Below are 57,671 nucleotides of genomic sequence, written 5' to 3'. Positions count from 1 at the left end.
AACATTATTATTTGCTACCAGCCTGTCCCTCCAAGTTGGTTCTACCGGGGCAAGTTTTGCCGAGGCAAATGCAAATTCGGTCCCATCAATTATTAATCTGAACAAAGACATCGTGATTGAAGGAGATATTGTTTATCTGGATGATATATTTTCTGGTGTCAGCACTGAAAACAGAACAGCAATTGCCAGATCTCCTGCCCTGGGAAAAGATGTTGAACTTTCTGCCAGATGGCTTTGGGCACTGGCGCAACAAAATGAACTCGACTGGCAACCAAGGTCACACTTGGATACGGCGATGGTAAGCCGCGCCAGCCAAACAATTGATGCGGCTGATATTCGTAACAGCGTTGAAACGGCTTTGCTGGAAAGAGGCCTGGTAGATAACAAAAAAATCGAATTTGACCGGAAAGATCGCGACCTTAAAATTCCGGCAGAAATCGAACCAACTCTACGTGTGGAAAATATTAGCTACAGACCGGGCCGTAATCGTTTCACAGCACAAATTGTAATCCCTGCCGAAGGTCGTCCACACATCAACAAAACAGTATCTGGCCATTTAATTAAGATGGCCAACGTACCCGTTCTCAAGCGCCGCATTTCCAAAGGTGACATCATTCAGGCACAGGACATCCAATGGATTTCCATCAAAGAGTCCAAACTCAGTAAAAATGCCATAACCGATGTTGATAACCTAATCGGGATGACACCCAAACAAACGCTGAAAGATCAAGCAGTTATTAGAACCAATGACGTTGATACACCAAAAGCCGTTAACAAAAACGGTTTGGTTACAATGCTCTTACAGAGTGGATCCCTTAACCTTCGCACACAGGGTAGAGCTCTGGAAAGCGGCGCCGTAGGTGAAGTCATTCGTTTGGTCAACACGCAATCTAATACAATCGTCAATGGCACAGTTACAGGCGCAGGACTGGTCACAGTCTCCCTTGTTAACAAAACCATTATCGGCACTAACTAAGGAGCTCAGCTATGAACACTTTACTGAAATCCAACATAAGCAAATACTTGGTAGCTGGCATACTGGGCCTTTCTTTAACCGCCTGTAATGCAATATCCCGTATTTCTGAAATCGGGGAAGTTCCCAAGTTAAGTAAAATAGAAAACCCGGCTCCCCCTCAGCCGATTTCCCTACCTATGCCAGCACCCCAAGTTGCGACAAGGCAACCAAACTCCCTTTGGCGGCCTGGATCAAGAGCTTTCCTGAAGGACCAGCGAGCTGATGAAATTGGTGACTTGCTTACTGTTGTCATTCAAATCGATGACAAAGCAGAATTCTCAAATGAGACAGAACGAACAAGAGCAAATTCAGAGGGTGCTGGCTTGACCAACTTTCTTGGATACGAGACAGATCTTGGCGGTATATTTAACGATAACCTGAACCCGGCCACACTTGTTGATGGTCAAAGTACAAGCGCTTCCAAAGGCGTTGGCAAGGTTGATCGGGAAGAAGAAATCAATCTTCGTGTTGCTGCTCTGGTCACACAGGTTATGCCAAACGGAAACCTTATCATTTCCGGACGACAGGAAGTTCGTGTCAACTTTGAAGTTAGAGAACTCCTTGTTTCTGGCATGATCCGGCCAGAAGATATCACCTCAACAAACACAATCAGTTACGATCAAATCGCCGAAGCACGTATTGCCTACGGTGGACGAGGTCAACTTAGTGATGTTCAACAACCTCGCTACGGCCAGCAGCTGTATGATATAATCTTCCCCTTCTAAGACTCTGAAAAACACAAAAACCCCCGTGAGACATCTCACGGGGGTTTTTGTGTTAAAGCAGAGAAGAATCAATCATCTCTGTGAACTTTTTCCATCCGCTCATGCTGCTCTTGAGCTTCAAGCGTCATTGTTGCAATTGGGCGGGCTTCAAGCCGCTTAATGCTAATTGGGTCGCCAGTAATCTCACAAAAACCATATTCATTTTCATCAATACGACGCAGGGCCTCGTCAATCTTGCCTATAAGCTTGCGCTCACGATCTCTGGTACGAAGCTCCAAAGCGCGCTCGGTCTCAGATGAGGCACGATCAGCAAGATCTGGCTCTTGTAATGTTTCATTTTGGAGCGTCTGCAGCGTAGCAGAAGATTCAACAAGTAGTTCTTCTCTCCAAGCCAAAAGTTTATGCTTAAAAAACTCCAGCATGACTGGATTCATAAACTCCTCGTCTTCTTGTGGACGATAATCAATTGGAAGAGGAATGGTCATAGCAACCCCCATAAATTGGCAATTCGGGCGTGCAGTATAGGCAATTTCCCTGTCACGACAAGCTAGTCATGAAGAATTAATGCTATTTTCTATTTATACGATTAAAAACAGAGGATTATCGCCCTAATTTAGCGAGTTCAACAGCCGCCCGAACTTCAACTTCGTTCAAAATCTCGAGGAGTCGAGGATCATTGATCTGTTCTTTTCGTTGCGCGACAAGCGATTCGATTCTCTCTAATCGCCAAACAGGAACAGAACCAAACAACAGGCCAAGACGCAACTCTTCCAGCTCGTCCAGAATATCTTCAGCTTGCTTTTTAGCCTTTTGCTTACCTGTCAGTGCATCAGGAACTTCCTGGATTGAAAGCAATCCACTAACACCGCCAGTAGCAGAAACACCACCCGTCTCTGAAACAGAATCTCCAGCACCGGCTTCCAAAGCATCACTAAAACTACCACTAACGCCCGAGGTCTTGCGTTTCGACTTTGCCCCGGCAGCAGGTGTGACGGATGATCCCGTTCTAATCTTCATTCCAAGCCTATTACCTAATCTAACCACAGGTGAACGTTAAGGTCTCGATAAATTTTGTCTTCTTGTGGGCAAGTTTTACCAAATCAATAGCACCATTGTTACCCAGCTCTCGCTCAGAAGCAAAATTATTCCTTATAAATTGGCAGTTTCACGTCAATCGTCAAGGTTTGATCATATTGGCACGAAATTCGCATAAGGTACAGTGAACATCGTGTTGGTTCCTAAACCACAACAGAAACCAACCAAACAATGGGTAGAAGAATGAACTTAGTACAACATATAAACACCTTATACAGGGCAACGGCACTACTTGGTACGCTGCTGGTATTATTTGCTGTTCCGGTATCAGACGTTTCTGCCCAGTCAAGAATTAAAGACATCGCCAATTTCGAAGGTATTAGAGATAACCTGTTAGTTGGGTATGGTCTTGTTGTTGGCCTTAACGGCACAGGAGACGACATTAACAGTGCTGTCTTCACACGGGAAAGCCTAATCGGTGTACTGCAGCGCCTGGGTGTGAGTGCCAGAGACAACAATCTTGATACTGAAAATGTTGCCGCGGTAATGATTACGGCCAATCTACCACCGTTTGCACGTCAGGGCACACGAATAGATTTGAACGTTTCTGCAATCGGGACAGCTGAAAGCCTTCAAGGGGGAACATTGCTTGTTACCCCGCTTATGGGCGCTGACGGCGAAGTTTACGCTGTAGGTCAAGGCCCCATAGCCATAAACGGATTCAGTGCGGCCGGTAACGCAGAAACAATTACCCGCGGCGTCCCAACTGTAGGACGGATTTCAAATGGAGCAATCGTTGAGCGGGAAATCGATTTCGATCTCAAGGAACTTCAGAGTGTGAAAATTGCCCTTAAAAACCCTGACTTGACAACAGCAAGACGCATCGCACAGGCAATTAACACTCAGCTTGGTGGGAGCGCGGCTGTTAGTACTGATCCCTCTACAGTTCAACTGGATGTGCCAGAGCGTTACAGAGGGAATACTGTCGCGATGTTGACAGATATCGAACAGCTACCAGTGCGCGTTGATACCCCCGCAAAGGTCATCATTGATGAAAAATCAGGCGTCATCGTTATTGGTAACGACGTTCGGATCAGCACTGTCGCAATTGCCCAGGGAAACCTCACGGTCCGGATCACAGAAACACCGCAAGTGAGTCAGCCCAACGCTTTCTCGAACACAGGCACAACCGAAGTTGTTGATCGTACTGAAATCGAAATCGACGACGACAGCGATAAACGCCTGGCGCTTCTTCCTTCAGGTGTGACCCTCCAGGAAGTCGTCAATGGGTTGAACGCACTGGGTGTTGGCCCCAGAGACATGATTGCAATTCTGCAAAGCATCAAGGCAGCCGGTGCCCTTCAAGCTGATATCGAGTTGTTATAATGCTGATTGATACACAAACATACGCAGATAACGTAATCAACGAAACGATTGTTGGCAGAGCACAGTCTCTTGCCAGTATGAAACCCAAAAGCGAAGCCGAAGCAATGGCAACAGCCAAAGACTTTGAAGCCGTTTTTCTAACACAAATGTTAACACCAATTTTTGAGAGCCTACCAACCGACGGTCCAATGGGTGGCGGCTCCGGAGAGAAAATTTTTCGCTCTCTCATGGTTCAAGAGTACGGAAAGTCGCTTGCCGAATCAGGTGGCGTTGGAATTTCCGATGCTGTCTATCGCGAAATAATGAAGCTGCAGGAGGTTTAAATGACCACAGCAACACAAAACACACCGGAAACAACTGTTCACAGTGTCATAGCCACAGTTAAGGGGTTGGTTTCAGTCATGAGCCGGGAAATTGAACTTCTTCGTGTCATGAAGATCAAAGAAATGAGTCAATTACAGGAACAAAAGCTTGTTCTCGTAAATGCCTACGAGCAAGGCTCATCTGAGCTAAAGAAAGATCCTTCATTTATGCAGCATCTGGACCCCCTCTTAAAAGGGGAACTCCGCGACGTTATTCAGCTACTCAACACCACTGTGACAGAAAATGAAACTGCCTTGCTTGCCGCAAAAACAAGCAACGAACGATTAATGCAGGCCGTTGTCGAAGCAGTTCAGGAACAAAAGGTTAAAAGTAGCACAAGCTATTCACAAGCGGGGGTACTCGCAGCTCAAAAAGCTCAATCAACACAGACAACAGCACCTATGCACTTAAATCAGTGCCTTTAATTCCTGAACTATGGATCAAATAAGAAATACGATTTGAGGACATTATGTCGCTAACGATAGCACTGAACAACGCGCTGACAGGATTGAAAGTGAACCAGAATGCTCTGGCCGTCACATCATCTAACCTGGCTAACATCAATAACGCGAACTATTCCCGTAAAGTTCTTTTACAGGAAACACAGGTTATTGCAGGTGTTGGTGCCGGTGTAACAGCTGACACGATAAGACGTAATGTAAATACCTTGATTCAAAGGGACTTCAGAGAAGAAACAACGACGCTTGCCTCTATACAAGCAGAAAGTAACTATCTCAATCGTATACAACAGATGTTTGGATCTGTCGCAAACAAAAATTCTGTTGGTGATCTGATTGACAAATTCAATGCTTCTCTGGAAACTCTGGGAAGCAGCCCTGAAATCTCTTCCAACTATTTCACATCCGTAAACAATGGAACCATCTTGGCCCAACGTATACGGGATATGGCAGACACCGTACAGTCTGAACGTATTCGTGCTGACCAAGAGATAAAACAAGCCGTTGATGATATAGAACAACAGCTTGCTATTATTGCTGAAATTAACGGGACTATCCCCGGTCAGACAGCACTGGGTCTTCCAACAGGGGATCTCGAAGACAAACGGGACCAAGCGATAGACAAGCTGGCCGAGTATATGGATATCCAATACTTCCAGACTGACAAGAATCAGGTAAACGTCTTAACAAAGACAGGCCACACCTTGATCAGCGGTAGCTTTAAGGCAGACCTTTCCTTTCGCCAGACAACGCTAATTACCGCGAATGAAACCTATCCAGCTGTATTGGACGGTATACACCTAAATGCAGGCGGAAGTGCCTCTGCCGCCAACGACATCACCTCAAGTATCACAAGTGGCAAATTGGGGGCTCTGTTCAAAGCGCGCGATACAATTCTGCCTTCGATGACAAATCAGCTTGACCAAATGGCTGAAAAACTGCGAGACCAGGTCAACCGTGCACACAATCGAGGCGCCAATACACCTATGGGGTTGGGGACAGGCGCACTGGATCCAGCCACTATGCTTGGCTCAAGATCTTTTCCAAATACTGCCCAAGCCATGACCCTTGGTAGCGATGTTAATATGGTTCTTCTGGATGCAAATGGCGCAATGGTCGGTGGAATGGGCACAATAACAGCTGGCGCAACCACACCGGCCACAGTACAGGCCGCAATTAATGGCTTTCTTGGCGCAAATGGTAATGCAAGTTTCGATGCCGATGGCAGATTACAAATAAAACTAAACAACAATGTCAGATTAGCATTTAAGGATACAGGAGCCGCAACGAACAGTGGGGACGCTGTTATTCAATATGATGCTAACGGAGATACTGTTACAGAGAATTATAATGGATTTTCAAATTTCTTTGGCTTGAATGATTTTTTCATCACCCCGCAATTGTCAACAACAGTTCCGGCAGTTGAGGGACAAGGCAGTCAAACAGGTATTTCATCTGGCATAGTTGTAAGACAGGACATCATTGATAGCCCCTCTAATATCTCGAGAGGCAGTCTAAGCGGCACTCCGCCAAATTACGCCCTCGGGCCAGGAAACAATGATGTTGCTCTTCAACTTGCTGCAGTTTTCGAGCAAAATCAATCGTTTAATGGGGTCGCAAATGGTCCGGACACAACATCAACGACAATAAGCGGCTATGCAGGTGTCATGTTATCTTACAGCGCAACAACGGCACAGGCTTCTGAAAATGCACTCTCGTTCCAATCATCTCTAACCGGAGACTTACGGGTTAAGATGCAGAATGAATCCGGAGTCAACATGGATGAAGAACTCGCCAACATGGTTGTTTTTCAAAATGCCTACAACGCCGCAGCACGTGTAATACAGGTTACAGGTGAAATGCTTGATACCGTTATTGAGCTCGCCTAAGGAGAAAATAGATGATTCGCGTTTCCAGCTATGCCCAAAATCAACTATTACATACCAACATGGCCACAACTCAGGCTAAAGTTTCGGATAGAACGGTGCAAATAGCCAGCGGTAAAGTAACGCAAGAGTACACCAACATTTCAGCTCAAGCTTTAGAATTGGTGAGTTTGCAACGAGATAATGTGCGAACTACTCAGTTTGAACGCAATATCCAGACAACAAAAACCAGACTTGAAATCATGGACAGCAACATGTCGACCATGTCTGCACGGCTCACAAACCTACTAAGTGACGTACTTAATGGACTGAATAGTTCTAACATTCAGGAGATTCCACTAGAGCAGTTTGCAGTAAGCTTTCGTCAGGAAATCACCGCCTTAATGAATGCCCAACATGAAGGGCGCTACCTTTTTTCCGGTAGCCTTACAGATACTCCCCCTGTTGATGTTACAGATCCTGCATACACTCCCCAAGCAGGCCTGCCAGGTGTTTTTACAGCCGATTTTGACTACTACGATGGTGACAATGTCAAACTAAGTAACAGAATTGATCAGGATTCCACTCTTACCTATGGGATCACAGCCGATGATCCGACATTTGAAAGAATTCTCAGAAGCTTAGCCTATGTTGAATATGCAGGTACAAACAATGATACAACCGTATTACAAGAAGCGTACAACTTGCTTCAAACTTCATTGGACGGGGTTGCTGCATTCCGAAGTCAGATCGGTGCACAACTGACCGTTTTAGAGGGTGCAAATAAAAATCATGCCGATTTTAAAACCTATGTACAAAACACAATTTCCGGCATTGAAGACGTTGATGTTGCAGAAGCAACCAGTAAATTGGCCTTCGATCAGGTACAGCTTCAGGCTTCGTATATCAGCTTAACGCGCATAAATGAAACAACACTTTTAAACTATCTTAGATAAGCCTTTGTGATTTCACGCTTACTATTCGTTAATCATGGTTGCCTATTGTGACTGGAGAGACCATTATGTTGGACTTGGAAACAAATTACACAGCTCAAAATTTCGCCGGGATCACAATGCCGAAGGCAGAAGAAGTGTCAAATAACGTAATTACGCTGAAAACCCGTTTCGGGGTGATGGAAATCGATCGCGATAAAACCATCAAAATACCACAAGGTATTGTCGGCTTTTCTGAATATAAAGAATATGGCTTGTCTGTTCCATCACATGCTGTATTGGAAGGTTACATGCTATTGCAATCCATTGACGAGGCTGATCTCACCTTTATTCTTAAGCCCTACGACCTAAGCAGTGGAGAGGTCGAAGACAAAGATCTTGCGGGAGCAATGAATCAATATGCTATCGCACCGGAAAATCTTGCCGTAATGCTAGTGACAACTCTACGTCAAACACCGAATGCTATTCAAAAAACAGTTAACCTAAGAGCCCCCGTTTTTATAGACACAGAGAAAAAACAGGCTTGGCAGCATATTTTAAATTCAGAAAAATATAACGTTCGCCACGCAGTAAATTAATTTCTGCTAGGGCTAGTAAAACTAGAAACCGGGGGACAAAAGGTGAAAGGGATTATTTTAGCTGGTGGCACCGGTAGTCGCCTTTACCCGATCACACGCGTTGTCAGTAAACAGTTGTTACCCGTTTACGATAAGCCGATGATATACTTCCCCCTGACAACCCTGATGCTATCCGGCATCAGAGATATACAAATCATCACAACAAAAGAACACCAACAAGCATTCCAAACCTTATTGGGGAATGGTCACCAGTGGGGAATTAACATTTCCTGGTGCGTTCAGAATGAACCTAACGGCATAGCCGAAGCATTTGTCTTATCAGAAAACTTTATCGGTGATGATCATTGCGCCTTAGCGCTTGGCGACAATATTTTATTTGGAAACGGCCTTACACGGTTATTACAAACCTACAAACAACCCAGATCTGGGGCAACGGTTTTTGCCTATCGGGTGAAAGATCCCGAAAATTACGGTGTTATATCCTTTGATGAGAAAGGGCTGGGTACCGAAGTAGAAGAAAAACCAGATAAACCAAAAACGAATTATGCTCTTATTGGTCTTTATTACTACGACAATCAAGTGGTCAAAATTGCTCGGGATGTCAAACCAGGCCTCAACAATGAGAAACATATCACCGATATAAACAAAAAGTATCTTGAACTCGGCCAACTCCATGTCGAACAACTAGGTCGCGGCTATGCTTGGCTAGATGCAGGTACAGTAGACTCCCTTCATAACGCCTCTGCTTTTGTTAGGTCCGTTGAAAGCCGACAGGGGATAAAAATAGCCTGCCCCGAAGAAATCGCTTGGCGCATGGGCTACATCACATCCCAAAATTTGGCTGAACTCGCAGACAACCTGATGGCAAGTGGATACGGAAATTATCTTTGGGAAATTCTTAATGAAACCAAAGAAAACAAATAGAAGCTCATTCTGCCTCTATCCAATAGTTAAGCTTTAACAATAGAGTAGACAAAAATCTTATCTTAGTTTTAAGAGTTATTAGGGCATGCTGTTGTAGCTAGTAACAACCATCAGGAACTTAAAATGGAAAAGCTGATCATTTTCGGAAATGGGCAAGTAGCCGAGCTTGTCTATTACATGTTTGAACACGACAGTGATTACCAACCCGTCGCCTTTACAGTCGATGCAGATTACATCACCGAAGCGAAACTCTTTGGCTTACCCGTTATTCCCTTTGAAGAGATAGAGAACAAGTACTCAACAACAGACCATAGCATGTTTGTTGCTGTTAGCTTTACAGGTGTGAATAAATTACGAGCAGAAAAAGTAAAGTCCTGTAAAGACAAAGGATATCAACTTGCAAGCTATCTATCTAGCCGAGCCACGACCTTTCCAGACATTCAATACGGTGAAAACTGCCTTATCCTAGAAGACAATACTATTCAGCCCTTCGTCACAATCGGGGACAATGTGTATCTCTGGAGTGGTAATCATATTGGCCACCATTCCACTATCGAAGATAACTGCTTTATAGCCTCGCACGTTGTGATCTCTGGCTCCGTCAACGTAGGCGCCTATACCTTCATCGGCGTGAATGCCACGCTTCGGGACAATATCAACATAGGCCAAGCCAACGTCATTGGTGCTGGTTGCGTAATTTTGAAAGATACAGAAGACGAGAATGTTTTTGTCGCCAATGCAGCTGACCTTGCCAGAATTCCAAGCTCTAAATTAAGACGCATATAAACCGATGACCTCAGTGGCAATTATGCAGCCCTACTTCTTTCCCTATGCTGGCTACTATCGCCTGGCAGCCGCCGCTGATATTTTTGTCCTTCTGGATTGCGTTCAATTTCCAAGAAGAGGATGGGTTCACAGGAACAAATTTACTAAGCAGGATGGAACACAAGGCTGGTTCACCCTGCCCCTCACCAAATCTGATTATCATAGCCTAATACTGTCTCAACAGTTTGCTAATGATGCCGACGAAATCATAAAGCAGCAGATCAACTCTTATCCCCATATCTTTCAAAATCTAGCGAATTTTGAAGAGTTGTCATCTTTCATATGCAACCCCCAGGGATCAGTCGTTGATTACCTAGAGGATACCATCAACTACACTTTGAAGGCCCTTGATTATCGACCTCAGTTAATTCGATCTTCTTCTTTGAAGATTCCAACTGAACTTAGAGGACAACGAAGGATCGAAGAAATCTGTCGCCAACTTGAAGCTAACTGCTATATAAATCTTGAAGGCGGCGTGAATTATTATAAGCCTGATGGCTTTGAGCAGCGCGGCATTGAACTAAAAGTACTTGCCCCCTATCAAGGGGAGAAGAAAAGCCTTCTCGAACGCCTCTTAACCGAAACAGCTATCAACATAAGAAAAGAGATCCAAGGCCAATTACAATTTTATAAAACAGACAACAATTCATTTTTCCTTAGCTAATTATATTTGCCATGAGACATTTTAACTTCGAACTAAAGAAATTACTCCCTGCTCCGCAAATCGATCGGAGCTACGCACAGTCTCCTTGCGCATTAGAGCTAGACAATGAAATACATCTGTTTTTCTCTAACCGAACTGAGGAGAATAAATCTTACATCTGCTATCAAAAGCTAGATAAGAGTTTCAATATCATTCACAAAGATGACGATTTCTACCACCCTAATCGCGTGGGTTTTTTTGACACCGACGGTGCCATTCCTTCTCAAATTCTAGAGATAGATAACAGCTGGCATCTCCTTTATAGCGGTTGGAACATGCTGAACGGCACACCTGCCTATTTAAATGCTTCCGGTTACCTGACCCTAGAGCTGGTTGATGGGCTCTTTCAGGTCGAGGAAATCCCCATAGGCCCTTTTTTAACACGTGATAGGGTAAATCCATCAAGCGCAGTCACCCCATTTGTCGTGCAAGAAAGTGAAGGATTGAGAACCTATTACATTTCGACAGAACGTTGGGAAAAAATTGCCGACAGATATGAACCAGAGTATTACGTAAAATCTGCCTTTGGACCAAGCCTCGACAATCTAGAATGTAGTTACGAGAGAACAATTCCCCCGATCTACCCTTCAGAAGTTTTTTCCAGGCCCGTAGCTTTTTCTTTTAACGGTGAGAGCTTCTTAAGTTTCTGTTCCAGAGGTATGACTGATTTTCGAGATGGCTCAAACAGTTATACTGTTGGTTTTGCAAGAAAAGTTGATGAGGGGTGGGAGCGCACATTAGATAAAATAGAGATCGACCACCCAGCATTTACCTATCAGACAAGTTACCCTTATCCCCTATACATTGGCGATGATCTCTATCTTCTTATAAACGGAAATGGTTTTGGGAAGAGTGGTATAGGGATAATACATGTATCCCCACAAAGTACTGACTAGTTACAAGTTATATAGATGGACGAACAGAGCTCAGGAAGTTCATCACTTAACGCATAAGCAGCATCAAGATAAGCTCTATCTATTATCCCTTCTTGCAATGCCTTATCGTATTGAGAATTAGAAAAGATCTTTGGCATAATTCCACCAGCCTTAATGACTTTTAGTCCCGCCCTACTAGCCAGATCTTTTAATAATTCCAGATTATATGTCCTGTGATGGCCAATTGCTTCTTCAAACTCAGTAACGGCCAGGGGCTCAGACATGAACCCCATATTTACTGCGATCTGCCGAGAAAGAGAGGTTCCATTGGGGACAACGATATGAAGTCTCGTATCTGAAGATTTATGAGTCTGAATGTGACGAAGCAGCCCCAGATCATCCTCGACATGCTCTAAACTATGAAGAGAGAGCAGGTCCGAAAACTGATTGTAGTTTTGGTATTTGGAAAAATCAGACTGAACTACGGACACGTTTTGTAGCCCCATGCCCTTAATGATATCGCAGTATTTCTCTTCAATATCAATGGCCGTAACACTGGAAAATTCTTTTGACAGCTTCCGCGTCATCTCTCCCTTATAACAGCCTAACTCGGCACATTCTTTACCCAAGAATAACGGCCTAAGTGCCTTCAAAACATAGTCATGCATAAGGTAATCAAAATCTGTGGCGTATTTTGAATTACCCCAGGCTTTGTTTTCCTGTGTTAACTCACGATCAATCATCCTGCCCCGCTAAATAACATCGCCGTTCTTTAAGGTTATACCATTCATCGTGAGAGGCCGGAATATCGCTGTAATAACTACACAGCTGCTTGATATTATCAGAAACTTTTTCAAGACCATAAGCCTGTAGTGCTTTAGAATAGTCAAAACCGGGCTTGATGAACGATCTCGCAAATATGGGTGTAAATATTACCCGATCATCTCCTATGATCTTTCTTTTCCCAGCCCGATGCCAAATACGTGAATCAAAAAATATGATCGAGCCAGCTGGGCAGGTTAATGATACGGCCTTTTCACTAAAGCTCTCTTCACTGGGTTTATCCTTAACTTTATCAGACCCCAGTAAAAACTCGGTTGGACCGTTAGTCTCCGTAAAATCATCAATAATTAGGATCGTATTTAACATCAGGCGATCTTGAGTATAAAAGCGAACATCCCGATGAATGTTTGAAGCATAGTTTGCATCGCCTCTATTGTTTTGCCCGCCAATAGAGTTCAGTACAAATTTACTTCCTCCAAAGAAGGTCTCTACAATTGCCATATATTCTGGGTTATCCAGGACTTCTTGAAAAATTTCATGCATGAACAGCACATGGTGAACCGTATCTGTTTGCTGAACATCCAGCTCATACTTCTTTTGCAACTTAGCGCAATACTCACGCGAAGCCCAAAAGCCTTCTCTTAACTCCGATACCTGTTCATTTGACAACAGTTTCTCAGCAACAAAAACACCGTCTTTATCGAAAGCGGTTTTAGCATTTTCAGTTATTTTTTCCACAGCAGTAACTTCGTTTTGAAATAAGGATTAAGCTCGCATTCGTAATCGCCGATACCATTTGCCTTTAAAGATTTCATAACACCAGGATAGGTATCACCATAGTCATCAATGACCAGCACCCCACCTTTAACCAAGTGCTCATTGGCAAAGGTGATAGCGATTTCCGTTGTTTCAAAAGTCGCTATATCCACAAAAATACATGCTGCGAAGCCATTATAACTTTCGGAGAATTCAGGAAGAGTTTCCCGTATGTCTCCCTTAATGAGTTCTAATTTTGTATTTGAATTATTTATAGAACAATGTGCCGCAAAAAGAGCTTCGATCTCCTCTTGCCAACTTTCAGGCTGGGTATACTTATCAATTTCACTTTGGGCGATTGGAAGGTCGCTGGTTTCCACATACCCCTCAAATGTATCAAACCCATAGATAGTTCTACAGGAGTTAAAGGGCTCGTGAATGGCCCGTAGATTTTCAAACATCACAAGTGATTGGCCTAACCAAACACCCAGTTCTATGATATCCCCTGGCACATCTTTTATCCGCCCATAGACATCATGAAGAAATAGCAACTTTGCAATCAAACCCGATCGAGCCACCATAAAAGGGTTATCAAGCAACTGCCCACCTAAGCGTTCAATCGCTCGTTCAAACTGAGGCACGGCGGCATACTTCTCTACGGCTCGTGCCCCTTCCTCACTAGGAGAAAATGTTTTTTTCTGCATCCGTTAACTCTCGTTTTTCAATTCCATCAATATGCGAGCTTGTAAACTTCCGCTTCTTCCATTCATCACAACTGAGATCCTCAAAGCGAAAACTAAGGGCCATGCGCAGCCTTTGCGTACCTTCAGAAGAATGGGCCGTCAGGCTGTCAAAAAAGACAGCATCTCCGACAGGTACCCCTCTTTGCACAGTCTCGTACTTATGAATTTCATCCGGATCAATTTCATAGACAGCCTCTATTTCAGACGTCTTGATAAGACCGGCTTTATGACTGCCAAGCTTAAATTTTAAAGCACCAGAATTTTCCGCTCCGCCCAAGGGAACCCATACAACCAAGGTCCTTTTCGAAGAGCGTAAAGCAGGCCAATCTTGATGCCAGGGGGCAGCCAGTGATTTATCACTTAATTGAAACCTATCCCCCGTCAAATGCAACACTGGGTTTCCTCGCTGGGAGATATGAGAAGAATTCAACAGTTTACGAGCCATTTCAACGACCCCAGAACATGTAGCAATCTGCCTTACCCACACTGAGGACTTTATCGCTCTAAGCAAGGCCAAGTATTCATCAGCGGGTACTGATTGAAGTAACTCAAGCAAACTGTACTCAGCAGCAGAAAAGAGATCATCTTGCCCTCCCCTCACAGTTTCCTCTTCCTGCGAAAGGGTAATAATTTCTTCAAGTAAACCGTTAATCAAATCATTCGGGATTATTTTCTTGGCGAAAAAGACCCCTTCATCATTAAAAGAACCAAGCATAGATAACCCTTGTTTATGAAAGCCAGCTTACCTTTACCGAGCAAAATCAATGCCATACATGATGTTAATCAATAATGGCACGATTTGTAATCACCTAATAATGCTCTCCAAACAGCTATTTTTTGAACTGATCCAATTTTCTAATTGGCTTTATTCAATAACAATATGGTCTTTTTCTTCCCCAGAAATATAAACATCCCACATTTTCTGGTAAGCCGTCTCCAAAGCAGCACACAATCTTGGGCCACTGCCTGCAATTTCACGTAAAAAGGTATCTCGTAATTTCAGGCGAATGTCTTCCAGTTGAGACATATTTTCCGCTGCACTAATAGCAATTTTGACATATTCATCTGTTGAATGGGCAACAAGCTCCGGGTGACCAAAGTATTCCAAGTAAGTAGCGCCAACAATCGCATGAACAGCTCCGGTTCCTCGTAATGTAATATAGCTGCGTCCCATAAACAGTGCATCAAATGACGTAGTTGCGCCAGTATAAGGGAAAGAATCCAACCCTATATCAATCTCATTGATCTCTTCTAAAAAGTCTTCGTAACTGCTACGCCCTCGAAAATCTATACGATCAGCAGAAATTCCCTGAGCTTTCATACGTCCAATAATTTTGTCTTTAAATTCATCTCCTGCAGTTCCAGAGCTTTTAATAATAAGCCTAGAGTTTGGTACTCCAGAAATCACATCTACCCAGGTATCAATACAAGCATCTGATATTTTACTTGGACGGTTAAAACTTCCAAATGTTACGTAACCGTTCTTTTTATAAGGCAAAGGTTTAGATTGTACATTTCGGCCAGCATCTCGAATATTATAACTGGTGCAGCCGGGCGTATGGACCAGTTTTTCAGAAAAGTATTTTGCTGATTCTATTGGAGTATGTATTGGCTGAGTTATAAAATAATCAATCGTTTCCAAACCTGTTGTTGCTGGATAACCAATATATGTTGCTTGAACTGGTGCAGGCTTATAACTCAACGCCCTTAAACGATTACCCGCCGTATGCCCTGACAAATCAACAAGGATATGAATTTGGTCATCAACGATCTGTTGGCACAGTTCTTCGTCCAACAAACCAGAAACATCTCTTCTTTGATCACAAACCTTGTCTATTTTGGCATTAATAACCTTAGAAAGGTCGTCTTCTCTCGGTTTTTGTGAATAAAGGAATATTTCGTACTTGTCTCTGTCATGTTGTTCAGCAACTGGCAACCAGTAGTAAACTGCAACGTGATCACCAAAATCCCCGGAAATATAACCAATACGAAGCTTCTTCACCTCGTCAGGATTAAACTTATATTCTTCAACTCTCTCATCAACCGGTACGGCATGCTTATCCTGCCACACACGTGCTTCTCTCAAATGATCTTCAGGGCTGCTATCTTTTTCATGCAAAATTGTGAATAGCAGGTTACTATGAAAATCCTCTCTACTGGGAGTAAGTTCGAGTGCAATGCCATAACATTCTTTGGCTTTTTTTATATCCCCTTGATAATTATAACCAAAGCCCAAGTTGTTAAAGGCTAAGTAATATTCAGGGTTAAGCCGTAAACATTCCAGATAATACTCTCTAGCTTGATCTATTTCACCAATTCCCTGAAATGAATTTCCACAGTTATAAAACACCTCTGGATCATTTGGGTCTTTCTCAATTGCCTTCTTTAAAACATCTATCGCCAAACCATGAATATTCAAACGCCCGAGACAAGTACCATACATCTTTAGTACAGGGAGATAGTTCGGGTTTACTTCATGCCCTTTGGCTGCAAATTTCAATGCTGAATGCAGCTTGGAATTGTTATAAGATACCAAAGACAACAAATAATAGTCTTTCTCAGCTTGATAAGATTTATCTATATCTTTTCCAAGAAATGCGACTGCTTCAGCTTCACGATTAAGACCAATTAAGCAACTGGCAAAACCAGTCCTTACATCGCTATCAAATCGGTATTCAGGAAGTAAACTCTCATAAAAATCAAGCCCATCAGAATGATGTCCCAATTTCGAACAACACTTCCCAGCACTAATGACAAGCTCTTTATTTTTTGGTTTTAACTTCAACGCAGTTGCATAGGCACCCAGAGCACTCTCGTACTCTCCAAGATTAAAAATTGAATTACCTAACTGCTCTTGCCCCTCAAAAAAATCTCGCTTAAGTTGCACGCAGGCGGAGAAACACTCAACAGCCAAAACATCTAATTTATGCTGTTGAAAAAAAACACCAAAATTATAGTAGTCTGTGTATCTTATAGAACGAAGTTTGAATAAATCATCCAGCTGTGAACGAAATGATATTTCATCGCCTTGAAGAAGAGCATCGACAGATTTCACAAACAAAAAAACAGGATGTTTATGCTTTTTCTTTAAATTTTTTGAAGCAATTTCAGACGCATTTTCAAATTGCTTGTTCATCAGATACTGCAAAGTATCTTCTGCAGCTTTCTCAACTTTATAATTGAACTTCTTGCCCTGCTTCACCTGACCCCCAGCCTTGAATTTTGAGTAATACGCCATTAATAAAACAGCTTAAGATTTTACATCGTACTTGTATAGTGGGCATAGAAATATATCTCCTTAAGACAAATGTCTCATCAGAAGATTGCTAAAAAACAAGTTTCTAATTTCTTATAATTATACGTTTAGTGATGCGCCTGATAGAGGAACATTTTTATCGTTTGAAGTTGAAACATCATTCGTGTTTCCGCCAACATCTCTCGCTGGCTGGCTGCCTTCCCCAATTTGTTCTGCAACAGCAGCCCATGTTTCCTTCATGTTCTTCAAACTGATCAAAACATCTTCAAAAATAGGTTCCGGGTTTCGTGAATTAGCCTGCATCATTCTCATAAACAAGCTATCATAAAACTCATGAAGCATAGGGGAAACATCCCCTCCGTTTTCAAAATCTAACTGCCCCTGTAAGCCAAGTATAATTTTGGACGCTTTATCAATCGCTATAAATCTTGCCTCATAGTCTTGAACATCATGTGCCCGTTTGGCTTCATTAATCAAACGAATAGCACCTTCGTATAACATAACAATTGCTTTTAAAGGGCTTACATTTTTAGAAGCTTGAGAGTATGCATTTGCACCATAGGGATTAGGATACATAGATCACCCCTCTTTACTTTTTGCTAGCATTTGCTTGCGCTTCAAGCTGTTTCCTCATCGCATCAGCCTGTGCCAACACTTGTTCCAAGCGAGAATATTTTTCTATTAAGAAAGTACGTGTTAATTCCAACCGCGCATCAAGGGCAACAATTTTTTCATTCAATTCTTTGTTTGAATCAGCAAGTTCTAGCATCCGCGTAGAAAGCTGCCCTGATCCCGGCTTTACAAAATCATCAATAGAATGAAAGAAATTTTCAGCGATACCGTAAGATGTTTTGACCTCAATTGTTTGAGAACCACTTCCCGGTGTACCCACAAAAACCATTGTCATTCCCTCGAAAGCAGTGCCAACTTTACCTTTGAGGGTATTGCCTGTGATATCAAAGACATTGCCATGTCCCGTTACAGATGCGCCCGTGATATTCCCACTACCATCAATCCCATCAATAACCAAAGAAAAATCATCAACATTGATTGCTTTCGTACGGGAAATAATTGCAAGTCGAGCATCATCCGGTTCAAAGGTAAATTCAAATACACTCCGCACACCATCAAGATTGGTCACCAAAGCATCGTCTAGCTTGGTACTGTCAACAACCAGCTTATTGTCATCATTAAGCTCAATTCCCAATAATGCGAGTGTATTGATTTGACTACTCTCTACACCTTCAGCACCTGTACTTACAATTCCACTCAGTGCGCGATCAACCCGCCTTAAAATATCATCACCATACAAAGGTGGTTTTGTTCCAGAAGTAGAAGAAGGGTCAAAATCCCGCTGCTGCTTAACAAGATCTCTCAAAGTATTATATGTTTCAACAAATCCATTGATTGCAGTTTTAATACCACCTAAATTATTATTAATTTCAACCTTAATTTTATTACCAACTTCAGCTTTATACAGCTGAATAGTAACGCCATCTATCACATCCGTAATATTATTCGTATCGCGCTCAATAACTGTGGCAATGCCATCTACTCTGATTTGCGCTTTGTTTCCAGCTTGTAGCTCAGTTAAAACAGCTCCGTCGCCAAAGGTACTTAAAAAGTTACCTGCGCCAGAAAGTGTAATCGCCTTACCTGTTTCCTCTGCTGTCATTACCAAGCGGAAATCGTTGTCTCCTACTTTTATAACTGAAGCTCTTACACCAGTATCATTCGAGACACCATTAATCGCGCCAGCAATATCATTCAAAGACATGTCTGCTGTAATTGAAATATCTTTTGTCGTGCCACCCGACACTCCAAGTGTGATTGTATCTGTAACCCCTTGAGCTGCGGTAGAATCAGCAACCGTACCGGAAGAGATTTTATTTGCGGCCGCTATTTGCAAAACCTCTATCTCATATACACCAGCTGCAGCAGAATTTGAGGATGAAACTCCGAGAATATCTGTTGCCGGTGTCGCTGTAGAAGAGGTTAGAAAGCCCGCCTTGGCTTCAAAAACATTGGTATCCCGCCCACTTAAACCAGGTGGATTGCGTAACCCGTTCAGTGAATTTCGCAGGGATGTCAAAAGCGTATTAAGCTCACCATAAGCTTTTGTCCGGACCTCATTATTGCTAATTGTGCTTTCCATCCTGACAGCAGGAAGGCGCTTAGCCAATATTGATGCTTTGACAATTGCATTGGTATCAAACCCAGAATACTGCCCGGTAATTCGTGGAGATCCATTTACGTATGTTAAAGTGCCAGCTTCCATGTCTTGCTCCAAATAAAAAACATAGTTTTACTGTTTTACTAATGCAAATTTACTAATGCAAAATGCATTCCAGTTATGCTTCTGTATCCAGATTAACATTAGTTGAGGACAGCAAACTTGACTGTTTAGGGTAATTGCCCAACATCGTCTTACTTGGGAATTCAGAAATCACAGCATTATTATTTTCATCAATTAAACGTACAACCAAACGACCGGATTCACTATCACGGTAAGTCACAATATTTGATGACAACTGTGACGTGGCCGCAGTATCGACAGCACCATCTAAAATGGGTCGAGATTCAACTGAAGCACTTGGTGATTCTGCTATTTTCGTCTCAACGTTCTTCTGAACATTGACAACAGCCTGAGCTCTATTCATACCAATTGAACTTGATTTCGATACACTTGAACTAGAAGCTGAAGTTTTTGGAGTAAGTTGAGCAGGTTGCCCTGAAATAGTTACTTCAGACATCAGACCTCCTCCTCTTTCCTAGATTAAAAAACATTGCTTTTAAAGAAACCGTGGATACCGAAATACCCACGGCTTTTGACTATTATACGAGTTTACTGAAGGACTCTCAATAGTGTTTGTGGTATCTGATTAGCCTGAGACAAGGCAGAAACTGCCGCCTGGGTCAGAACATTCGCAGTCACCAGCTTACTTTGCTCAGCCGCCAGATCGACATCTTTAAGCTTTGAATTGGCAGCTTCAATGTTTTCGATAGATGTTGCAACCTGTTGACCGCGTGTTTCAAATCGGGAGATCAACGCACCAACAGTAGCACGACCAGTTGCAATCGTGTTAATACGAGCCGTAACGTTTGTAAAGGCAGTTGCCGCAGTACCAGCAGTTGAAACGTCACCAGTCACTGCAGCAACGTTAACAGAGGTTAAATTAGCAGTAATATTATTCACGACACCAGCTGCACCAAGACCAACGAAGAAGTTTTCATTGTAAGAACCATCAATCAAAGCGTCGCCATTAAAGGTCGTTGTTGTCTCAATTCCGAGAATCTCAGCATCAAGAGCTGTAAATTCAGCATTAATGTAAGCACGCTCAGTATCTGTCACAGAACCGGACAAGGACTGTGAAGCCAGTGCTTTCATACGCTGAAGCACATCACTCACACGCGCAAGTCCACCATCGGCAACCTGAAGGATCGAAGCCGCCTGCGAGGCGTTTGTAGCCGCCTGCTTAAGAGCAGTAACATCACCGGTCAACTTGGTACTGATCGCAAGACCAGCCGCATCATCTGATGCACGCACGATTCTGGAACCAGAAGCAAGCTTTGAGACTGATGTTGAAGCTGCCATTGAGTTATTGTTGAGAAAACGTATTGCAGAGTTTGCTGCAGTATTTGTACCAACTACGGGCATAATATAATTCCTTCTACTTGAAGTATGTTCAGCTAAACCCCTCCTGGGTAAAGCCACTTTATAAGGCCGCCTTCTTGGCAACCCACCATTCCATTCCTTCCTGGATCAGAACAGCTCCATTGAAAACATAACTGAATATATTTCCAACCACCTACTAAATTCTAAAGACAAAATATTAAAATTTAGTTAATCAAATGCAATTGTCATAACGAGCAGCACTTAAAAATAAAAAGGCCGTGGATACCGAAATACCCACGGCTTTTGACTATTATACGAGTTTACTGAAGGACTCTCAATAGTGTTTGTGGTATCTGATTAGCCTGAGACAAGGCAGAAACTGCCGCCTGGGTCAGAACATTCGCAGTCACCAGCTTACTTTGCTCAGCCGCCAGATCGACATCTTTAAGCTTTGAATTGGCAGCTTCAATGTTTTCGATAGATGTTGCAACCTGTTGACCGCGTGTTTCAAATCGGGAGATCAACGCACCAACAGTAGCACGACCAGTAGCAATCGTGTTAATACGAGCCGTAACCGCTGTAAATGCAGTACCCGCATTAGCTGCTGACGTAACATCACCACCAACCACAGCAACGTTAACAGAGGTTAAATTAGCCGCAATATTATTCACGACACCAGCTGCACCAAGACCAACGAAGAAGTTTTCATTGAATGACCCGTCAATCAAAGCGTCGCCATTAAAGGTCGTTGTTGTCTCAATTCCAAGAATCTCATCATCAAGGGCTTGGAATTCAGCATCAATATAAGCGCGCTCTGTATTGGTTACAGAACCAGACAAGGACTGTGAAGCCAGTGCTTTCATACGCTGAAGCACATCACTCACACGCGCAAGTCCACCATCGGCAACCTGAAGGATCGAAGCCGCCTGCGAGGCGTTTGTAGCCGCCTGCTTAAGAGCAGTAACATCACCAGTCAACTTGGTACTGATCGCAAGACCAGCCGCATCATCTGATGCACGCACGATTCTGGAACCAGAAGCAAGCTTTGAGACTGATTTCGATGCATCCATTGAGTTATTGTTGAGAAAACGTATTGCAGAGTTTGCTGCAGTATTTGTACCAACTACGGGCATAATATAATTCCTTCTACTTGAAGTATGCTGAGCTAAACCCCTCCTGGGTAAAGCCACTTTATAAGGCCGCCTTCTTGGCAACCCACCATTCCATTCCTTCCTGGATCAGAACAGCTCCATTGAAAACATAACTGAATATATTTCCAACCACCTACTAAATTCTAAAGACAAAATATTAAAATTTAATTAATAAATGCAATTGTCATAACGAGCAGCACTTAAAAATAAAAAGGCCGTGGATACCGAAATACCCACGGCTTTCGACTATTATACGAGTTTACTGAAGGACTCTCAATAGTGTTTGTGGTATCTGATTAGCCTGAGACAAGGCAGAAACTGCCGCCTGGGTCAGAACATTCGCAGTCACCAGCTTACTTTGCTCAGCCGCCAGATCGACGTCTTTAAGCTTTGAATTGGCAGCTTCAATGTTTTCGATAGATGTTGCAACCTGTTGACCGCGTGTTTCAAATCGGGAGATCAACGCACCAACAGTAGCACGACCAGTTGCAATCGTGTTAATACGAGCCGTAACATTCGTAAAGGCCGTTCCTGCAAGAGCAGCCGATGAAACACTACCAGTCACCGCAGCAACGTCTACGGTGGATAAATCAGCAGCAATATTATTTACGACACCAGCTGCACCAAGACCAACGAAGAAGTTTTCATTGTAAGTACCATCAATCAAAGCGTCGCCATTAAAGGTCGTTGTTGTCTCAATTCCAAGAATCTCTTGGTCAAGAGCCAAAAACTCAGCATTAATGTAAGCACGCTCAGTATCTGTCACAGAACCGGACAAGGACTGTGAAGCCAGTGCTTTCATACGCTGAAGCACATCACTCACACGCGCAAGTCCACCATCAGCAACCTGAAGGATCGAAGCCGCCTGCGAGGCGTTTGTAGCCGCCTGCTTAAGCGCAGTAACATCACCAGTCAACTTGGTACTGATCGCAAGACCAGCCGCATCATCTGATGCACGCACGATTCTGGAACCAGAAGCAAGTTTAGCTACTGATTTCGATGCATCCGTTGAGTTATTGTTGAGAAAACGTATTGCAGAGTTTGCTGCAGTATTTGTACCAACTACGGGCATAATATAATTCCTTCTACTTGAAGTATGCTGAGCTAAACCCCTCCTGGGTAAAGCCACTTTATAAGGCCGCCTTCTTGGCAACCCACCATTCCATTCCTTCCTGGATCAGAACAGCTCCATTGAAAACATAACTGAATATATTTCCAATTTCGTGTCAAATCTTGTAATCAGAATGTTAAAATTTCGTTAACAAATGCAAATTCCATTGATAAACATTCGCCAGAATTTCACCTATCAAATTGATTAAAAAGAATATTCTGAGCTACTATATCGAACAAATCCCATTAGCAACCAATGAAATCTCCCTTTCAGTCAAACTGGTACTGAACGGCAAAGCAACAACATTGTCATAAAACATGTCAGCCACAGGGAAAAAAGCAGATGGACTGACAGTATTAAACAATCGATTTCTATGCAATGCATCTTCCCACCAAATAGAGGCACCAATGCCCCTCATCCTTAATGCTTCAACAACTGCATGAGCTTTTTTATTATCAAATACTAGGTTAAGCGTAGAGCTTATTTTTGTATCCTCGCCTGGTAAGTAGGAAATATTTTCGCAGAAAGCAAAATGGGCAAAATATTCTGCTCTTATCTTTAAATGCCGCAGTTTCATTTCTTCAATGCGGTCAAATTGCGCTAGTCCAACAGCTGCGTGATATTCACTCTGTTTATAATTCCCGCCATAAGACAAAGCAACTCGACCATCAACAAAACCGAACTGACTAAATTGACGCGCTTTTTGAATAACACTCTCGTTTTTAGAAATAATCACCCCGCCCTCACCAATTCCAAAGGCCTTGGTTGCATGAAGACTAACGATGGCAGGACTATCACCAGGCTCTAGAGAATAAAAAGAAGCCGCAGCATCTATAACCACAGGAATTTCTGTTTTTGCTGACAAAGCATCCCAATCAGCGACTTTTACTGCATTGCCAAAAGGAATCACCGGCATGATGACATCAGGTTTAATATTTGAGGGATTAGCCAAATATGCAGAAACTATTTGTGGAGTTAAAGATCCTGTTACAGGGTCAACATCACAAAACAAGACATCCATTCCCGCCTCGACAATCGCTTGAGCGGATGCCACAAACGTCCAAGCTGGTAACAAACAGGTACGGCTTTTTTCTATGGTGGGTGTTTTAAAACCAGAAGTTACAGCCTTAAGAGCAATCGACAAACCTGCTGTGGCACTTGAAACTGTCGTAATGTTTTCATTGTGAGTATTAAAATGATTAGCTAGACGATCTTCAAAGGCACATAATCTTGGGCCAAAGTTCGTATACCACTTATCCTTATCGACCATCTCCAGGTAAGGCAACAAATCTTGGGCAGATGGCATATCCGGGGTTAACAACGGTATCAAGACGCTTCCCATAAGCTAATATTAGTTTGTGCAGCAATAATATATTTAATACACAAAGCAAAAAAATCCAAGGAAACCAGAGATACGGCCCCAAAAACTATCAATAGATCAAAATACGAATATTTCCTCACACATATTCGGGCGCCCATCCTGGGCGCCCGAAGAGCTATGTGAAAGTTAATAAGTCTGAAATTATTGTAACAGCGACAACAATGTCTGAGGCAATTGGTTTGCCTGAGAGAGCGCAGAAACCGAAGCCTGAACAAGCACCTGTGATGATACAAGTCGTGATTGCTCTGCAGCCAAATCGACATCCATCACAGATGAAAGCGCAGCATCAATGTTTTCTTTTGAAGTAGCAACTTGTTGCTGCCTGAATTCAAATCTGGAAACAATTGAACCAATATTAGCCCGTGCCTCTGATATCTCATTAATGGCTAAATCAACAGAGGCCATAGCAGTCGCAGCAGCAGCAGAAGTCGTCACTGTAGTCGTTCCCAAAGCCGTACCACCCGTGGCTAAAGCTCCTGCTGTAAAATTATTCGCAGTGGCACTTAATGTTGAAATATTAACAGCAATGATATCAGCAGTTGTAACACCAACAAAGAAGTTAACTGGCCCAGCACCAAACTGCGTACCAGTACCATCAAGTAGTGATTCACCATTAAATCGTGTACTTGATGCAATTCCATTAATTTCCTGAAGCAACTGGGCGTACTCAGCATTAATAAAGCCGCGCTCAGTATTCGTCGGCACACCGGAAAGAGAAGCAGCAGCCAAAGCTTTCAATCGTTGCAAAACATCTGATATACGAGCAAGACCGCCATCACCCACCTGCATAACAGATGCGCCTTGTGCAGAGTTGATAGAAGCTTGCTGTAACACATTACTGTCAGCACGCAATCGGGTACCAATTGCAAGCCCGGCGGCATCATCCGATGCATTAACGATACGCGAGCCTGATGCAAGTTTGGAGATCGAGCTTCCAGACCTTGTAGAGTTTAAATTCAAAAACCGCAGCGCAGAATTTGCGGCTGTATTTGTTGTTACTGTAGGCATGTTCTTTCCTTTCACATTTAGCTCAACGGAAGGCTGCTTGCCATTCCACCGCCATAGACGGCATACGTTGAATTCGAGTAGGAAAAAGCAAAAGGTGTGCCAATTTTATTTTTAATTTAATATCAATGCTTTAATTAAATTTTCTAAATATTAAACAGACGTGAATTAACCTTACTTACCTACCAACGTGTCGTTTTCTGCCCTCTTTGTATGGAAAACGATTCCTAGTTAAGAGGGTTTTTAAGGAAAAAAATACTTACCTATAGTCTCCAGCCTTTGTTTAACAGTCACACTTCCCCGATACGTTCTCTTGAAGGTTTTGGCTCTTGAAGATTTTGAAAGTGAAGCTGAACAATGAAGAGGAAAGAGTCACTTTTCAGGCGCAATATTTCCCAACTCTCCAGATATGATAAGCTTTCATCCGACACGGCAACAAAACAATAAAACGACGACAAACAGCGTTTAAAACGCTTCCTTAAGCCAACCCAAATACACACAAATAAAAGCCGTATATACTATAAAGGCGGGAAAGCGTCGCAATCTTTCACGACTTGCCAACATATTACCGACACCAAATTGATAACTAATTACACTACATCAGAAACACTATCTAATCGAAACTTAATCAATGCGTGCTGAGACAAAATTCAGTAATGAATTACAACAGCAGATTAATTGTCAACACTCTGGGATCATAGCTTCATTTACCGTATAGCAAAAGTGTGCTTGCACTTCACCTACCTCCATTTTTTTATAGTAATGGACATTCTTCAATCACGAACAATTTCATAATACTTTGCGTACTCGGCATCTTTTATCCTTTTCCTATCATTTATACCCGGCATTCTTTTCCGACTACCTGTTCTACACAAATTTTATCCTTTAAAATCAAAGCGCATAGAAAAATAAAAAAACTGGCCCGCACTTTGCATTAATGACCGTGAGTTTTTGTATTTCAAGATAGATTGGACGCAAAATGCATTGGCAAGCAGACACAACAGCAACACCATTAGACTCTTTAGATACGTCTCCGGGTGAAGTTTTGATGCTCATCAACCAGGTTATCAATGCCTTGGGAGAAGCCAAAGATGCTGTGACCACTCTTGAGATCGAAAAGCGTTTCAATGCAACAATGAAGGCTTCTGCCTTGTTAGATGCCATAGAAGAAGAGATGAAAGCAGATATCTCAGAAAGCGTTCACAATTCTTTTATGCAAACACACTTAAGTCTGGTTGCAAATATTACTCGCACCAATGTCAAGAACGATCTTGAATCAGCCAAGGAATCAGTTGCTCTTATGATGAGCTTTCGACAGATCTGGGTAACACTTCACCCTTCCCTCGAAGAAGAGTGCTTCGCCTGGCCACTATCATCGACTCAGAACCACCAGCGTTCTGGTCTCCACCTGGCTTAAAGATTCAGGGATAGAATGATGAATAATTATAATATCGACATAACAAGAACGGCTTCGCAACAATCAACCGCAAAAAGCAAACCAACAGCTTCAAATACCAGTCAGGTTTTTGCTGAATACTTGAACTCTGTCGGTTCTGGTGGAAAGTCAGCCCCGGCCAACCCTTCTTTGACAAGGGACACTTCGTTGCTAGGAAAGATTTTCAACAAAACACCTTGGCCTGATGAGCGTGAAATCAGCTTTAGTACCCCAAAAGAAAAATTCGAGCCCCCTCGCGTTGACGATAAAGAGACAAGCACCAAATCAACAAACTCGACAAAAGATGAAGAAACAAGGGTGTCCAAAGAGGTAACCAGCGAGCAAAAGGATTCTGAGGCATCATCAAAGGGAAAAGACACACCAACAGAGACATCATCAGATGCCCGCAATAGTGATGATACAAGAGAGCATAAAGAAGCTGGCGCGCGAGAAACCCCTGAGGAAAACAATCCTGAGGTTGCTGCTGTCGTTGTTGAGCCCACAACTCAACAAACAGCCCCCCAATCAACCGCTCAGCTAAAGCAGCCCACAGCAACCCCATCTGCCAATCAAAATGGCGCGCCTATCGCAATGCAACAGAGCGCAAAACCTGAGAATATTGATCCGGGTACAAACAAAGCTGGTGTTGCCAATATAAAAGTGACGCAGGCTGATGTAACTTCCAGGCCCATAAACAATCTAACTGCCTCAACATCCGTCAATGCTCAGAGTAGTCAAGACATAAACGCAGCTTCGGCAAATGCAAGCGCACAGGATAAAGCAAAAGGCTTGGCAACAGCTTCGGCCGCCCAATCTGTGAATGGAAAAACAACGACCCCGGGTCAAGTTGCTCAGGCTGTTCTCGCAAATAATCCGAGTCAAAACGGAAACAATGCAAACGGCCAATCTCAAAATAGTAACAACATGATGAAACTAGATCTTGGTCAGGCAACAAATTCAAAAGCCCAAGTTCAAACCGCTGGGGTTAATTTTGCCGATACATTAGCAGCGACCAGTCGTACATCAAAGCCAACGCCAACGGCACCGATGCAAAGCACGCTTAGATCAATGAATGTAACACCAGCAGATCAACTTTCGATACATATCAAAAAAGCTATTGGCGATAACAAGGACAGTATTTCGATTAAACTGCACCCGTCTGAACTTGGTCGCGTCGACGTAAAACTCGAAATTGTAGATGGAAATACAATGAAAGCAATGATCACGGCCGAGCGCCCAGATACGCTTGATATGCTTCAAAGAGATTCGCGCATGCTCGAAAAGGCTTTGCAAGAGGCAGGTCTTAAAACAGACGGACAAAGTCTGAGCTTTAGCCTCAAACAAGACGGTAGCGAACAGGGCGCAAAATCAGATCAAGGTTCAGAGTTAGCTGGTTCAGATAGTTCATTGAGCAAAGAAGACGACGAAGTAGCTGAGGCGACCGAAACAGTTAAACAATCGTCACACGATGGCGATCTGGACATTAGCATCTAAGGGAATAGCAGGAGACTAAAATGGATACTGCAGCGGCACAAACGCCACCCCCTGTAAACGGAGTAACCTATAAAGATACTAACGGGGCAGGGTCATTAACTGGTGGACAATCAATCAATGACACCTTTGACATGTTCTTGAAGCTGTTAACGACTCAGCTTAAAAATCAAGATCCATTGGAGCCGACTGATAACACTGAATTTGTTAACCAATTGACACAGTTCACTCAAACTGAAGCAGGTTTGAATACAAACAAGAAGTTAGACAGTTTAATCGCTCTTCAGAGCAATACACAATTGACCTCTGCACTTGATTACGTTGGCAAGGAAGTCAAAGCAGACAGTATCGTTCTTAGCCTAGGTGATTCAGGCGCAGATGCCATTTATGGACTAACAGCAAACTCAGCCAAAACAGAGATTAAAATTCTCGACTCTAATGGTAAGACAATCAGAACTCTTCAAGGGCAAACGACTGCTGGCCAGCATAAGGTTCATTGGGACGGTAAAGATGATAATGGCAATGAAATGAAAAAAGGTGTCTATGCCTTTAGCGTCGTCGCCAAAGATTCTAAAGACAAAGTAGTCCAAACAGCCCAAGGCATCCAAGGCACTGTGACCGGTGTCCAGATGAGCAATGGCAATGTAATTTTGAACATCGGTGAAATCGAAGCGCCTCTGAACAGTGTTCAAGCCGTCGTCCAGAAACAATCCACTACAGGAGCAAGTTCTTAAGATGAATATGAGTACTTACATAGATTTATTTTATCGAACCAAGAGCTTGCTCTGCCTTACAGCAACTTTAATCACTAGGGAGATTGGATCATGAGTATTTATGGTGCCCTTTATTCTGGCGTATCCGGGCTCTCGGCTCAAAGTAATGCTATGGGCATGATTTCGGATAATATCGCTAACGTTAATACAACAGGTTACAAAGGTGTGAGCGCACGCTTTTCTACACTGGTTGCACAATCCGCGAGCGAAACACTTTATGCGCCCGGGGGTGTTCGTTCCGCTCCGTTGAGAAATATTGATAAACAAGGGCAGTTGCAAGGAACAGCATCGGCCACAGATCTTGCTGTTGCCGGTAAAGGTTTCTTTGTGGTAGCTGATCGAGCTGGCAATACAACTGGTACTCAGTACCTCTTTACGCGAGCAGGCTCTTTCAGACCGAATGCGTCAGGTGACCTCGTGAATGCTGGCGGGTATTATTTACAGGGTTGGCCGATAACTCCGGGTAGCTCTACACCGACAAGTGGCAGCACTTTTACAGGGCTCGAAACAATTAATGTTGCAAACCTGAACGGTACTGCACGTGCAACAACAAATCTGGAACTGGCTTTGAACTTACCTTCAACAGTCCTGCCGTCAGCACAGACGAGCGATGTTGTCATGGAAGTAAACCTCAACAGCGCTGCAGCTGCAGGTACAACACATGATGTTGTCACCACAGTAAATGATCCAACAGGAGTTGCACAGTCTGTAACTTATCGCTGGACAAGGCTTGCTGCGCCAAACCAATGGACTTTTGAAGCATTGGCCCCAGCAGGTGGATCTGTCAATAATGGAGGTCCTACAAATGTTACTTTTGACCCTGCAACAGGTCGCCCGACTTCTGGATTCCCGCCTCCAGACCCACTCTATTCGTGGAACAACGGCTCGACCAGCACCATTGATGTTGGAAGCTATGGCAATGGTATTACTGAAACCGCTGCTGCCTCTGCATCAACAGCAACGCAGTATAACGATCAGTATTTGGCGACAGTTCAAGTTTACGATGATCTGGGCAATACGCACGACATGCAACTGGCATTCACCAAAACAGCAGCAAACGATTGGTCTATGACGGTCCTCAATCCGACCTTGAACGGCACCACCAGCGGTATTGTTGCAAACTTGCCAAGAACCATTCAGTTCTCTGGTGGTGTCCCAAGCCTGATCAACATGCCTCCGATTACCATTGATTGGTCCGTTGGTTCGACAGGAGCAACAAACAGCACCATTGCTTTAGATGCAGGTACCGTTGGTTCTCCGGACGGGATCATCCAGTTCTCTGGTAACTTTATCCTCAACTCTGCCGAACAAGATGGGGTAACCTTTGGTAACTTCAGGGGTGTGTCTGTGAGCGAAGAAGGCGTTGTCACCGCCCTTTTTGATAACGGAGAACAACTCGACATTGCCCAAATCCCCCTTGGTATGTTCCCAAATCCCAATGGCCTAGAAGGACGAACAGGCAATGCATACAGTGCAACAGCAAATTCAGGTAATTTCCTGTTAAATCGCCCTAAAATAGGTGGTGCAGGCCTGATTGCCTCTTCCTCCCTCGAAGCGTCGAACGTCGATCTTGCCGAGGAATTCACAAAAATGATTGTGACTCAGCAGGCATATTCAGCAAGCTCGAAAATTATCACAACAGCCGATGAAATGCTTGATGAGCTGATCAGGATTGCCCGATAGACAAAATAAAAAAAGAAAGCAAAAAAACAGCCACCCAAAATCGGGTGGCTGTTTTTTTTGCCTTTAAAAGGCTGTTTAAAAAGACAATTTGAATAATACATAAAATTTAAGATAAATTGTCTAAATTATTGATATTAATAGTTTTTCAATATCCATACGCTATAAACGAGTTTCATATTTGAATAGCTGGAGCAAAAAACAATGCCGTCTCGCAATTTAAGCCGGCGGACGAGTGATGCGGATATTAATACACATCCTCTTTCTCTTGATGATCTACCCCCCCCAGAAACCAAAAGGTGGGTTATACGAAGAAAAGCCCAGGTTGTCGCCGGAGTCAGAAATGGTGTCATCAGTCTGGACGATGCCTGCAAGCGTTACAAACTGTCTCTGGAAGAGTTTCTTTCCTGGCAACGTTTAATTGATAATCATGGCTTACGGGGCTTAAGGACGACTCATCTACAAAAATATCGCATTGAAACCGAACATAAAGAGACATCAAAACATTAAAGGAAATCTATATTTATTTTGTGTACTTTCCATCTTTCTTACGAGTAAAATACATTTATTAATCGAGCTTATTGTTTAAAAAAACGATAAGCTCTTGACTTATATAAATAAAATTTGATTCAATCTGCTGGGCAATTTTTTCCCATTACTAGGCAATTTTTTCCTTTGTTAACGTCCTATTTACTGAATAGCGGTAGATTAACGTTAACAGATTTAACTGTCGGTAAGTAAATAGCAATAACTCGGATCGTGCGGTAGTGAATACATTCGTTGATACATTAAAGAACCTGGGGCCTGTACGTCTTGGCATAATGGCCGGTGTTGCAGCAGCTATTATTGCCTTTTTCATATACCTGACTGGTCGTGTAGCCACACCGGAAATGGCACTGTTATACGCTGACCTGGATACACAGGATGGCGGCCAGATCGTGAGTGAGTTGGAACAGCTTCAGGTTCCTTATAAACTATCGCCATCTGGTGATGCTGTTTACGTACCCAGCAACAAAGTTGGCGCCATGCGTGTTGCAATGGCAGAGAAAGGCCTGCCATCCGGAGGCTCCATTGGCTATGAAATATTTGACCAGTCAGAAGCTTTAGGCACAACCAGCTTTGTGCAAAACATTAATCATTTAAGGGCACTCGAAGGAGAACTATCCCGTACAGTTAAATCAATAAACCGTGTCAAACAGGCTCGTGTTCATCTGGTTTTACCGCAACGAGAACTCTTTAGCAGAGACAAACAATCTCCTTCCGCTTCAGTTGTAGTAACGACACAGGGCAATAATACGCTTGATCGCCAACAAATTCTTTCCATACAACACCTAATCTCAGCTGCTGTCCCCGGTATGAAGCCAATAAACGTATCCATTATCGATGATAAAGGAAACCTTCTGGCTCGTGGCGGAGAAGAAGGTGATTTGGACCAACTGACAAGCACAGCAGATGAACGCCGGGTTGCTTACGAAACACGCCTTATGCGTACTGTCGAAGAATTACTGGAAAGATATGTCGGACGAGGTAACGCGCAAGTTCAGATTTCTGCAGAGATGGACTTTGACAGAGTCACAGAAAACTCAGAGACATTCGACCCCGACGGTCAGGTTGTTCTCTCGACACAAACAGTAGAAGAAAGTGCCAATGAAGCTGATAATGCCGGAAATGAAGGCATTACGGTAGGCAACAATCTACCTGATGCGAACCTGGGTCAGCTCGGTGGTGCTTCCGGCAACCAAAGTAATAGCTCGCGTCTGGAAGAAACTGTGAACTTCGAAAACTCCAAAATCATCAAAACACGCGTTCGGGAAACAGGTGCAGTAAGACGCTTGTCTGTAGCAGTCATCATCAATGATATTACAGAAGTCAACGAAGAAGGCGTCAGGACCTTTACCAGTAGAAGTGAGGAAGACCTTGCCCAATTGGGTGCGATCGTCAGATCTGCTGTAGGTTTTGATGAAAACCGTGGTGATACCGTTGAAATTGCCAACTTCCGTTTTGCAGAGCTTGACCCCTTACTCCTTCCTGAAGAGGGTGTTCTTGGAATGGATAAAGGAGACATGATGCGCTTTGCTGAACTCTTTATCCTCGGTGTTGTCGCAATCCTTATTCTTCTCCTTGTTGTACGTCCTCTTGTTACCCGCGTTATTGATGGCGATTTCACTCCGGTTGGAGATAGCGATGGCACAGGCACAATCACAATCCCTGGTCCCGACGGACGCCCCATGGTAATGGCAGTCCCCGCCGGAGCGACTGGAGCCCCCGGCTCCCCGATGATTCCGGGCATGCCAGCACAAATTGGCGCTGATGGAACACCTCTCCTCACATCAACGGCCGGCGGAACCGACGAAGCAGGGCTTCCGACAGAAGCAGGGGGTGTGAACAATGAGATCGAACAGATGATTGACATGAACAAGGTTGAGGGGCGCGTACGTGCCTCTTCCTTGAATAAAATCGGTGAAATCGTCGAAAAGCATCCTGAAGAAGCCGTCCAGATTTTACGCGGATGGCTTTATCAGGAAGGCAAATAGAATCTTACCAGTCCAAATGATCATAGATAAGAGCAACGAGTATGCGTGACGATTACAGAACGATGACGGGTCCCGAGAAGGCAGCCCTTCTGGTAATGGCACTGGGTGAATCACAAACGGCTCAACTATTTTCCATTATGGAAGATGATGAAATCCGTGAACTTTCCCAAATAATGGCGACACTTGGTACTGTAAGTGCCCAGTTAATCGAACGCTTGCTCGTTGAGTTTGCAGATCAAATATCAACAACAGGCACAATTGTTGGTAGCTACGATAGTACAGAACGCTTGTTGATGAAGGTCTTGGACAAAGACCGTGTCGACACCATCATGGAAGAGATTCGTGGCCCAGCGGGTCGTACCATGTGGGAGAAACTTGCGAATGTTAATGAAAATGTTCTCGCAAACTATCTAAAGAATGAATACCCGCAAACAGTTGCTGTTATCTTGTCCAAAGTCAAACCGGAACATGCCTCCCGTGTCCTGGGTCTTTTGCCAGAACCCTTTGCGATGGAAGTAGTCATGCGTATGCTCCGCATGGAAGCCGTACAAAAAGACGTCCTAGATGATGTTGAAAGGACATTGCGTAACGAGTTCATGTCAAACTTGGCACGTACCAATAGACGCGATTCTCACGAGATGATGGCCGATATTTTCAACTTCCTTGACCGGAATGTTGAAAGCCGTTTCATGAATGCACTGGAAGAACGCAACAAAGATTCAGCCGAACGAATAAAAGCTTTGATGTTCACCTTCGAAGATCTGGGCAACCTGGACCCAGGTGGTGTTCAGACTCTGTTAAGTGCTGCTGAAAAAGACAAACTGTCTATCGCACTGAAAGGGTCTTCAGAAACCCTCAGAGAACTGTTTTTCACAAACATGTCCGAGCGCGCTGCCAAAATTATGAAAGAAGATATGCAAGCAATGGGACCAATTCGTCTTAAAGATGTCGACGAAGCTCAGATGTACATGGTCACCATCGCCAAAGACCTCGCGGAAAAAGGTGAAATCGTTATGGCCGATTCAAAAGGCGAAGACGAGTTGGTGTATTAGGAGCAATAGGTAGTGGCGAGTTCTACACAAAAATTCCTTTTTGACACCTCTTTTGAAGGTCGGGGAGATTCTGGGAAAAGCCAAGAAAGCAAAGTTTCCTCTGACAGTTTTTCTGACTTCATGGGCAACTCTGCGCCAGCTCAACCGATACCAGAAGAAGTTGTTGAACCGGAAGCAGTACCTTTACCTGAAGGCGCCGTCTCACTTGAAGATTTGGAAGCTGAAAAACAAGCAGCCTATGCCGAAGGTTTTGCTGCGGGGCAAATAGATGCACAAAACCATGCAACCGAAACGGCCGAAGCACTACTAGCACAATCTATTAACCAGATGTCACAGCAACTGCAGACATTACAAACAACCCAACAATCTCAGGTACAAGAATTACAAAATGTCTCAATGGAAGTGGCATTAACGGCTGTAAAAAAGTTGTTTCCAAGTCTGGTGAATAATACTTCCCTAGATGAAATCATTCTTGTTTTCCGAGAATGTCTTGATCGCTTGCCGCAAGAACCGCGACTGGTCATCCGTGTTTCAGACCGAACACTGGATGATGTACAGAAAAAACTGGAAGAAGTTGCAAAACAAAGCGGTTTTAACGGCAACCTTGTATTCCTGTCAGAACCGGGAATGCCCGCTGGCGACGTTCGCGTGGAATGGGCCGAAGGCGGTGCAGAAAGAACCGCAACAGAGCTTCTGCAGGAAATTGAAACAATCATCAACCGAACAATAACGAATTTCTCACTGCCCGGAGCTGCCGGGAAAACCAGTACAACGCCAGATACAAATAATTTGGCAGATGTACCAACCGATGAGATGACACAATGAACGAAGAAGACGATACACCTAACGCTGAAGACGATGCATTTCCATCTATGCCTGATATGCCAGAGATGGAAGATGAATCAGCAATGCCGGAGCCAGGAGGGCGTCCACCGACCAATGCAAAAGAACTGGAAGCAGTTTACGACATTCCGGTACAGGTTTCAGCCATTCTTGGGAAAGCCAACATGCAAGTCAGCCAACTTCTGAAGTTAGGCCGTGGTGCTGTTATTGAGTTGGACCGAAAAGTTGGGGAAGCCATTGATATTTATGTGAATAATCGATTGGTCGCACGTGGTGAGGTCGTTGTTGTTGAAAACCGTTTAGGCGTCACAATGACAGAAATCATCAAGATGGATCGCAACTAGAGCTATTTGGGATAAGAGCTGGAAAATGGCAAACACATCTCAAACGCGCGCAACAGAAGGGACACAAGTTCCCAGTCGCCCGCAATCCAGTGCAACTGTTGACTATGCAACACTCGGCGGTGTTGCAGGGGCGTTTTTGATCATAATTACTGCGATGATTCTGGGCGGATCTCCGGGATCATTCTTTAATTTGCCAGCAATTCTGATTGTCATCGGTGGTACTTTTCTCGTGACAACTATCTCATTCACCTTTGATGAGGTAAGCAGGTCACAAAAAACCATGCTACGGGCAGCGTTATATCAAGCAGAAACACCAGGGAATGCAGCCCTCCAAGTCCTTTTCCTTGCGGATCAAGCTCGTCGTAACAGTATCCTGTCACTACAAAAACATCTGAAAGATATTCAAAACAGCGGCTTCTTGCACCGCGCGACAGAGATGCTGGTTGATGGAATTGTCCCTGAACAGCTTGAAGCGGTCCTGGAACAACAGCTTATTGCCACACAAAACAGACATCAACGTTCCGCTAATATCCTCAGAAGAGCAGGGGAAGTAGCTCCGGCAATGGGTTTGATAGGAACACTTGTTGGTCTGGTACAGATGTTAAGTAACCTCGAAGATCCAAGTACAATTGGCCCGAGTATGGCTGTGGCTCTTCTTACAACTTTCTATGGAGCCATCTTATCAAATATGGTTTTCCATCCACTGGCCGCGAAGCTGGAAAGAATTTCACAAACCGAGGCCATCGTAAATCAAATCTATACCATTGGGATTTGTTCTGTATGTAAACAGGAAAATCCAAGACGTTTGGAAATAATGTTGAACACTATTCTCTCTCCGGACCAGAGAGTGAATTATTTTGATTAAGACGGTCTCATACGTAACCGTCGACCAGGAGAGTAAGTTATGCGCCTACTAATTGTTGGTTCGCTAGAAGGACATATGATCACTGCCGGCAAAATCGCCTTTGAAAAAGGCGCCAAAGTGGCAACAGTTGATGACGTTGATCAGGCTATGGCCTCTTTACGCACAGGTAATGGCGCTGATTTGTTAATGGTAGATATCGGATTGGATATTGATAAGCTGTGCAAGCATCTGGATGCTGAACGCTTTTCCGTACCTGTCATTGCCTGTGGGATTGGCACACAACCTTCAAGGGCCGGTGATGCAATTAGATCCGGGGCAAAAGAATATATCCCCCTGCCTCCTGATGCTGAATTAATCGCAGCTGTTCTCGCCGCGGTTACAGAAGAAACAACCTCTTTGATCTACAAAGATCCAGCAACGGCTGCAGTCTTGAAACTGGCAGAACAGATTGCCCCATCAGATGCTTCAGTATTGGTCACAGGCGAAAGTGGTACCGGTAAAGAAGTAATGTCACGGTATCTGCATTCAAAATCAAAAAGAGCTAAGAAAAACTTCATTTCAGTCAACTGCGCTGCCATTCCAGAGAATCTTTTGGAATCAGAGCTTTTTGGACATGAGAAAGGGGCATTTACCGGCGCAATATCTCGTCGAATAGGAAAATTCGAAGAGGCAAATGGTGGCACCCTCCTGCTTGACGAAATTTCTGAAATGCATCCGCGCCTACAAGCAAAGCTATTGCGCGCAGTGCAGGAGCGTGAAATTGATCGTGTCGGTGGCAACCAGCCAATTAAGGTTGATATCAGATTGCTTGCAACCTCGAACAGAGATCTGGAAGAGGAAGTAAAAAAAGGAAACTTCCGAGAGGATCTTTATTTCCGCCTCAACGTGGTCACAATAGAGATGCCATCCCTACGAGATCGTCCGCAAGATATTGAAATTCTGGCCGATCATTTCCTCGGAAAATATGCAGAATCAAACGGTGTTGCAAAGCCTGCCATTACACCAGAAGCAATGGCTCAACTCATGCAGCATCATTGGCGTGGCAATGTTCGAGAACTTGAAAACACAATGCACAGAGCAGTGCTTTTATCCCGGGACAATCTTGTTGGTCCGGAAGCCATTATGCTAACTGGCTCCAGCTTTGCCCCAGCCGCGGCTGCACAAACAGTTGTGACACAAGCACCCACGAGTACAGCAGCAGCCCATGCCTATGGCGGATCTCAAACACCTTCTCAGCCAGCGCCACCAAGTGTTGGAGCCTCAAGTACGCCGACGGATGAAAAACTTGTTGGCAGAACGGTAGCAGATGTCGAGAAAGATCTAATTTTGAACACCCTTGAACATTGTTTGGGGAATAGAACACATGCAGCCAATATTCTGGGTATTTCCATAAGAACTCTCCGCAACAAGCTAAAGCTTTATAGCGAAGACGGAACTGAAATCACTAGTCCAGGCAATATCAGTGAACACTTGAGCCCTTCGGTTTGAGTCACTTAAACAGTATCAGAGTACAGTATGTCTGACAGTAGCCCACAACAAGACGGTAATAAACTAGGCCTGCCCCCTGCCGTAACTTCAGCTATTGAAGCGATGAAGCGTGGTGATATTGCCTTGGCCCTTGGCGTTATCGCAATTCTGATTGTGTTAATTTTGCCAATGCCGAGTTGGTTGCTGGACATTTCACTCGCACTCTCTATAACGCTTTCAGTCTTGATCCTTATGACCGCTCTTTTTATTCAAGGGCCACTAGAGTTTGGATCATTTCCGACTGTGTTGCTGATTGCCACCATGTTACGGCTGTCACTTAATCTGGCTTCAACAAGATTAATCCTTGCGGATGGACACCAAGGCACCGCCGCAGCGGGACAGGTTATTCAATCCTTCGGCAACTTTGTCATGGGGGGCAACTTTGTCATCGGGATTATTGTTTTTGGCATCCTTGTAATTGTAAATTTTATTGTCATCACCAAAGGTGCTGGTCGTATCGCAGAGGTTTCAGCCCGTTTTAGCCTGGATGCTATGCCAGGTAAGCAAATGGCAATTGATGCAGATCTGTCGAGTGGCCTTATAGATGAAAGCGAAGCCAGAGAGCGCCGGAAAAGCCTGGAAGATGAAAGTAACTTCTTTGGGGCTATGGATGGTGCCTCCAAGTTTGTTCGCGGCGATGCCATTGCGGGACTTCTTATTACCTTTATCAATGTTGTAGGTGGTATCATTATTGGCGTTGCCCAGCGTGACATGGCTGTTGGAGATGCGGCCACATCATATACTTTGTTAACTGTCGGAGATGGTCTTGTTTCGCAAATCCCAGCAATTGTTGTGTCAACCGCAGCTGGTATTCTTGTTTCCAAAACCACGACAACTGGTTCTGCTGATAAAGCAATCTTTGCACAGCTCGGTGGCTATCCACGTGCCCTTGGTTTGTCATCAGCACTTATGATAGCGCTCGCTGTTGTACCCGGAACACCTTCTTTTCCCTTCCTTCTTCTCGCTGCAGCAACCGGTGGATTGGCCTGGTACAGTGAGCGTAAAGGAACAAAAAATGCTGAACTTGCAGATTTAAAAGAGCTGGAGGCCGCGGAACCTGCCCCAGTGGCAGAAGAACCAATTTCCGCGTCGTTACAAATCGATAACCTTCGGCTTGAACTGGGGTACGCACTGTTGCCTATGATTAATGGGCAAGGTGGTGAAAGGCTAACAGATCAGATAAAAGGGCTGCGTCGTCAGCTAGCTCAGGAGCTCGGATTTGTTTTGCCGTCTGTGCGTATTCAGGACAACCTCCAGCTCGGGGCAAACAGCTACATTATTCGCGTTAAAGAAATCGCAGCCGGCGAAGGGGAATTACGCCCGAACATGTTTCTGATCATGGATCCACGTGGTGACAAGATTCAGCTTGTTGGCGAAGAAACAGTTGAGCCAACCTTTGGTTTGCCGGCTATGTGGGTAGATGAAAGTCAAAAAGAAGAAGCACTGTTCCGTGGCTATACTGTCGTTGATGCCTCAACGGTTATCACCACTCATATTACAGAAGTTGTGAAGGACAATATCTCTGAACTTCTTTCCTATGCCGAGACTCAGAAATTACTCGACGAACTTGGTGAGGAACACCAGAAACTCATTGGCGATCTTATCCCCAATCAAATTTCTGTGGGTGCATTACAGCGCGTATTACAGAACCTTCTTGGAGAACGCATTTCCATCCGCGATCTGCCAACTATTCTGGAAGGTATCTCAGAGGCCTGTGCCTATACACGAAACGCGACCTTTATTACAGAACATGTCCGCTCACGTCTTGCCAGACAGATTTCCAACGATAATCAGAACGAACAGGGCTTTATTCCAATGATCACACTGTCTCCTCAGTGGGAACAAGCTTTCTCTCAGGCGTTGGTCGGTGAAGGTGAAGAAAAGCAGCTTTCAATGCCTCCTACCCAGTTACAGGAATTTATTACTGCTGTTCGCCAAACTTTTGAACGTCACGCCATGATGGGCGAAGCACCTGTTATGTTGAGCAGTCCAGTTATTCGCCCCTATGTTCGTTCTATCGTTGAGCGTTTCCGGCCAACAACCGTTGTGATGTCGCAAAATGAAGTGCATCCAAAAGCAAAAATTAAGACTTTGGGGGTTATCTAGCTCCTATGACCTTTGTAAAACATATCATCAACTTTATCAGGCAGGAGCAGCAGTAACATGCGTTTAAAGCATTATATCGCTGAAAATTTGCCTGACGCCATGGATCAGGTTCGCCTCGATTTGGGTGAAGACGCGATCATTCTCGCTACAGATGAATTAGGCCCCGGCCAAGGCGTTAGAGTTACAGCAGGTTTGGATGATGAACCTGTGAACGACTTCTCAATTAGCGACCCTCAGGACGATGTAGATATTGTCGATGAAATAACAGAGGTGCTTGATTTTCATCGCCTGCCCAGTGAAATGATCGACATGCTTGTAGGGCATGCTATGGGCATTCCAGCGTCTGAATGGCATATTTCACTGGCGGGTGCTCTGGATAACAATTTTCACTTTGGGCAAATCCCCAACCGAGCGTTATCAAAGCCTTTGATGCTCGTCGGCTCTCCAGGGGATGGAAAAACCTCAACCATCGCAAAGCTGTGTGCCAAGGCCAGATTATCAGACATCCCCACCACGGTAATAACAATTGATGCAGAAAAAACCGGTGGCGTAGAACAGATCGCTACTTTCTGTCATCGCCTTCAGATAAATCTGGATATTGCAGAGACGCCAGAAAAACTGGCCGAATGTGTCAAGCAGACAGCATCTGGCCACCTGTTATTAGTTGATACAATGGGCGTGAACCCCTTTGACGATGATGCCCTGAATTATCTGGCAGATTTTGCCCAGATCTCTAATGCAGTATCCACACTGATTATTCCTGCCGGTGGCGATGTTTATGAAACGGCTGATAAAGCTGCCGCATTCAAATCCTTGAACACCAAGTACATAATTCCAACAAAGCTGGATATGACCCGCCGTTTTGGTGGATTGCTTACAGCTGCCCATAGCGCAGAACTTACATTTATGGCTGCTGGTATTTCACCACATATCGCAGACGGATTATCCCCCATAAATCCAGTATCTTTGGCACGGCTATTGCTTCCGACCAGACTGGAATCCCAACAGCACTCTCTTGCAACAGGCACACGCTGATGAACCAAGCTAAAAACCATAATGTTCAATCCCTGCACAACAGATCACTCTGCAAGAACATGATTGCAATAGCATCAGGTAAAGGTGGGGTCGGAAAGACATGGCTATCTATTACCCTGTCACACGCCTTGTCGAGTCTGGGGTGCCGAACTTTGTTATTTGATGGTGACCTCGGACTTGCGAATGTTGATATCCAGCTTGGTTTGGCCCCCAATAAAGACATGGGGGGTGTTCTGACAGGTCGCTACTCGTTAGAAGAAGCCGCAGTACGCTATCCCGACGGAGGTTTTGATATTGTTGCCGGGCGCTCGGGTTCAGGAAATCTGGCGAACCTGCCAGCACCTCGCCTGAATAGCCTGACAACAGGTCTGGCTGCACTATCTGAATCCTATGACCGGATTATTCTGGATCTCGGCGCTGGAGTTGACAGAACCGTTCGCCAGTTAGCATCACAAGCACAGGTATGTCTGGTTATCACTACGGATGAACCAACCTCACTCACAGATGCTTACGCCTTTATCAAGTTGACAAAAATACAGCGCCCGGATGCTGATTTGCGTGTTATAGTCAACATGGCGGAAACAGAACACGATGGACACAAGACTTACAATACCATTCGAAAAGCCTGTGAATCCTTCTTGAAGTTAACACCGCCGCTTGCCGGTATTATTGTTCGAGACAACAAGGTAAAGGAAGCAATTCGCAATCAAACTCCGCTACTTGTAAGGTATCCGTCATCTACTGCGGCAGAGCGTGTAGAACAGATTGCAAGGAATTTGCTAAAAGGGGATGAATAAGGTCCGGCTCCCTCTTGCGACAACACCTACTGCTCCATCGAGTACAGCACAAACAGCACAGGTCAGCACCCTTGCGAATTATCCACCAGCGCTGACAAACCAGAAGATACAAGAAAACTTAAGTGGCACAGTCAAAGGGCAAACATCACAAGGGCAATTACTCGTCCAAACTATATTGGGTGAACTATCTGTTAATACGAATGTTAAACTTCCCGCCGGAACAGAAGTTCTTGTTCAATTCAAAACGCATCGTCCGCCCTTTGAAGTTCTCATTTTCCCCCAAAGCGACAGAACAAAGGGCCAACCCGGATCAATACAGCAAAACCCGACAGATAAACTCAGCCTGAGTCATCAGTTGCAGGCAACACTTGTCAGCAAACCGACAGATGGAACATCTGTCCCCCTTCCCAAAACGCTACAAAACTTACAAGTCGCCGCGCAATTTTCCGTAAAAATGGAAGTCTTGGGTCCTCCCCCAAAAAGCGCAGCTCCGCAAGTTACACCCGGTTTTATACCAGCACCAGCACAGCAGACGAATTTAACGACGCCACCATCAGGTACCCCGCCAGTATCACAGCCAACAACATCACAGCAGTCGATCATACTGAAAGCCACCGTGACAGGAAACACACAGGGAAATCCTGTGGTACAAACGGCCATAGGTACAATTCAACTCGCGATCAAAGCCTCCTTACCAGTGGGGACGCAGATATCTCTCACCCTTCTCTCTTTAGACGATCCAGAGGGTATAAAAGCTGGTGACACATCCCGCCTATCGACGGCATCGTCCCAACCAGGACAGGATTTACGACAAGTACTGCAAAGTGCCCTTACCACTTTAGGACAACAGGGGCAGTTTAATGCGCTGGCAAGTCACCTCCCCCAAAAAGGCCCTGCATTAACATCAGGCATTTTGTTATTTCTTAATGCCTTGAAATCCAATGCCCCCAGAAGCTGGGCCGGAGAGGACACGCTTTCACTGTTACGTGCCGCAGGTCGCCCTGAACTGGCACAACAGTTAAGCAATGAGAGTAGCCTCATAACAACAAGACCAGTAGAAACAGGACAGGGCGAATGGCGGATGACTCAGCTCCCTATTCTTCACGATAATCAGTTACACCAAGCGAACCTTTTTGTTAGAGACAGAGAACATGACACAAAAGGACGCGGCGGTTTGGATCGTGAAGAAGTGACACGTTTCAAACTGGAGGTAGAAATGAGCCGCGATGGCGAAATGCAGTTTGATGGCCTTGTCAAAAAAGGACGTTTTGACCTTGTTATCAGAAGCAGAAACAGTCTACCCAAAACAATGGAAGTCAAAATATCTGACCTGTTCTACGGGGCAAATGAAGCCACAGGCTTTGCCGGAAAGCTGACCTTTGAAGTTTCAGAGGATTGGGAAAAGCTAAGTCAAAGCTCGCAAAAATTAATAGCAGGCTCTCACAACAGTACGATGGCTTAAACTCGTTAGATAACTTTGATAAATATGACTCAGGCATGAAAGGCAATGCCGTACTTCATGCCTGAGCGCTCAAGCTTGGTGCCGAAAGCTATTCTACATCACGAAGCTTTTTGTTTTTCGGATCATAGAGTGGCTCACTGGAAACAATCGCAGGATAACGTTTTCCCAGAATACTGACTTCAAGTTCAGTCCCTTCTACAGCCAAATCAGTTCGAACAAAGCTCAAGGCAATATTCTTTTCGATTGTATGGCCATATCCGCCAGATGAAGATATCCCGACAATTTCATCACCTTTGAAAATTGGTGAACAGTAAGGTGCCTCAGCAATGGTCGTATCAATAATCAAAGGAACAAACCTTTCCTTGATACCGCCTTCAAGATGCTTTTTTAAAGCTTCACGCCCCAGGAACGGGCCTTTATCCAAATCAACAAACCGATCCAAGGACAATTCAAAAGGTGTATATTCATGAATGATATCAACCTTCCAGGAGCGATAACATTTCTCCAGCCGTAATGAATCCATGGCATAGAGGCCGAAATCGGCAACACCATACTCTTCACCCGCCTCCATTACATTATCATATACCTGCCCCAGGAACTCCATGGGGACATGTAATTCCCAACCGAGTTCACCAACATAGTTAACCCGCATGGCCAGAATATCAGGACAATACCCAATTTCCATGCTCTGGGTTGTAAGCCAGGGGAAAGCCGTGTTGGAAAGGTCTGATTTGGTAATTTTGCCAAGCAGATCCCTGGAACGAGGTCCAGCCACAACCAGTGTTCCATAGCGATCAGTGAGGTTTTCAAACTCGACGGAACCATCGCCCGGCATGTTCGAGAGAAGCCAGTCTTCATCATGCCACTCACCCGCACCGGCAGAAATAAGCCAGTAGTGATCTTCCGCCAACCTTGTGATGGTCATTTCCGTCATCACATGACCTTTGCGAGACAGGAAGTATGACAGGGACATACCACCAACCCGTGGCATTTTCCCCGCAATCATGTAATCAAGCCATGCCGTTGCCCCCGGACCGGTAACTTCATATTTTGTGAAGCCGCCAAGGTCTAGAACACCGACACGTTCGCGCACAGCTTTACACTCGAATTTAACGGCATCATTCCAGTTTCGACGCTCATCTAAAAAAGAAACCGTTTGCGCATCAGGACGATCCGTTTGCGGGAACCAAACAGCCCGCTCCCAGCCCCCCCTTGCACCAAAGAAAGCCCCCTTTTGTTTCAGCTTTTCGTATACCGGGGTCATTTTTGCGGGGCGGCCTGCAGGACGCTCTTCGTGAGGAAAAGGAATTGCATATTCGTTCTGATAAACTTCAATCGCCTTTTCAACGACATACTTTTGTGTAGCATAATCGGTATATCGACGTGGATCCAGCATCCACATATCCCATTCAGACTCACCTTCCAAAACTTGCTCGGCAATAATTTTGCCCGCCCCGCCTGATTGAGTAATACCAAAACTAAAGCCACAGCAATGATAGAAATTATCCAGTCCGTAAGCAGGCCCAATATAAGGCAAACCATCTGGTGTGTAGGGAATTGGACCGTTGATAACACGGGAAACACCGCCCTTTTCAAGAACAGGAACACGTGCCATAGCCTGACTTATGTACCATTCAATCCGATCAAGATCGTCACTCCACAATTGCGAAGCAAAATTCTCAGGCAAACCATCCAGCCAATAGGGGGTCGCTTTCCACTCATAGGGACCAAGAATAAGTCCCGCGCGCTCCTGACGAAGATAATAGCTATCATCAGGGTCTCTGAAGAGCGGTAGCTTTTTATCCAACGCTTCCAGTTCAGGTATTGCATCCGTTACCAGAAACTGATGAGAAAGTGTCACGATCGGGACATACTGTCCAACCATTGCAGCAATTTCACCGCCTCGATAGCCACCTGCGTTAATGACCTTTTCACAGGTAACAGACCCCTTTTCACAATCGACGCGCCACTCGCCATTCGGGGTTTGTGTAATGGCTGTCACCCGATTAAAGCGCTGGATTTGTACCCCCAAATCGCGTGCGCCTTTTGCATAGGCCTGTGTTAACTGGCTAGGGTCAATATCCCCATCCAAAGGATCCCACAATCCCCCAACACAATCATGTATTTCCAAATAAGGATAATACTCTTTCATTTCACCAGGCGTCAGGATTTCATAATCCAGCCCCTGTGCCTTTGCCATGGCCTGAACATGTTTAAACTCAAGCATCCGTTCATCACTCTGTGCCAAACGAATGGATCCCGTACGGGTATAGTTCATGGGATAGTCAACTTCGCCCGCAAGCCGATGATACAATTCAACACCATAAGTTTGCATCTTCATGATATTGACACTGCTGGAATAGGTCGGGCAATTTCCAGCGGCATGCCAAGTAGAACCAGACGTCAACTCATCCATTTCGAGCAGCACAACATCACGACATCCCATTTTTGCCAGATGATAGGCCGCACTACAGCCGACAGCACCTCCGCCAATGATGACAACTCTTGCATGATTTTTCATAATTCACGTCCTGTTCTTCTTATCATTTACCTTTGATCATACTTTATTATTGGCTTAATCCAGTTTTCTATAACCAGATCTTAAAGCTTTACTTTGCAGTCATCAGATCCCGGGACAGTTTGATATCGTATTCAGCCCTGATTTTCTGGTCAATTTTATCGCTGATATGACGTGGAAAATGACTGTTCATTGTTTCCCGTACTATGTTTGTCGCCTTCGACAGAGATGTTGGTCTTTCTTTCTCTTCCCATTCATTGGGACTGCTACGATCCGATGTTTCGGGATAAAAATATTCTGTTTCCATCACAGAAAGCGTTTGATCCGAGCCAAGATAATGCCCCGGTCCCTCTTCACAAACCTGACGAATTGCTTCAAGCGAAAGGGTGTCTTCGTTAACATCAATACCCCGAACCGTACGTAAAACAGACCCGATTGTATCATTATCAAGGACAAGGCTTTCCATACACATGCCTAAAAGGCTGGCATGCATGCCAGCCGCTTCATAAACCAGGTTCGTTCCCGAATTTCCTGTCACAGCATGATTATAGCCTTTTTCGGCCCCGGCCTGATAATCAGGAATTTTGGAATCACACATTCCACTGGGAACCCCGGTCGGTAAATCATAAAACCGCCCCATCTGGGCACAGGCAGCCACCAGCAAAGCTTGCTCTCCACTACCGCCACTCATAGCGCCTGTTCTTAAATCAGAAACAAAAGGCCAGGTTCCAAAAACCGCAGGAGCTCCGAGCTGAACAGCGTTTACATAAACAAGACCTGCAAGAACTTCGGCGACTTCCTGCACAACAGAACCAGCCAATGAAGCCGGCGATGTTGCACCCGCTTGCCCGGCAGACAGCATAAGCACAGGCATTCCTCCACGTACGGCAACCTCAAGGCATCGACAGGCATCTTCCGCAAACTTGAGAGGCGGCACCACAAAGCAATTGGACATGCTGACAAAGGGGCGTTCTCGCCATTTCTTTTCACTACCTGCGATCGTGTGCAGCATCTCAAGTGATTTTTTTACATGGCTTGGTTCAACCCAACTTGACCCAACATGTTTAGAGGTTCCCGAAATGGCCGCATAGCAGGTGTTAAAATCCATATCGAAGGGGTCTGCGAGATCACGACAAACCACGGAGCGCTGAAAGAAGTGAATATTATCCAGCTTGTCCACCATACGTGCGATATCATATAGGTCCTGCGTGGTTGATTCACGATAGCCCCCTGTATGGGCATCGACCATATGGACCGCCGCACCCGCTGTACCAAAATAGATCTTACTGCCTGACAGATCCATATCGTGCTTTGGGTCCTGCCCATGCAGTACCACGTTGCGGTTAACCTTTACCAACATGTCTTCGACAAGCGCACGTGGAAAGGTCAAACGACCATTGTCTTTAAGGACACCACCCGCAGCCGTAACAACGTCAATACAGCTCGGGATTGCGTCGGCAAGTCCAATATTCTCCAGTACATCCAATACCGCAGTATGAATACGCTTGATCTGCAAATCATTGAGAACTTTGTAATTTCCGCTTTCCAAACCAGGTTGGATCGCGCGTTTGTCTTCTGCTAAAGGTGCAGTACGCAAGGCTTGGCGGGCTTGACGTCCTCCCCGACGGCGGGGTGAAACAGCAACTTCACTCATGGGTATCTCCGAAAAAGATATTTGAGTCCATTGTCGGTCTCTGTTTACAATTCGACAAATGATCCTTTTTCACTAAATGGTCACTTTTACTCATCATTTAGAATTGACTTTGTGCCATAATCATAAGAAATCTCGATAGTTATCCAGATTTATTCCCACACTATACTTGAGGCTTTTGATATTGCTGAAGAAAAGACATCTACCAAATCTGAATGCTCTTCGTGCTTTTGAATCCGCTGCAAGGCATTTGAATTTCCGCCTCGCATCCGAAGAACTCAACATAACGCACTCCGCAATAAGTCATCACATCAAAAACCTCGAAGACCAATTGGGGGTAAACCTGTTTGCCCGTGCGGGTCGAAATGTCGTTCTGACTGAAGCTGGCAAACTCTACCTACCAATCCTTGTGGATAGCTTTGATCGCATCGCGGACGGGGCACGTCTGGTACAATCACTCGAACGTCCGAAAACACTGCTTGTGCAGGTCTATATAACCGTTGCCATGTATTGGTTATTGCCCAGAATTCACGAGTTTTACAAAGTCAGCAAAGGTATTCAGGCACAACTGAATACGTCTTATCTGGATTGGACTTTTGATCGTGCAGGTACGGATGTCGGTATTATCTGGGCTGCAAAAAAAGATCCGGATCTGGCCTATTACCATTTGGCTGAAGCACGTCTATCGCCCATGTGCCACAAAGATCTAACGACAGGCGATCGCCCTATTCACACCCCCGAAGATCTGCTGCAACACGATATTTTACAGCTGTTTAATCATAATCATGATTGGGCGATGTGGTTTCAGGAAGAAGGCATATCAGACTGGGCGCCGGATCAGGCAATCACTTTTGATAACTATCTCCTCGCTCTGGAAGCAGCAAACAAAGGCCGGGGTATTGCCATGACAAACAGCCCCTTTGCTACACCCAGAGACATAAACACTCCCCTTATCAGGCCCTTCGGCGAGAAAACCTGCCATAGCGGTGACTGGTATCTCGTTTGTAAACCCGAACTCGCTGAAAGCCACAAAGTGAAGACATTCCATAAGTGGTTATTGGAAGAACTTGAGAGAGACGCAACATAAACTTTGAAATCTTCTCAGATTCCTTCAAACAACCTTAATCTTATTTGACCTATAACAGAACTCCCTAGATCTCTCTGCGAGAAGAACTGCACTAGAAAAACTAGAAACGCCATATTTTTTGGCAATTCTCTCTCTCCTAATTCTCAAGGTAGGAACACTAATGTTCAAATATCTAGCTTGTTCAGCAATCGTTAAGCCTGGTTTATTAATTTGGATTTTAATAGCTTCTTTCTCTTTAGGAGAAAGACCTGAGAACTCCCTTTTATAAGGCTTTAGATGTCGCGAATTATACAGCCAACTATCAAGCTTCATCGTCATCTCAATATATGGTAAACATATACCCGTCGGATCAATGATTGCATGATCGTAAGCAAAGCATGCGACTGAATTTAAATCTGGAGATCCCGATAAAATTACAAGACAGTCCTTTATACCAAAGGAGTTCCAGTGCTTCTCACTTAAATTATCAGGGTCATAAAGCTTAAACTCGCCATTATTCTTTGCCTGAAGATAAGTAAACTTTGGCCAAATCCTCTTTCTAAAAGCCCAGGCACCAGGACACACTAAATCCAAGTCACAGCCATAATAGGCATCAAGAAAACCTTCCGGCATGCAATCATGAACAAAAACATACTCAGTCGTAAGTTTTTGCCAATAAAAATAAAGATTATCTTGTTTTGCTAGTAACTCAAAATCAGATAGACTACTACAGTTCTGGGCTTGTTCACGAGTTATCATTAGATCCTATTAGTATTATTTAAAACTGATGCGCTATTTATATGCTTTTCAATTGGCCAAAACTGCCTGTTGCCAAATTCAATCGGCTGATCGCCTGTCAGCCTAAAACCTCTTCTAATCCAAAACTTAATTAAACGCTGATCGGCTACTTCGCCCAAAATTCTGGTAAAGCCCATTTTCATACAATAGTTGTCTGCGAAAGTGGCAATCGCATTCAGGGTTTTAAGTCTATTTCTTGGTTCCAAATTTGGCATCAAAGCTAGACGACCACCATGTATAGTATTTGCACATGTATATCTAAGGCGCATACAAGCAACAGGTACAGTATTTTGGATTGCAAGAATATGTGTTACCAACTCAAAATCCCTACCATCAAACTCTTCGCTATATGGTTCTGTCGGTAAAAAGGCACTTGACCGAACGTGCTGGCACTGAACCCATTCATCCAACGAACTAACAACAATAACATCCAGTTTGCTCATCTCATTTCCTTATGTGCTATCGGTTGAAAAAAAGCAACATAAGTTAAAGCAAACATATACCTATCATGTTTTGCAGTCCAGCAGGAGCACACCTGAATCTTAGGTCCCGAAATAAATCAGAACCTAATTCAATGTCGGGAACGCGATAATTTAAATGTTTAAGAACACAGTTGCTACCAACTTAAGTCGACTTCATGTCTTTTGAGTGTGCTTCGTATGCAATTTAACTCTTTTAATCGTATGAATGCGGTGGTTTAAACCAGTATGAGACAATAAAGAAAACTTCTATTTTATAGTAATGAGCGTTAGCTCTTTAGAAAATCAAGTTCAACCCTAGACTATTTTGTAAACATGAACATTTCACCAAAGAAACAGATCGAAAATCTAAAATTGTTGTAATTAACAATAATCAATTATTTTCTGATGCCTTGCGGCGTCTGTACTGCTGTATTCCCATTTCATCGAAAACGGCTTGCTCTTTTTTCTTTAAAACATCCTGCTGACGCTTAATGTCATTCGCCTGCGCTTCTTCGTATTTTTTAAGATCCTGATAGACTTCATGCAGCTCTTGTTGCGCAATGGCTTTCAGAGTCATTACTTCTTCAATAGAGATTTCCAGGCGTTTACGTCGTTCACGTGCAGCCTCGACATAAGCCGGGTAAGTCTGAGCTACATCAGGATGCTGTGACGCAAAATCCTGTTCCTTCAAAACTTCTTTGTCCAGTTTCTCGATATCCTGCTCTAACTTAATCGCCAAACTCTCAAGGTCAGAGAGTTTTTGCTGGGCTTCGTCCAACTTCCAGCTATGTACCCGAACAATACTGTCAATTGGGGTCTTCATGATTCAATCCCCGTTCCTTCTGTATTGTGTTGCCCAAGGTTGTGAATATCCCCCGCCTGCGCATCGGGATTAAACTCAACCGCCGGATCACCGCCCTGTCCCCAGGGAAGACCAACTGCTGCGGCCAATTGTTCGTACCCTATTGCCAAGTTGCTCTCTTCGTACTTTCCCTGGGTAAGGAAAGCTTCCAATGCACCATTGTGCGCAATCGCTTCATCAATAACGGGGTCAGATCCTTCGGTATAAGCGCCAATACGAATAAGCTCTGCCATATTGTCATAGGTTGAAAGTAATTGTCGTCCCCGCGTCACCAACTCGTTCTCGGCGTCCGTATTACATCCTGGCATTGTACGTGAAACACTCCGAAGTAAATTGATTGCCGGGAATCTGTTCCGTTCTGCAATCGCCCGATCAAGGATAATATGTCCATCAAGAATACCACGAACAGCATCAGCAATCGGTTCGTTGTGATCATCACCTTCAACCAGAACAGTGAAGAGACCGGTGATTGATCCCTGTGCTTTTACACCTGGCCCCGCACGTTCCAAAAGCTGAGGAAGTTCAGCAAAAACCGATGGTGTATAACCTTTACTTGCAGGGGGTTCACCAGCAGACAGTCCAATTTCACGCATTGACATGGCAAAACGGGTGACAGAATCCATAAGACACAGTACATCCCGGCCATTGTCCCGGAAATATTCTGACAATGCCATTGTCATATAAGCTGCCTGCCGCCGCATCAAGGGAGGCTCATCAGATGTTGCAACAACGACAACTGAACGGGCAAGACCCTCCGGCCCCAAATCGTCTTCAAGCCATTCCTGGACTTCTCTGCCACGCTCACCGATCAGACCGATAACATTAACATCCAGAGAGGTATAGCGAGCCAACATAGATAACAAAACTGACTTTCCGACACCGGACCCGGCAAAAATCCCCATACGCTGTCCCTGGCAACAGGACAAAAAGGTATTTATTGCTCTGACCCCCAGATCAATTTTACCCCCGACACGCTGTCGTCCATGTGCCGGAGGCGGAGAGTTTCGAACTTTACAAGGATCTGGCCCCATTGGCAGAGGACCTTTGCCATCAATAGGCTCGCCCAAGGCATTAACAACCCGCCCAAGCCATGCTTCCGACGGATGAATAGAAGGTTCGCTTGAAGCAAGAATTGCTTTACACCCCAAGCCAATACCATCCAGTGACCCAAAAGGTAACAACAGGGCATGTCCTTGCCTGAAGCCGATAACTTCACATGGTACGCGCCTTTCATCTTTTGCAATCAAAATACAACGCGAACCGATCACCAATAACCGATCAAGACCGGATAATTCAACCAGCATTCCCAGAACACCGGATACTCTGCCATAGACCTGATAATCCGAGAGGTCTGATATCTCCCGGGTTAAACTTTTGAGAGGCATTCCGAATTCTATATCCTGTAAAAAACATTAAAAATGGTGCCACCAGGCATTCTATATCTGAATATCTGGGGGCTTATTCGACAAATCGACATTACTTTTACACATTCCTTTTAACATCAGCTTAACCAGAGATTCTTTCCAAAAAATCAATTTTCGCGGAAAATAGCGATATTATGTAAAATTTATTCTAAATTTCGGGATGTTTTTTAACTTTTAAAGAGCGCTGGTAAGGTTTTGTTAATATTCGTTACCGAAAATGGTTAACAATATTCATATTGGTTTAACGAACATTAACAACCGGAATTTGAACATGCGAGTCTTGCTAGTAGAAGATGATGCCCCAACAGCCCAGGGCATTGAAATGATGCTCAAGTCAGAAGGCTATGTCTGCGACACGACAGACATGGGTGAAGACGGGCTCGAAATCGGGAAAATTTACGATTACGATATTATCATCCTTGACCTGATGCTACCTGATATGGATGGGTACGAAGTTATTCGCCGCCTTCGTGCATCCAGAGTGGAAACACCAATCCTGATCCTGTCTGGACTCAACGGTCTGGACGACAAGATCAAAGGTCTTGGTTTTGGTGCAGATGATTATCTTACAAAACCATTTGACAAACGTGAGCTCATAGCCCGGATACAGGCAATTGTTCGCCGTTCCAAAGGTCATGCCGCTTCCATTATTAACACTGGTAAACTCAAGGTAAATCTGGATACGCGAACTGTCGAAGTTGAAAACAAGCTGCTTCACCTCACTGGTAAAGAATACGGTATTCTGGAACTTCTGTCTCTGCGCAAAGGCACAACACTTACAAAAGAGATGTTCCTCAACCACCTGTATGGCGGTATGGATGAGCCTGAGTTGAAAATTATTGACGTTTTTGTCTGTAAACTGCGTAAGAAACTGTCGAATGCAACAGGCGGTGAAAACTACATCGAAACTGTATGGGGACGTGGATATGTATTACGCGACCCTGTTGAAAACAGTGCAGATACACCACAGCTCGCTTCGGCTTGAAACAAGTTTTCTTATACTAAAACAATAGCTTTGAAATAAAAAAGGCGTCTGAAGTTAAACTTCAGACGCCTTTTTTGATGTTTCTTATAACTTCAAGGCTTACTTGTTTAAACTGCCGCTTTATTCACCAGCTCACCATTGCGAACCAGACCATATATCCCTCTTTTTCCAGGGATAAGCTGAAATTCGTCTGAAATACCGAGCACCGTTTCTGCACCGCCCAGATACAGGAAACCATCGTCAGGCATTTGTTTGGCAATGTTTTTCAAAACATTCGACTTAGTCGGCTGGTCAAAATAGATAAGCACATTACGGCAAAATACGATGTCAAAATTTCCAAGAGATGCCGGACTTTCAAGCAGATTAAAAGGCTTAAAAGTCACCATATTACGAATAGAGCTATCGATTTGCCAGCGATCACCGTTTTGTTGGAAATACTTCACAAGGAGATTGATAGGCAATCCTCTTTGTACTTCGAATTGAGTGTAAACACCTTCCTTTGCCTTGTCGAGGATTTCATTAGAGAGATCAGTCGCGATGATCTCTATTTTCCAGCCTGCAAGAGCAGCCCCGGCCTCTTTTAGCAACATCGCCAGTGTATATGGCTCTTGTCCACTGGAACAAGCAGCAGACCAAATTCTTATAGTTTTACTGGAAGCTCTTTTTTCCAGCATATGTGGGAGAACAAGATCTTTAAACTGATCAAAAGGCTTCTGGTCACGGAAGAAAAACGATTCATTCGTCGTCATAGCTTCCGTAATGTCATTCAGGATACGTTCATCATTCGTCGAACGAACCTTTTGAACAAGCTCGTCAAAACCACTAAGGTTCCACTTACGAGCAACAGGGTTCAAGCGACTTTCCAACAGATAGGCTTTATCCTGGCTCAGGACCAAACCGGAACGTTTCTTCAAAAACTGCGAAATAAAATCAAAATCACTCACGTTCATGCCGCCGACCTCATAACAAGTTGTCGTACATTGGATGCCATCTCCTTGATTGGAAGAACTGCGGAACAAAGCCCTGCAGTTGCTACCGCTCCTGGCATTCCCCAGACCACACTTGTTTGTTCGTCCTGAGCAATAACGGAACCACCAGCCGCCGTTACCACCTCTGAACCTCGTAAACCATCACTTCCCATCCCTGTAAGAATCAATACAAGAAGACGAGAACCATAAATTTTAGATAAACTTCTCAGCATCGGATCAACTGCAGGTCGGCAGAAGTTTTCCGGCGGTTCCTGGTTTAAGCGGATAACAGTATTCGTTCCCTGTTTCTCAAAAACCATATGATGTCCGCCAGGTGCAAGATATATGTGCCCTCCCTTCAAGACCTCTCCCTCTTCACCTTCTTTACTTGGCATGCTGGAAACTCTGGCGATATGTTCCGCAAGCAAAGCCGTAAAAGTCGCCGGCATATGCTGTGTGACCACAACAGGCTGTGTAATCGTTCCCAAATTTCCCAAAACATCAAACAGGGCTTGTGGTCCCCCTGTTGAGCTCCCGATTGCCAGAATATCCGGTTTCGCTATTGCATCTTTACGCAGTGTAACTGTCTTGCTCGGGTACAGATTGGACGGTGAATCCGACATCGTTTTCGGTTTTTGGGCCGCTGATGTTGCGGGCACCTGTTGCGTTCTTGCCGCCGCTGGTAACGGAGCCTTATGGCTGCTTCGTGCCACCTGCCCCAGCGCCTTAACCTTTTCCACAAGCTCGTGTTTAAAATCGCTCGCTTTGGTCAGTTCACCTGAACTGGTTGGTTTCGGAATATAGTCGGCCGCGCCCAGACGCAGTGCCTTCAAGCTTATTTCTGCGTTTTTTCGTGTCAGTGTCGATGCCATGATGACCTGAACACCGGGTTTCACCTGAAGCAACTTCGGTAAAGCCGTCAGACCGTCCATAACCGGCATCTCAATGTCCAAAACAACAACATCGATTTCCTGACTTGCCAAACGCTTAACTGCGATCTCACCATTAGATACAGATTCAACTACAGAAACTTGTGGGTCACCCTCTAAAATTCTGGTGAGGAGTCCCCGAATAACTGCAGAATCATCAACTACCATAATCCGATAGGCATTTTCGACTTTACCGCCTTTATCAGTAGTGGATGTATTCATCGACAAGGGCATTAAATAAGGCCCACCTGTATAAATTTAGACTCAATAATATCGCTATCAAAAGGTTTCATGATATATTCATTTGCCCCGGCAGCTATTGCCTGTTGTATGTGCTGCATATCATTCTCTGTTGTGCAGAAAACAACAATTGGCTGCTCAACATTCGGCAATGCTCTCAAATCCTTCAAGAACTCCAACCCGTCTTTAACTGGCATGTTCCAGTCAAGCAAAACAGCATCTGGCATGGATGCGTTACATACATCCAGAGCTTTTTGACCGTCCTCTGCTTCTTCAATGTTAAAGTTTAATCCTTCAAGAATTTTCCGCGCAACCATTCGCACGACCTTGGAGTCATCGACAACCAAACAGGTCTTCATATTTTTGCTCCAACTTATTTTTGAATACCCAAAATAACTGAACTAAGAAACATCAACTATGCAGCATCCGCATTTCGGCCATAGTCAAGGAATCTGTTTACATCCAGAATGACAAGAAGCTTACCATCCAAACGATAGATACCTTGCGAATAATCCCTGAAACGCTGGTCCAGTGTTGGTGGATTTCGCTCAAAAGAGCTTTCATCAACACCCAGAACTTCCCCGACGCTATCGACCATCAGACTGTAGAGATCGTTGCCATTTTCAACGACGATACTCATAGACTCTTTTTCGTCACGTGCCGGTAACCCCAAACGCTTCCTGACATCAATTGCCGTCACAATACGTCCGCGCAAATTCAATGAACCGGCAATCTCGGGCGGAGCCAAAGGAATAGGGGTAATACGCTGCGGATTAATAATATCCTGTACACTTAAAACCGGAACACCAAAAAGCTGGCCAGCGATATAGAAAGTAACAAAATCTTCGTTTTCCAAATAAGTATCACTCACAGTTTCACTCTTTCTATGAATTTATCTCACGCAGCGCCTTTAAGTTCTGCAATCGTATCTTGAAGCGTCATTAACAGGGCTTCGCGATCTGTTTTTGAAACATAATCTTTAAAGCCTGCAGCCCGACCACGCATAAGATCTGCCGGAGAGGCAAAAGCTGACAGCGCAACCATTGGCGTTTTCGACCAGCGATGATCTTCACGAACAGCTTCTGCAAATTCAAAACCGTTCATACCGGGCATTTCGATGTCCGAAACAATGACATCAAATTGCTCACCCTCTTCACACAGACTCAGCGCATCGCTGGCTGATTCAACCGCTTTCACATCATACCCTGCGACAGAAAGCATTGGCATCAGAAGATTGCGGAAGAAGGGACTATCATCCACAAGCAGGATTCTGGATCGATCACTTTCGAAATTTTCTTTACCTGCTTCTGACCCAAACCAATCCGGGTAAGCCTGTGTCAGGAAGTAACCGGCATCGACAACGTCTGTGGCCTTCTCGGCAATAATTGCACTGCCGATGTAACCTTCTTTCTCGGCACTGAGTTCGACGTTCATCCGATCTTCGACAATGTCGATAATCTCATCAACCACAAGCCCCATTGATCTCTCTCGATCAGAGAAGACCAAAACAGGCTGACGCCCTTCACTTTCGAGTTCCATACCAGCTTGCATTGGAATGAGTGGCATCAGTTGTCCGCGGTATTGAACAACATGTTGTCCGCCCGAACTTTCGACTTTTGCCAGATCAATTTCTTCCAATCGTGCAATAAGTGCAAGTGGAACCGCTTTTGGTGCATCATCACCGGAACGGAAAACAAGCATTGCAACTTTCTCGTCATTACCTGTGAGATGGCGATCTTCGTGTGCGCCCAAGTCTGCATCTGCAACGGCAATCTCGCCTGTTGCAGCGGCAATACCATTTGGATCAAGAATCATAACAACCGCACCATCACCAAGAATAGTATTTCCAGAGAAAAGCTGGATATCACGCAGGATTGGCGCAACAGGTTTAACCACAATTTCCTCGGTATCGAAGACACGATCAACAATGATACCAAAGGTGTAAGTACCAACCTGAGAAACAACAATGAAGTTGTCTTCTCTTATTTCTGGCTCATCCCCTTCAGGCTCTTCACCATCGGAAAGTTTCAGCAAATCACGTAATGTCACAAGTGGTAACAGACGATTTCTCAACCGTAGGACAGGCGTTTCATTAATATGTTCAATTGTATGTTCTGAATGTGCAGATGTACGTACCAGCTCCACAACAGACAGTTGCGGAATTGCAAAGCGTTCTTTACAGCATTCAACAATCAACGCAGAAACAATTGCCAGCGTCAGTGGGATTTTAATGGTAAAGATTGTTCCTTTGCCCTCTGTTGAGCTCAGTTCAATTGTACCACCAATTTTTTCAATATTGGTACGAACAACATCCATAC

The 57,671-nt window shown here is 44.4% G+C and carries 55 protein-coding genes (2 of these 55 cut by a window edge); 29 read left to right on the top strand and 26 right to left on the bottom strand.

Going from position 1 to position 57,671, the window contains the following annotated elements:
- Window positions 1-976 carry the 3' portion of a flagellar basal body P-ring formation chaperone FlgA gene (flgA, locus tag D9A03_RS05735; protein ID WP_120496235.1) on the top strand. It extends 14 nt beyond the left edge of the window, so the window shows 976 of its 990 coding nt (coding positions 15-990); the start codon falls outside the window, past its left edge; it ends in the stop codon at window positions 974-976.
- Window positions 977-987: 11 nt separating this feature from the next.
- Complete coding sequence (gene flgH, locus D9A03_RS05730; protein WP_120496234.1) at window positions 988-1,740, top strand: flagellar basal body L-ring protein FlgH; 753 nt, start codon at window positions 988-990, stop codon at window positions 1,738-1,740.
- Window positions 1,741-1,808: 68 nt separating this feature from the next.
- On the opposite strand, the gene dksA is transcribed toward flgH, so the two are convergent.
- Window positions 1,809-2,225, bottom strand: coding sequence for an RNA polymerase-binding protein DksA (gene dksA, locus D9A03_RS05725; RefSeq protein ID WP_120496399.1), 417 nt, complete (start codon window positions 2,223-2,225; stop codon window positions 1,809-1,811).
- Window positions 2,226-2,340: 115 nt separating this feature from the next.
- Window positions 2,341-2,757, bottom strand: a complete 417-nt coding sequence (locus D9A03_RS05720; protein ID WP_120496233.1) for a flagellar assembly protein FliX — start codon at window positions 2,755-2,757, stop codon at window positions 2,341-2,343.
- Window positions 2,758-3,018: 261 nt separating this feature from the next.
- Between D9A03_RS05720 and D9A03_RS05715 the strand changes: the two genes are divergently transcribed.
- The 10 genes from D9A03_RS05715 (at window position 3,019) to D9A03_RS05670 (ending at window position 11,726) form a co-directional block, all read left to right on the top strand.
- Complete coding sequence (locus D9A03_RS05715; protein WP_120496398.1) at window positions 3,019-4,161, top strand: flagellar basal body P-ring protein FlgI; 1,143 nt, start codon at window positions 3,019-3,021, stop codon at window positions 4,159-4,161.
- Window positions 4,161-4,484 (top strand): rod-binding protein, encoded by a 324-nt coding sequence (locus tag D9A03_RS05710; RefSeq protein WP_120496232.1) that lies wholly within the window; start codon window positions 4,161-4,163, stop codon window positions 4,482-4,484. Before D9A03_RS05715 ends, D9A03_RS05710 begins: the two co-directional genes overlap by 1 nt.
- A complete protein-coding gene (locus D9A03_RS05705) occupies window positions 4,485-4,949 on the top strand; it encodes a hypothetical protein (RefSeq protein ID WP_120496231.1) in 465 nt (154 codons plus the stop codon).
- Window positions 4,950-4,993: 44 nt separating this feature from the next.
- A complete protein-coding gene (flgK, locus tag D9A03_RS05700; protein WP_120496230.1) occupies window positions 4,994-6,871 on the top strand; it encodes a flagellar hook-associated protein FlgK in 1,878 nt (625 codons plus the stop codon).
- Between the two features lie 11 nt (window positions 6,872-6,882).
- On the top strand, window positions 6,883-7,803 hold the full coding sequence (locus D9A03_RS05695; RefSeq protein WP_120496229.1) for a flagellin: 921 nt from the start codon (window positions 6,883-6,885) through the stop codon (window positions 7,801-7,803).
- Between the two features lie 65 nt (window positions 7,804-7,868).
- Window positions 7,869-8,378: a flagellar assembly protein FliW gene (gene fliW, locus D9A03_RS05690; protein WP_120496228.1), complete on the top strand. Its 510-nt coding sequence runs from the start codon at window positions 7,869-7,871 to the stop codon at window positions 8,376-8,378.
- Window positions 8,379-8,420: 42 nt separating this feature from the next.
- Window positions 8,421-9,302: a glucose-1-phosphate thymidylyltransferase RfbA gene (gene rfbA, locus D9A03_RS05685; RefSeq protein ID WP_120496227.1), complete on the top strand. Its 882-nt coding sequence runs from the start codon at window positions 8,421-8,423 to the stop codon at window positions 9,300-9,302.
- A 123-nt stretch (window positions 9,303-9,425) separates the two neighbouring features.
- On the top strand, window positions 9,426-10,088 hold the full coding sequence (locus D9A03_RS05680; RefSeq protein ID WP_120496226.1) for an acetyltransferase: 663 nt from the start codon (window positions 9,426-9,428) through the stop codon (window positions 10,086-10,088).
- Between the two features lie 4 nt (window positions 10,089-10,092).
- On the top strand, window positions 10,093-10,791 hold the full coding sequence (locus tag D9A03_RS05675; RefSeq protein ID WP_120496225.1) for a WbqC family protein: 699 nt from the start codon (window positions 10,093-10,095) through the stop codon (window positions 10,789-10,791).
- A 314-nt stretch (window positions 10,792-11,105) separates the two neighbouring features.
- Window positions 11,106-11,726: a hypothetical protein gene (locus tag D9A03_RS05670; protein WP_162937988.1), complete on the top strand. Its 621-nt coding sequence runs from the start codon at window positions 11,106-11,108 to the stop codon at window positions 11,724-11,726.
- On the opposite strand, the gene D9A03_RS05665 is transcribed toward D9A03_RS05670, so the two are convergent.
- From D9A03_RS05665 to D9A03_RS05605, 13 genes are all read right to left on the bottom strand, one after another.
- The gene (locus D9A03_RS05665; protein WP_120496223.1) at window positions 11,723-12,448 is read right to left on the bottom strand and encodes a class I SAM-dependent methyltransferase; all 726 of its coding nucleotides are present in this window, start codon (window positions 12,446-12,448) and stop codon (window positions 11,723-11,725) included. The genes D9A03_RS05670 and D9A03_RS05665 overlap by 4 nt on opposite strands.
- Complete coding sequence (locus D9A03_RS05660; RefSeq protein WP_120496222.1) at window positions 12,441-13,226, bottom strand: phytanoyl-CoA dioxygenase family protein; 786 nt, start codon at window positions 13,224-13,226, stop codon at window positions 12,441-12,443. Before D9A03_RS05660 ends, D9A03_RS05665 begins: the two co-directional genes overlap by 8 nt.
- Window positions 13,214-13,948 carry a class I SAM-dependent methyltransferase gene (locus tag D9A03_RS05655; protein WP_120496221.1) on the bottom strand — a complete coding sequence of 245 codons (735 nt, stop codon included), beginning with the start codon at window positions 13,946-13,948 and terminating at the stop codon, window positions 13,214-13,216. The genes D9A03_RS05660 and D9A03_RS05655 overlap by 13 nt, the downstream gene beginning before the upstream one ends.
- Window positions 13,923-14,702 (bottom strand): phytanoyl-CoA dioxygenase family protein, encoded by a 780-nt coding sequence (locus D9A03_RS05650; protein WP_120496220.1) that lies wholly within the window; start codon window positions 14,700-14,702, stop codon window positions 13,923-13,925. Before D9A03_RS05650 ends, D9A03_RS05655 begins: the two co-directional genes overlap by 26 nt.
- 150 nt (window positions 14,703-14,852) lie before the next feature.
- Window positions 14,853-17,189, bottom strand: a complete 2,337-nt coding sequence (locus D9A03_RS05645; protein ID WP_162937987.1) for a tetratricopeptide repeat protein — start codon at window positions 17,187-17,189, stop codon at window positions 14,853-14,855.
- 153 nt (window positions 17,190-17,342) lie between these two features.
- Window positions 17,343-17,819: a flagellar export chaperone FliS gene (gene fliS, locus D9A03_RS05640; protein ID WP_120496218.1), complete on the bottom strand. Its 477-nt coding sequence runs from the start codon at window positions 17,817-17,819 to the stop codon at window positions 17,343-17,345.
- A 13-nt stretch (window positions 17,820-17,832) separates the two neighbouring features.
- Window positions 17,833-19,521, bottom strand: coding sequence for a flagellar filament capping protein FliD (fliD, locus tag D9A03_RS05635; RefSeq protein WP_120496217.1), 1,689 nt, complete (start codon window positions 19,519-19,521; stop codon window positions 17,833-17,835).
- A gap of 73 nt (window positions 19,522-19,594) precedes the next feature.
- Window positions 19,595-19,996 (bottom strand): hypothetical protein, encoded by a 402-nt coding sequence (locus D9A03_RS05630; RefSeq protein WP_120496216.1) that lies wholly within the window; start codon window positions 19,994-19,996, stop codon window positions 19,595-19,597.
- Between the two features lie 92 nt (window positions 19,997-20,088).
- A complete protein-coding gene (locus D9A03_RS05625; RefSeq protein ID WP_120496215.1) occupies window positions 20,089-20,901 on the bottom strand; it encodes a flagellin in 813 nt (270 codons plus the stop codon).
- 278 nt (window positions 20,902-21,179) lie between these two features.
- Window positions 21,180-21,992: a flagellin gene (locus tag D9A03_RS05620; RefSeq protein ID WP_120496214.1), complete on the bottom strand. Its 813-nt coding sequence runs from the start codon at window positions 21,990-21,992 to the stop codon at window positions 21,180-21,182.
- A 277-nt stretch (window positions 21,993-22,269) separates the two neighbouring features.
- Window positions 22,270-23,082: a flagellin gene (locus D9A03_RS05615; RefSeq protein ID WP_120496213.1), complete on the bottom strand. Its 813-nt coding sequence runs from the start codon at window positions 23,080-23,082 to the stop codon at window positions 22,270-22,272.
- A 265-nt stretch (window positions 23,083-23,347) separates the two neighbouring features.
- Entirely contained in the window at window positions 23,348-24,442 is a 1,095-nt protein-coding gene (locus tag D9A03_RS05610) for a DegT/DnrJ/EryC1/StrS aminotransferase family protein (protein ID WP_162937986.1), read from the bottom strand.
- A gap of 201 nt (window positions 24,443-24,643) precedes the next feature.
- The gene (locus D9A03_RS05605; protein WP_120496211.1) at window positions 24,644-25,510 is read right to left on the bottom strand and encodes a flagellin; all 867 of its coding nucleotides are present in this window, start codon (window positions 25,508-25,510) and stop codon (window positions 24,644-24,646) included.
- 976 nt (window positions 25,511-26,486) lie between these two features.
- Between D9A03_RS05605 and D9A03_RS05600 the strand changes: the two genes are divergently transcribed.
- The 15 genes from D9A03_RS05600 (at window position 26,487) to D9A03_RS05530 (ending at window position 43,451) form a co-directional block, all read left to right on the top strand.
- The gene (locus tag D9A03_RS05600; protein ID WP_120496210.1) at window positions 26,487-26,924 is read left to right on the top strand and encodes a flagellar protein FliS; all 438 of its coding nucleotides are present in this window, start codon (window positions 26,487-26,489) and stop codon (window positions 26,922-26,924) included.
- Between the two features lie 18 nt (window positions 26,925-26,942).
- Window positions 26,943-28,436, top strand: a complete 1,494-nt coding sequence (locus D9A03_RS05595; protein ID WP_162937985.1) for a flagellar hook-length control protein FliK — start codon at window positions 26,943-26,945, stop codon at window positions 28,434-28,436.
- A 20-nt stretch (window positions 28,437-28,456) separates the two neighbouring features.
- A complete protein-coding gene (locus tag D9A03_RS05590; protein WP_120496208.1) occupies window positions 28,457-29,167 on the top strand; it encodes a flagellar hook assembly protein FlgD in 711 nt (236 codons plus the stop codon).
- Between the two features lie 90 nt (window positions 29,168-29,257).
- A complete protein-coding gene (locus D9A03_RS05585; protein WP_120496207.1) occupies window positions 29,258-30,889 on the top strand; it encodes a flagellar hook protein FlgE in 1,632 nt (543 codons plus the stop codon).
- Window positions 30,890-31,090: 201 nt separating this feature from the next.
- Entirely contained in the window at window positions 31,091-31,396 is a 306-nt protein-coding gene (locus D9A03_RS05580) for a DUF1153 domain-containing protein (RefSeq protein WP_120496206.1), read from the top strand.
- A gap of 257 nt (window positions 31,397-31,653) precedes the next feature.
- Window positions 31,654-33,420, top strand: coding sequence for a flagellar basal-body MS-ring/collar protein FliF (gene fliF / locus D9A03_RS05575; RefSeq protein WP_120496205.1), 1,767 nt, complete (start codon window positions 31,654-31,656; stop codon window positions 33,418-33,420).
- Window positions 33,421-33,461: 41 nt separating this feature from the next.
- A complete protein-coding gene (fliG, locus tag D9A03_RS05570; protein WP_120496204.1) occupies window positions 33,462-34,472 on the top strand; it encodes a flagellar motor switch protein FliG in 1,011 nt (336 codons plus the stop codon).
- A gap of 12 nt (window positions 34,473-34,484) precedes the next feature.
- Entirely contained in the window at window positions 34,485-35,297 is an 813-nt protein-coding gene (locus D9A03_RS05565) for a FliH/SctL family protein (RefSeq protein WP_120496203.1), read from the top strand.
- A 65-nt stretch (window positions 35,298-35,362) separates the two neighbouring features.
- Window positions 35,363-35,659, top strand: a complete 297-nt coding sequence (gene fliN, locus D9A03_RS05560) for a flagellar motor switch protein FliN (RefSeq protein WP_371682943.1) — start codon at window positions 35,363-35,365, stop codon at window positions 35,657-35,659.
- A 25-nt stretch (window positions 35,660-35,684) separates the two neighbouring features.
- Window positions 35,685-36,524: a motility protein A gene (locus tag D9A03_RS05555; protein ID WP_120496202.1), complete on the top strand. Its 840-nt coding sequence runs from the start codon at window positions 35,685-35,687 to the stop codon at window positions 36,522-36,524.
- 39 nt (window positions 36,525-36,563) lie between these two features.
- Complete coding sequence (locus D9A03_RS05550) at window positions 36,564-38,012, top strand: sigma-54 dependent transcriptional regulator (protein WP_120496201.1); 1,449 nt, start codon at window positions 36,564-36,566, stop codon at window positions 38,010-38,012.
- Between the two features lie 27 nt (window positions 38,013-38,039).
- Window positions 38,040-40,157: a flagellar biosynthesis protein FlhA gene (flhA, locus tag D9A03_RS05545; protein WP_120496200.1), complete on the top strand. Its 2,118-nt coding sequence runs from the start codon at window positions 38,040-38,042 to the stop codon at window positions 40,155-40,157.
- 57 nt (window positions 40,158-40,214) lie between these two features.
- Window positions 40,215-41,192, top strand: coding sequence for a GTP-binding protein (locus D9A03_RS05540; RefSeq protein ID WP_120496199.1), 978 nt, complete (start codon window positions 40,215-40,217; stop codon window positions 41,190-41,192).
- Entirely contained in the window at window positions 41,192-41,989 is a 798-nt protein-coding gene (locus D9A03_RS05535) for a MinD/ParA family protein (RefSeq protein WP_120496198.1), read from the top strand. The genes D9A03_RS05540 and D9A03_RS05535 overlap by 1 nt, the downstream gene beginning before the upstream one ends.
- Window positions 41,982-43,451: a hypothetical protein gene (locus tag D9A03_RS05530; RefSeq protein WP_120496197.1), complete on the top strand. Its 1,470-nt coding sequence runs from the start codon at window positions 41,982-41,984 to the stop codon at window positions 43,449-43,451. Before D9A03_RS05535 ends, D9A03_RS05530 begins: the two co-directional genes overlap by 8 nt.
- Before the next feature lie 88 nt (window positions 43,452-43,539).
- Here the strand turns inward: D9A03_RS05530 and D9A03_RS05525 are convergent, their stop codons facing one another.
- Together D9A03_RS05525 and D9A03_RS05520 are read right to left on the bottom strand one after the other, a co-directional pair.
- Window positions 43,540-45,972 carry an FAD-dependent oxidoreductase gene (locus tag D9A03_RS05525; RefSeq protein WP_120496196.1) on the bottom strand — a complete coding sequence of 811 codons (2,433 nt, stop codon included), beginning with the start codon at window positions 45,970-45,972 and terminating at the stop codon, window positions 43,540-43,542.
- A gap of 88 nt (window positions 45,973-46,060) precedes the next feature.
- Window positions 46,061-47,623 (bottom strand): trimethylamine methyltransferase family protein, encoded by a 1,563-nt coding sequence (locus tag D9A03_RS05520; RefSeq protein ID WP_120496195.1) that lies wholly within the window; start codon window positions 47,621-47,623, stop codon window positions 46,061-46,063.
- A 181-nt stretch (window positions 47,624-47,804) separates the two neighbouring features.
- Here D9A03_RS05520 and D9A03_RS05515 point away from each other — a divergent pair, with 181 nt between their 5' ends.
- Complete coding sequence (locus D9A03_RS05515; RefSeq protein ID WP_162937984.1) at window positions 47,805-48,707, top strand: LysR substrate-binding domain-containing protein; 903 nt, start codon at window positions 47,805-47,807, stop codon at window positions 48,705-48,707.
- A gap of 24 nt (window positions 48,708-48,731) precedes the next feature.
- Here D9A03_RS05515 and D9A03_RS05510 read toward each other — a convergent pair whose 3' ends face one another.
- The 4 genes from D9A03_RS05510 to fliI form a co-directional block, all read right to left on the bottom strand.
- Window positions 48,732-49,445 (bottom strand): helix-turn-helix transcriptional regulator, encoded by a 714-nt coding sequence (locus D9A03_RS05510; protein WP_120496193.1) that lies wholly within the window; start codon window positions 49,443-49,445, stop codon window positions 48,732-48,734.
- Complete coding sequence (locus tag D9A03_RS05505; RefSeq protein ID WP_120496192.1) at window positions 49,445-49,927, bottom strand: hypothetical protein; 483 nt, start codon at window positions 49,925-49,927, stop codon at window positions 49,445-49,447. The genes D9A03_RS05510 and D9A03_RS05505 overlap by 1 nt, the downstream gene beginning before the upstream one ends.
- A 409-nt stretch (window positions 49,928-50,336) precedes the next feature.
- The gene (locus tag D9A03_RS05500; RefSeq protein ID WP_120496191.1) at window positions 50,337-50,768 is read right to left on the bottom strand and encodes a hypothetical protein; all 432 of its coding nucleotides are present in this window, start codon (window positions 50,766-50,768) and stop codon (window positions 50,337-50,339) included.
- The gene (fliI, locus tag D9A03_RS05495; RefSeq protein WP_120496190.1) at window positions 50,765-52,192 is read right to left on the bottom strand and encodes a flagellar protein export ATPase FliI; all 1,428 of its coding nucleotides are present in this window, start codon (window positions 52,190-52,192) and stop codon (window positions 50,765-50,767) included. The genes D9A03_RS05500 and fliI overlap by 4 nt, the downstream gene beginning before the upstream one ends.
- A 310-nt stretch (window positions 52,193-52,502) precedes the next feature.
- Here fliI and ctrA point away from each other — a divergent pair, with 310 nt between their 5' ends.
- Window positions 52,503-53,216 carry a response regulator transcription factor CtrA gene (gene ctrA, locus D9A03_RS05490; RefSeq protein ID WP_120496189.1) on the top strand — a complete coding sequence of 238 codons (714 nt, stop codon included), beginning with the start codon at window positions 52,503-52,505 and terminating at the stop codon, window positions 53,214-53,216.
- Window positions 53,217-53,323: 107 nt separating this feature from the next.
- Here ctrA and D9A03_RS05485 read toward each other — a convergent pair whose 3' ends face one another.
- The 5 genes in view from D9A03_RS05485 to D9A03_RS05465 are tightly spaced (at most 56 nt apart) and all read right to left on the bottom strand, a layout consistent with a single transcriptional unit that may run on beyond the window.
- Window positions 53,324-54,166 (bottom strand): protein-glutamate O-methyltransferase CheR, encoded by an 843-nt coding sequence (locus tag D9A03_RS05485; RefSeq protein ID WP_120496188.1) that lies wholly within the window; start codon window positions 54,164-54,166, stop codon window positions 53,324-53,326.
- On the bottom strand, window positions 54,163-55,347 hold the full coding sequence (locus tag D9A03_RS05480; RefSeq protein ID WP_120496187.1) for a chemotaxis response regulator protein-glutamate methylesterase: 1,185 nt from the start codon (window positions 55,345-55,347) through the stop codon (window positions 54,163-54,165). The genes D9A03_RS05485 and D9A03_RS05480 overlap by 4 nt, the downstream gene beginning before the upstream one ends.
- Entirely contained in the window at window positions 55,347-55,712 is a 366-nt protein-coding gene (locus D9A03_RS05475; protein WP_120496186.1) for a PleD family two-component system response regulator, read from the bottom strand. Before D9A03_RS05475 ends, D9A03_RS05480 begins: the two co-directional genes overlap by 1 nt.
- A 56-nt stretch (window positions 55,713-55,768) precedes the next feature.
- Window positions 55,769-56,224 carry a chemotaxis protein CheW gene (locus D9A03_RS05470; RefSeq protein WP_120496185.1) on the bottom strand — a complete coding sequence of 152 codons (456 nt, stop codon included), beginning with the start codon at window positions 56,222-56,224 and terminating at the stop codon, window positions 55,769-55,771.
- 26 nt (window positions 56,225-56,250) lie between these two features.
- A protein-coding gene (locus tag D9A03_RS05465; RefSeq protein WP_120496184.1) for a chemotaxis protein CheW crosses the window boundary here: on the bottom strand, window positions 56,251-57,671 show its 3' portion. The gene runs 1,339 nt beyond the window's last position; 1,421 of the gene's 2,760 nt are visible here — the last part of the coding sequence; the start codon falls outside the window, past its right edge; the stop codon is at window positions 56,251-56,253.

This window comes from Kiloniella sp. EL199 (genome assembly GCF_900313065.1).
In the GTDB taxonomy this organism is placed as follows: domain Bacteria; phylum Pseudomonadota; class Alphaproteobacteria; order Kiloniellales; family Kiloniellaceae; genus Kiloniella.
Note: the sequence above shows the minus strand (reverse complement) of the source record. Positions and strands in the feature narration are given on the sequence as shown.

Coding starts and splice junctions, on each gene's coding strand:
- flgH (WP_120496234.1), top strand. CDS start 988: ATGAACACTTTACTGAAATCCAACATAAGCAAATACTTGGTAGCTGGC.
- dksA (WP_120496399.1), bottom strand. CDS start 2,225: ATGACCATTCCTCTTCCAATTGATTATCGTCCACAAGAAGACGAGGAG.
- D9A03_RS05720 (WP_120496233.1), bottom strand. CDS start 2,757: ATGAAGATTAGAACGGGATCATCCGTCACACCTGCTGCCGGGGCAAAG.
- D9A03_RS05715 (WP_120496398.1), top strand. CDS start 3,019: ATGAACTTAGTACAACATATAAACACCTTATACAGGGCAACGGCACTA.
- D9A03_RS05710 (WP_120496232.1), top strand. CDS start 4,161: ATGCTGATTGATACACAAACATACGCAGATAACGTAATCAACGAAACG.
- D9A03_RS05705 (WP_120496231.1), top strand. CDS start 4,485: ATGACCACAGCAACACAAAACACACCGGAAACAACTGTTCACAGTGTC.
- flgK (WP_120496230.1), top strand. CDS start 4,994: ATGTCGCTAACGATAGCACTGAACAACGCGCTGACAGGATTGAAAGTG.
- D9A03_RS05695 (WP_120496229.1), top strand. CDS start 6,883: ATGATTCGCGTTTCCAGCTATGCCCAAAATCAACTATTACATACCAAC.
- fliW (WP_120496228.1), top strand. CDS start 7,869: ATGTTGGACTTGGAAACAAATTACACAGCTCAAAATTTCGCCGGGATC.
- D9A03_RS05680 (WP_120496226.1), top strand. CDS start 9,426: ATGGAAAAGCTGATCATTTTCGGAAATGGGCAAGTAGCCGAGCTTGTC.
- D9A03_RS05675 (WP_120496225.1), top strand. CDS start 10,093: ATGACCTCAGTGGCAATTATGCAGCCCTACTTCTTTCCCTATGCTGGC.
- D9A03_RS05670 (WP_162937988.1), top strand. CDS start 11,106: ATGCTGAACGGCACACCTGCCTATTTAAATGCTTCCGGTTACCTGACC.
- D9A03_RS05665 (WP_120496223.1), bottom strand. CDS start 12,448: ATGATTGATCGTGAGTTAACACAGGAAAACAAAGCCTGGGGTAATTCA.
- D9A03_RS05655 (WP_120496221.1), bottom strand. CDS start 13,948: ATGCAGAAAAAAACATTTTCTCCTAGTGAGGAAGGGGCACGAGCCGTA.
- D9A03_RS05650 (WP_120496220.1), bottom strand. CDS start 14,702: ATGCTTGGTTCTTTTAATGATGAAGGGGTCTTTTTCGCCAAGAAAATA.
- fliS (WP_120496218.1), bottom strand. CDS start 17,819: ATGTATCCTAATCCCTATGGTGCAAATGCATACTCTCAAGCTTCTAAA.
- fliD (WP_120496217.1), bottom strand. CDS start 19,521: ATGGAAGCTGGCACTTTAACATACGTAAATGGATCTCCACGAATTACC.
- D9A03_RS05630 (WP_120496216.1), bottom strand. CDS start 19,996: ATGTCTGAAGTAACTATTTCAGGGCAACCTGCTCAACTTACTCCAAAA.
- D9A03_RS05625 (WP_120496215.1), bottom strand. CDS start 20,901: ATGCCCGTAGTTGGTACAAATACTGCAGCAAACTCTGCAATACGTTTT.
- D9A03_RS05620 (WP_120496214.1), bottom strand. CDS start 21,992: ATGCCCGTAGTTGGTACAAATACTGCAGCAAACTCTGCAATACGTTTT.
- D9A03_RS05615 (WP_120496213.1), bottom strand. CDS start 23,082: ATGCCCGTAGTTGGTACAAATACTGCAGCAAACTCTGCAATACGTTTT.
- D9A03_RS05605 (WP_120496211.1), bottom strand. CDS start 25,510: ATGCCTACAGTAACAACAAATACAGCCGCAAATTCTGCGCTGCGGTTT.
- D9A03_RS05600 (WP_120496210.1), top strand. CDS start 26,487: ATGCATTGGCAAGCAGACACAACAGCAACACCATTAGACTCTTTAGAT.
- D9A03_RS05595 (WP_162937985.1), top strand. CDS start 26,943: ATGAATAATTATAATATCGACATAACAAGAACGGCTTCGCAACAATCA.
- D9A03_RS05590 (WP_120496208.1), top strand. CDS start 28,457: ATGGATACTGCAGCGGCACAAACGCCACCCCCTGTAAACGGAGTAACC.
- D9A03_RS05585 (WP_120496207.1), top strand. CDS start 29,258: ATGAGTATTTATGGTGCCCTTTATTCTGGCGTATCCGGGCTCTCGGCT.
- D9A03_RS05580 (WP_120496206.1), top strand. CDS start 31,091: ATGCCGTCTCGCAATTTAAGCCGGCGGACGAGTGATGCGGATATTAAT.
- fliG (WP_120496204.1), top strand. CDS start 33,462: ATGCGTGACGATTACAGAACGATGACGGGTCCCGAGAAGGCAGCCCTT.
- fliN (WP_371682943.1), top strand. CDS start 35,363: ATGGAAGATGAATCAGCAATGCCGGAGCCAGGAGGGCGTCCACCGACC.
- D9A03_RS05555 (WP_120496202.1), top strand. CDS start 35,685: ATGGCAAACACATCTCAAACGCGCGCAACAGAAGGGACACAAGTTCCC.
- D9A03_RS05550 (WP_120496201.1), top strand. CDS start 36,564: ATGCGCCTACTAATTGTTGGTTCGCTAGAAGGACATATGATCACTGCC.
- flhA (WP_120496200.1), top strand. CDS start 38,040: ATGTCTGACAGTAGCCCACAACAAGACGGTAATAAACTAGGCCTGCCC.
- D9A03_RS05540 (WP_120496199.1), top strand. CDS start 40,215: ATGCGTTTAAAGCATTATATCGCTGAAAATTTGCCTGACGCCATGGAT.
- D9A03_RS05535 (WP_120496198.1), top strand. CDS start 41,192: ATGAACCAAGCTAAAAACCATAATGTTCAATCCCTGCACAACAGATCA.
- D9A03_RS05530 (WP_120496197.1), top strand. CDS start 41,982: ATGAATAAGGTCCGGCTCCCTCTTGCGACAACACCTACTGCTCCATCG.
- D9A03_RS05525 (WP_120496196.1), bottom strand. CDS start 45,972: ATGAAAAATCATGCAAGAGTTGTCATCATTGGCGGAGGTGCTGTCGGC.
- D9A03_RS05520 (WP_120496195.1), bottom strand. CDS start 47,623: ATGAGTGAAGTTGCTGTTTCACCCCGCCGTCGGGGAGGACGTCAAGCC.
- D9A03_RS05510 (WP_120496193.1), bottom strand. CDS start 49,445: ATGATAACTCGTGAACAAGCCCAGAACTGTAGTAGTCTATCTGATTTT.
- D9A03_RS05505 (WP_120496192.1), bottom strand. CDS start 49,927: ATGAGCAAACTGGATGTTATTGTTGTTAGTTCGTTGGATGAATGGGTT.
- D9A03_RS05500 (WP_120496191.1), bottom strand. CDS start 50,768: ATGAAGACCCCAATTGACAGTATTGTTCGGGTACATAGCTGGAAGTTG.
- fliI (WP_120496190.1), bottom strand. CDS start 52,192: ATGCCTCTCAAAAGTTTAACCCGGGAGATATCAGACCTCTCGGATTAT.
- ctrA (WP_120496189.1), top strand. CDS start 52,503: ATGCGAGTCTTGCTAGTAGAAGATGATGCCCCAACAGCCCAGGGCATT.
- D9A03_RS05485 (WP_120496188.1), bottom strand. CDS start 54,166: ATGAACGTGAGTGATTTTGATTTTATTTCGCAGTTTTTGAAGAAACGT.
- D9A03_RS05480 (WP_120496187.1), bottom strand. CDS start 55,347: ATGCCCTTGTCGATGAATACATCCACTACTGATAAAGGCGGTAAAGTC.
- D9A03_RS05475 (WP_120496186.1), bottom strand. CDS start 55,712: ATGAAGACCTGTTTGGTTGTCGATGACTCCAAGGTCGTGCGAATGGTT.